Below are 57671 nucleotides of genomic sequence, written 5' to 3'. Positions count from 1 at the left end.
TTGCGCTAAAACTTCAGGAGTTAATTGAGACATAGAGATATACTTAGGTACATTTTTAAGTGTTTTTCCTAAACGCCCTAATTCGATATTTTCTTTTTCAATAACTGCAATTCTTGCTTCAGTTTCTGATGCTACGTAAGCAGGATCAAAATCTTTGTAAGATAAAGTTGTTGCTCCCATAGATGCGATTTGCATTGCTAAATCTTTAGCTAATGTTTCAACGTTATCTACATTAGCAGATAAACCAACTAAAGCAGCAATTTTATTAATGTGTACATAAGTACCCACGTATGGCGCGTTTAATTTTGCAAAAGCACCAATTTCTAATTTCTCACCTACAACACCAGTTTGCTCAACTAATTTTTCAGATACTGTTAACCCACCAAAATCAGAAGCTAAGAAATCTTCTTTAGAATCGAAATTGATTGCGTTATCAGCTAAGTCAGTTGCTAATTTTACGAAAGATTCGTTTTTACCAACAAAATCAGTTTCACAACCTAATACGATAGCAACACCAGTCGTGTTATCATCATTTACTTTAGAAACAGCAGCACCTTCACTAGAATCACGGTCTGCTCTTTTTTCTGCTACTTTTTGTCCTTTTTTTCTAAGAACATCGATTGCTTTGTCGAAATCTCCTTCTGCTTCAACTAATGCTTTCTTGCAGTCCATCATACCTGCACCTGTAGCTTTTCTTAATTTGTTAACCTCTGCGGCTGATATTTTTGTCATAACTTTATGCTATAATTTAAAAAAGTCGTTCAATCTAATTCTATAAAGAAAAACATTAAACGACTTATAGATGTTGTGTAATAATTAATTATTCTTCTTCTTCATTAGCTGCTTTAGCTTTTTTAGGTGCTGCTTTCTCATCAGATTTAGCGGCATCTTTATCAGCTTTTTCAGCTTTACGTGCGTTTAAACCGTTAGTAACGGCTTCAGTAACGTGCGTTAAGATTTTATCTATAGATTTAGAAGCATCATCGTTTGCAGGTATTACGTAATCTACTTGACGTGGATCAGAGTTTGTATCTACCATTGCAAAAATAGGAATGTTTAATTTCTGTGCTTCTTTAATCGCGATGTGCTCACGTTTAATATCTACAACAAACAAAGCTCCTGGAAGACGTGTCATATCTGTAATAGAACCTAAGTTTTTCTCTAACTTAGCTCTAAGACGGTCTACTTGTAAACGCTCTTTTTTAGATAACGTTAAAAACGTACCATCTTTCTTCATTCTATCAATAGTAGCCATCTTTTTGATTGCTTTACGGATAGTTACAAAGTTAGTTAACATTCCACCTGGCCATCTTTCAGTGATGTAAGGCATGTTGATGTTACCCGCTTTTTCAGCGACGATGTCTTTTGCTTGTTTCTTTGTAGCAACAAATAAGATTTTACGACCAGAGGCTGCGATTTTTGCAAGCGCTTCTCCAGCTTCTTCAATCTTAGCTGCTGTTTTGTATAAGTTTATAATGTGGATGCCATTACGCTCCATATATACGTAAGGAGCCATGTTTGGATCCCACTTACGCGTAAGGTGACCAAAGTGTACACCTGCTTCAAGTAATTCTTTTACTTCTACTGCCATTTTGTAATAGTTTACGTTCTGTTGAATTAGCAATAACTAAGTGGTCTTTTTACAAATCGCCTTAATTATTTAGATGCTAAACTAAATCCTGTCTTTTGGACTAGGACAACAATAACTAGTTATTTTTTAATTTGAACCCCATAAAGAAAAATCGATAAACGATATCCCCAAAGGAGTTGAGGATATTAACGTTTAGAGAATTGGAATTTCTTACGTGCTTTCTTCTGACCGAATTTCTTACGTTCAACCATTCTAGGATCTCTAGTTAATAAACCTTCAGGTTTAAGAATACCTCTGTTTTCGTCATTTAACTCACACATAGCGCGAGAAATTGCTAAACGGATAGCTTCTGCTTGACCTGTAATACCACCACCAAATACATTTACATTAATGTCAAAAGTAGTTTCGTTTTCCGTTAATACTAACGGTTGCTTTACTTTGTACTGTAATGTTGCAGTTGGGAAGTAGTTTGTTAATTCTTTCTTGTTAATCGTGATCTTCCCTTCTCCTTGAGATAGGTAAACACGAGCAACAGCCGTTTTTCTACGACCAATTTTGTGTAATACTTCCATTACTTGAATTCGTTTAAGTTAATTGTAGCTGGTTTTTGAGCTTCGTGAGCGTGCTTTGTTCCAGTAACAACAGTTAAATTTCTAAAAAGATTTGCTCCTAATTTGTTCTTAGGTAACATTCCTTTTACAGATTTCTCTACTAATCTTGCTGGATCTTTTCCGAACAATTCAGTAGCAGTTAAACTTCTTTGACCACCTGGGTAACCCGTGTGACGAATGTACGTTTTGTCATTCCACTTGTTTCCTGATAAGTTGATTTTTTCCGCATTGATAACGATTACGTTATCACCACAATCAACGTGTGGTGTGAAGCTAGGCTTGTGCTTACCTCTTAAAAGTTTTGCAACTTTAGAAGCCATACGCCCTAATGTTTGACCTTCAGCGTCAACTAAAACCCACTGTTTATCTACAGTTGCTTTATTGGCTGAAATCGTTTTGTAGCTTAATGTGTCCACAGTTATTAATATTTTTTATTAAACATTCCTCTCTTTAAAAGAGTTTGCAAATTTACGATTATATATTTGATTACCAAATAGTGTGGGTAGTTATTTTTAATAAGTCTGTTGATATCTTTATCAATAGCTTTTTTGTGTTTAATGGATTGACTCTCATTTTATTGTGATCCTTCCTGTTTTTAAAACGTTGCCGTTCCCTAATTAGGTGTTCTCCTTTTTAGTGGATAGTGACTTCTAGTAAGGTCGCCGATCCCTTATAAGCTTCATTAGAAATGTATAGGGTGCCTTCGGGACTAAACGTGATTCCTTCCGGTTGAGGAAACTGGTTTTCGTCGAATGGTATAACCTTTTTTACAACGCCTTTTGTATTGAAAATAACTAATTTCGGATTTTTACCTTCTAGGACGTAGATGTCCTTGGTTATAGGGTGGATTGCCACATCCGACGGGTTAAAGGTCTTTCGTGCTTTTTTCTTGCTAAAATCGTCAAAGGCCTCATCATTCATATCAATCTTTAATAGTGGGGAATCCGTAAGCTGTTTTGTTTCTAAATCTATAGTATAAAGTGTTTTGAATTCTTGGTCTTCGAGGTCTACATCTTTTGGAGCGGTTACCAGTTGCTTGGTGTCTGGATTATAGGTTAAGGTTTCCATGTTGTGCTTTGAAGAGAAACCGGTTTCAAATACTTTTATTTTTTTGTTTGGCGATGCATAGTCTAAAACCTCATATAATGTTCCGTCGCTGCGCATTATATAAGTATCTTTATTTACAATGGTAAGGCCTTCATAATCGCCCGATCCTGCAAACTCTATGCTGTTTGTAATGCTTTTACTTGTCGTGTTGTATATATATAGGACGCCGTCTTCATCTTGCACACAGGCAAAAGTGTTTGGAGCGATCCAAGATAAACCACTTATTTCGTCTAGTTCTGATGGTAATTCCCAAGTGTTGATTATGGTATAGTTTGCTTGAGTAGCTGTATTAGGTGTTTTATTAGTTTTAGTAGTGGGTGTAGCTTGTGGTATTTGCGTCGGTTTTGGATTGAATGCAATACCAATTCCTATTATAACTACCGATATAAGCGTTACGAATATATAACTTGATGTTTTCATGTGAGGTGATTTGTAATGCGTTATGCAAAAACTGAAAACTATATGAATTTTTAAAATTTTACGGTCGGTTTAACTCTTTTTTAGTACAATTATGAGGGTAATGTGTTGTTGGTCTTTTGATTATAAGTGACTAATGGCTGTTTTTAATTTCGGAAACGCCCTGTTTAAAGCTGCTTCTGAATCCCTATGGGAATGGTGTGAAAAACAAAAGACTGAATGTGAAGAACGTTGTTCTAGCCTCTCATGTTGGGATTATAACAGGTTTCATTTGAAGTTTAGAATAGAATGCGGTCTCGTAGAGGATACCAGTAATTAGAGTGCGAACTTTTTTTGTGATGCACTTAATAGAGATATAAAAAAAAGCGGCATCAGAAGAGTTACTTCTAATGCCGCTTTTATAATGTTATTAACCTGTGTATTAAATGGCTTTAGTTGTGGTTTCAACTTCAGTAAGAGCTTCTTCTTTCTCATCTGCAAATAAGTAGCGCTCTTTACTATCGTCTAACTCATCCATCCACTCTGTGTGGTGTTCTGCGGCTACTGTTCCGGTAACAACACTTTGGAAGGTTTTATCGCGATAGGTTAAGATGTTTTCATCCTTGTCGTTTAACCACTCTTTAAACATATCGGCAACTTTATCAAGGTTAAAATCTGGATAGTCCGAAAGCGCAATCAACTCCTTAATATAATCGGTTTGGAAATCGACATGGTCGAAAGACGATTGTAAGTTGTTGTTTTTTTCTAACCACAAATCAATGTCTTTACTGCGTTCTTCCTTACTAGGGATTTCGTAGCGGTTCATCATAAAATCTCTTGCTACCCATGCCTGTGTGTCGAACATATTAAACGTGTAATATTGATCTTGCATTCCTAAATACATTAATTGTGGTAAATCGTTAAAGAAAATACCTTTATATAGGTTGTCAGGATATAAGTTGTTTTTTGTTTTTAAACGTAATTCGTCAGGTAGAAACGGGAATTTGTGTTGGTATCCAGTACACATAATAACAGCATCGAATTGTTCCTTATGTCCGTTATTAAAGTGAGCTGTATCACCCTCAAAATGCGTTAATAAAGGCACCTCTTTTATGCCGTCAGGCCATTCCACACCAATAGGGTTGCTTCTATAACTCAAGGTTACCGATTGGGCACCGTGTTTATGACATTGTACACCAATATCTTCTGCCGAGTAGCTGCTTCCTATTAGCAAGATGTTCTGATCTTTAAATTGATCGGCACCTCTAAAATCATGAGCGTGCATAACCGTGCCAGGGAAATCTTCTATGCCTTCAAAGTACGGCATGTTTGGCGTTGAGAAGTGTCCTGAGGCTACAATTAAATAATCGAACTCCTCAGAATATGTTTTATCATTTTTTAAATCGTCTAAAATCAGTGTGAATTTTTTCGTGTCTTCGTCATAGCTTACCCATCGTGCTGTAGTATTAAAACGGATGTAATTTCTTGCGTTACTTTTATTAATACGTCCCTGTATATAGTCAAATAATACTGGTCGTGGTGGGTATGATGAGATGGGCTTTTTAAAGTGCTCATCAAAAGAGTAGTCAGAAAACTCTAAGCACTCTTTTGGTCCGTTAGACCAAAGGTACTTATACATACTACCATGAATAGGTTCTCCGTATTTACCAACTCCTGTTCTCCAAGAGTAGTTCCACATTCCTCCCCAGTTTTCTTGTTTTTCAAAACATACAATTTCAGGCACTTCAAGTCCTTGTTTCTCTGCTGCTTCGAAAGCTCTTAACTGCGCTAAACCACTAGGTCCGGCTCCAATAATACCAATACGTGTATTCTTCATATGTAATAATAAGATGTTGTTAAGATGCTATGTTTAAAACACAACACCTGTTAATTAATGGTTATACTATTTTATTTATTTTAAAAAAGAAAAGCCTTATAGGCTCTTTTAAAGGAGTAAAAGGCTCTTAAAAAGAGCGATTTTACTTCAGGATTTTGATATAAATTCTGGAGGCGATAAGGTAATGTTTTTTTAGAGAATTTACAAACAGGGGTTTTGGTAGTGTGTTTTTAGTGTTAAATAGTTGATTAGTAGTTGTTTTGGGTTGGTGATTTTTGTATGTTTATTGTGGTCTTTTTTGTATATAATTTAAGGAAAAGAAAAAACAGGCATGATTTTAGCAGCACTGTAAACAGAAGGGTGTTTAGTGGTTTGTAAGTAACGGACTGTTAAAAAACTAAGTAAACTTTAAGGTAGAAAACGAATTAAATAGTATCTTTTGCTTGAAATTTTAGAGAAATGCTTTGCTAAAGTCCGCAATAAATGGTTTAAGAAATACAAAATATAACATGAAACATATACTTATTTTTTTGGGTTTACTTTGTTTTAGTGCGCAAGCACAATCCCCAGAATTGACTTTAAATATTACCAATATTGAAACTATAAAAGGCTCTATAGAAATTGGTGTGTTTAACACGGCTCATAATTATCTAAAAGAAGGTGCGGCTTATAAAAACTATACTATCGAGGTTACCAAGGATACCGAGACTATAGTGATTAAGGACTTGCCAAAAGGGGAGTATGCTATTTCAATGTATCATGATGAGAATTCGGATGATAAGTGTAATAAAAATTTTATAGGTATTCCAAAAGAGGCCTATGGCTTTTCTAATAATGTGGTTCCTAAATTTTCGGCGCCATCTTTCGAGGATTGTAAGTTTGTTTTTAATGAGAGTCAGGCAATGGCAATTCAACTCAGAACGTTTTAAAACCGTCGGCTAAATAATATAAAAAAAGGCTGCATGATTATTATGTAGCCTTTTTTTATGTTAATACTAAATCCTGCTTATTCAGATATAAGCTTACGCTCTAGATCTGCGTTTTTTCATTTTCTTATCTTCTAATTTTTTTAGAATTTTCTCTTGCTTTTTATCGTTTAATTCTGCTTTAGTCAGTTTTTTTCTTAATACAGCCATGGTGTAATGGTTTTATGATTTATAATAGAAAACATAACCTTAACGCTGTTTAATTACATCTTATAAAACACGAGTCGAATCTTTCAGTCTGTTTTAAACGGAATAGTTTCGGTAAGATATCATGTAAAGCGTTTTTTCAGGCACACTCGTTATGCCTGACTAATTCAGGAAGATGATTTTGCGTTTTGCTGATCCTACATTATAAAAAAAAGAACATAATAATCCCTTGACGTGAATGCCGTATCGCGAATTAATCTGCTGCCTTTTTTGTAGTTGCATAGTTACTTTAAGTAATATCACCGGGTTTGTTGTGGTAAATGGTAAACATAGCCCTTATACTTCAATTGGCCTAATATAGTTCTAGAAGTGCGGTATGGATTATAAAAACAAGGCTGTTTGGATGTTTCTAAAGTTGTAAATGCCTCTTATTAACAGGTCGTATGAAAGCTGTGTTTATAGATTACGGATTGTTGCATCAAATTACTTTTGTTCTCATTAGAACTAAACTATAAAAGCTTACAAGCATTTATGATGGCAGATTAAAAAGTTAATTGAGCTCCAAGCACAAATCCTAAGCTATTAGCGTTTCTATCACTGTGAGTTGTTCCCGGAGGAAATGGCTCAAAGTCATTACTTCCACTTATAAAATTAAGGGGTACATAGCCTTCGGTTCTAAACATTTCAAAAAATAATTTTGAAGAGTTATTTATAAGGCCAGAAAGCCCGATTACCATTTGATTTTGTCGTTCCCATGGCGCGCCATCAGGACCGCACTTAAGGTTCGAGAATTCTCCTGAAACTGTATAAGTCACTTTGTTTTCTGGGTTAATAGTGTACTTAGCGCCGATATCTAAAGTGCTCACCTTAGCGGCTTCATAGATGTCTAATGGTGGTGTCGGGTTATGGGTGCCTTCCCAAACTTTTGTTGTTTTTGCAAATCCGCCTTGTACCGTAAGTCGGTTGTCAATATTTAAATTCCCATAAAAAGTGTATGCGGGATTATTGTCTTTACAGGGCGAAAAGTGAGTTACGGGAAACTCTTGGCAGTAAGCGCTACCCCGTAAGTAGGAGCCTCCTATTAAAAGCTTTACTTTTTCTATTAACGCAAAGGTGTAATTGATGTCTGCTACATAATTATTAAGTTTTGACGGTGTTTTTGTATTGTCTCCAACGGGAGTGTGCATTGCGCGAAACTGAGCACCACCTTGAGCGGTCATCACTTTAGCGTGAAAACCACCTTTTTTAAATCCCAATTGTGCCCCGTAGCTCAAGCCTGCAAAAGCGTGCCATGATGTTGAGTTGGTAAACGGGTTGACACTCCCCATTTGTCCGAACGGAGCATCCATTTTTCCTATTGCCCCATATAAGGGGAATCGGTTTAAATCTCCAATTACTACTATTCCTTTTCTCAATTGCAATTGGTTTCTTTCTAGCGCTGTTATCGTACCGCTGCCAAATGCTTGCTGCGGGTTGTAAAGTATTTCTACATAGCTAGTAAGCCAGTGATTAACGGTAGCCGTTAGTGAGAGTTGAAAGGAATGGATAACCGCTTCACTAACATCTTTCCCTATTTGGTTATTCGCTGTAGGGTGTCTCATTAAATAGCCAAATTTAGAATCGGTGTTGGAATGTTGATAATCTAATAACGAAATTATGGAGGTGCCTATGGTTAGACTATTGTTTGTGATTGCATTATTTTTTCTTTCGTTAAGTAAAATATTTATTTTTCTTAAATCTTGATTTTGGTCTAGCATCTTCGCTGTAACCTCCGAATTAAAATCGATAGATTTAATGGCTATGATATCCTGTTGTGAGTAAGCGAGGTTTCCGAAAAGTAAAACAAATAGTAACTTTTTTAACATGAGTTTGATGGTGTTGATTAATAGCGATAGAAAGGTGTGAATAGGAGCGCTTACGGACTGTAAATGGAGGGTTTTATTAAACAAAGAGTACTTTTTAGTATGTTAGAATAGTGTTCCGTGACCGTGATTTTTTAGATAATTATTATTAGGTTTATGAATTTTTATCTCCTCTAATTCGAAACTAATTTATAGAAATTAAATTATAACTATCTGTAACTCAGTTATTTTTTGTGTGTGAAGTTGTGTGTTTTGCGAGGTTTTCGATAAGCTAACTTGTTTTTTCGATTAAGTGAACATATAGTTGCGCTTAAGGGATTCTTGTATAATAAAACTACAGCGCGTTTTAGTGTTAAGTTAAATTTTTTAGGGGACTGTATAAAAAATAGTTGCTTTCAAGGTTTAATGTTGTTGTCAATTTGCAGGCGTAATACAAACGCTGTTAGGTTATAAACAATAAAACCCCGGCAATGCCGGGGTTTTATTTAGTAATTAATTGCTATTAATCAATTAGAAGAATCCCATAGGTTTCTTATCGTAAGAGATTAACATGTTTTTTACCACACGGTAATGATCTAAAGCCATTTTATGGTTTTCACGACCAAATCCTGATTCTTTCACACCACCAAAAGGCGCGTGCGCAGGATAGGTATGGTACTGGTTTACCCAAACTCTACCGGCTTGAATAGCACGAGGAACTTGGTATAATTCGTGAGCGTCACGAGACCAAACACCAGCACCTAAACCGTAAGGCGTATCGTTTGCGATAGCAATAGCTTCTTCAGTAGAACTGAATGTTGTTAAAGCTACAACTGGACCAAAAATTTCTTCTTGAAACACACGCATGTTGTTGTCACCTTTTAATACTGTAGGTTGGATGTAGTAGCCCTCAGAAAGTTCACCTTCGTAGTTACCAGCGTCACCACCAGCTAATACTTCAGCACCTTCTTCTTTACCAATATTGATGTAACCTAAGATTTTTTCATATTGTGCTTTAGACACTTGAGAACCAATCATTGTTTCAGGATCTAATGGATTTCCTGTTTTGATTTTTCTTAAACGTTCTTGCATTCTTACAATAAAATCGTCAGCGATATCTTCGTGTACTAAAATACGCGTTGGTGCTGTACAAATTTCACCTTGGTTTAAAGCGAACATTAATGCGCCTTCAATAGCTTTGCTATAGAATTCATCGTCATGATCTGCTACCGATGGGAAGAAAATATTTGGAGACTTACCACCTAATTCCATAGTTACAGGAATGATGTTTTCTGCTGCATTATGTAAAACTTTACGACCAGTTTCTGTAGAACCTGTGAAAGAAAGTTTAGCAATACGCTTAGATGTTGCTAAAGCTGCACCCGCTTCTGCACCAAAACCAGTTACGATGTTTAATACACCTGCTGGTAAAATATCACCAATAAGTTCCATTAAAGCAATAACACTAGTAGGTGTTTGTTCTGCTGGTTTTACAACTGCAGTACAACCTGCTGCTAAAGCTGGAGCAATTTTCCAAGCTAACATTAACATTGGGAAGTTCCAAGGAATAATTTCACCAACAACACCAATAGGTTCGTTTAATACAATACTCACAGTGTCCTTATCGTGTTCTGAAATAGAACCTTCGTCTGCACGTATAACACCTGCGAAATAACGGAAGTGGTCAATACAGTAAGGGATATCTGCTGCACGAGATTCACGGATTGGTTTACCGTTGTCTATAGTTTCTAAAGTTGCTAAGTATTCGAAGTTATCTTCCATTACTTGAGCAATTTTTAATAACGCATTACTGCGTTCTGTAGCTGAAGAGGTGCTCCAAGATGGGAACGCTTCGTGAGCTGCATCAAGAGCAAGGTCAATATCTTCTTGAGTTGAACGTGCTGCTTGAGTAAATACTTTACCATCTACTGGAGATACGTTATCGAAATACTGCCCTTTTACAGGAGCTACGAATTTACCGCCAATAAAATTCCCATATCTTTCTTTAAATACAGGTTTAGTTACATTTGCCATAATTATATATTTTAAATTGTGATTCTTAATTAATGCTTGCTAAAACAAGCCTTGTGTAATTACACTGCAAATATACGTTGGCTTCTTTCCTTTCTATTTACGGATACAGTTCAAGAACTTATGAAAAAAGGTCAATGTTTGGATTTGATGAAAAATCATATGTGGAAATACTTATAATCCATTATGCGTCAGGTTATTGAGGCTTAGGTGTGTTTTTCTTATATTATATATTGAACTGTGCTTGAGCTCAATTTAGAGTTAAGTAAAACAGTCTTAAGTGAATTATGTGTTTTTAGTGGCAGATTAAAAAGTTAATTGAGCTCCAGTCGCAAATTGTAAGTTATTTGCGTCCCTATTACTGTAAGCAATGCGTGGATGAAATGGCTTAATGTTATTACTTCGCTTATAAAATTAAAGGGTATATAATCTTCAGGAGTACATGAGTTAAAGCTGAGTAAATGTAATTATGTAACCATTATGTTCGCTTTGGATATACGGTATAAGTTTAAAAGTTAATATTAAAAATTGTTTATTATATAGATTATTAAGAAAAACTAATGTCGGCAGGGTTAAAATGTATTTTAAAAGTGCTTTTTCCTTCATTTGAATAGTTCATTTTACCATTAAGTTGATCTGTCAATATTAAAATGAGTTGTATGCCCAAGGATTTAGAGGTTTCAAAATTATAATTTTCAGGAAGTCCTGAGCCGTTATCGGAGTAGGTTAATAAGTAATGATTGTGTTCCTTTTGAATAGTTATCTCTAAAGTATTCACTTTGTCAAGTGTAAAGGCATGCTTGTAGGAGTTGGTTACTAATTCATTTAGAATTAGTCCAAGATTTGACGTGGTATCACCATCAAATATTAAATCGTCATCTATAGTAATGTTTTTGTCTAACCTTAAATCCTTTCTGCCTACTATTTGCTCTACAAAATCTAGAAGTTGTTCGGTATATTCTTTCGTTTTTATTGTTTTTAGTGATACACTCCCGTATAGTTTTTCGTGTACTAAAGCCATAGAGTGTATTCGTGATTTACTTTGTTCTAGAGCTGTTTTGACGGCAGTGTTGTTGGTTTCATCTTGTTGTAAGCTAAGTACTCCAGCAATCATTTGCATATTGTTTTTAACTCTATGATGAATTTCTTTAATAAGGGTTTGTATTCTAAATAGGCTTTTTTCTAATTCGGTATTCTTAATATTAATCTGCGTGTTCGCATGATTTAAATAGCTATTTAACTTCGCGTTTTTTGTAAAAAGATAATATATAGTAATTATAGCCATTGAAATAATAAAATACCATAAATACGCTAAGTATGCTACGATATTGGACACTCTTGGCCTTTCCTTATAGGCGCTTCCAATCTTTAAATTCAAACCAAAAACTTCTATGGTTGAAGAGATGAATTCGTTGTTCGGAATATTAAAATTCTTATAGTATTCAGGGTCGCTATTTTTATTGAAGAGGGTTGTTTCATTGTAAATGGCTTCTCTTGTTAAATCAATAGAATCTGATACTATAAATTTATGTGTAAACTCGTTGTTGTAATCTCCTTCGTAAAAATAATCTAATAAATATTTAGTATTCATAATTGGCGCCATGTAGCCAAGTACTTTATTGTCCTTATCGCGGACAGTAAAATTAAACGGGAAACCAGCCCAACCTTCTCTGAGGTTTATTGGAGTAAATATGCGAATAGTGTCAGTTGTCATTAGTTCATCTAGAGCATCTATGCGCTCTTTGTTTAGTATCTCCCTCAACGACACACCTTTTAGTCCTAGTGGATCGATTGCGTTTGGTGTTACAACATATTTAAAAATATGGTTTTTGTCAAAATAACTTACTACAATAGAATCGTTGAATTTAATTTGATCTAATAAATCCTTTAAATAGTTTTGTAACTCAATTTCGCTAGGAAAGGAAGCTCTGTGTTTAATGTGGCTTTTCAAAGACGATACTATGGTAGCGTAAACATCAATTCCAGCTCTTGCACTTAGCATCGCATCTGAATGTGTCTTTTCTAACTTGTCTTGAATTTTTTTCTGTTCTAGTTCTTGATTTGTAGTGATATATTGGTGCAGTAAAGCGCCTCCTAACATTAGAGATATAATAATTACAATCAAGTATGTTCTGGTTCTCATAAATATAAAAGTAGGTCTAGAAAACGTTATGGGGTTGGGGTGTCTCTATGAATTAGAATAGTAATTTAATTATATGCTTTAACTGTTATACATTTTATTAGTTGATAAAAAAAAATGAAGGGATTTAATTTGTGATATCTGTTGGACTAAAGCCGAACTTGGTTTTAAAGGCTACACTAAAGTTGGATAGGTTGTTATAGCCCATATCTAAATAAATATCAGAAGCTTTTAATTCGCCGCCTTCTAATAATTCTTTGGCTTTTTGAAGGCGTTTGTTTTTTATCCATTTCCCTGGAGCTTCGTTGTATTCGGAAGTAAAATGACGCTTAAAAGTAGATAAACTCATATTACATAAAAACGCAATTTCTTCCAGTTTTAAATTAGAATATACGTTGCTTTCTACAACATTTTTAAACGGTGAAACCTCTTTTGAAATCAGAGAGTGTAAATAATACTCGAAGCTAGAGCCGTACTTATTGAGTAAATACAACATGATTTCTTCAAATTTTAAAGCGAGTAGGGCATCACTGAAACTATGTTTTGAAAAAGTGCTTGACGATAGAGAGCTTATAAATGCAGCTATGTAATCGTCGTTTTCGATTACAAAATAAGGTTCTTCTTCTTGATAGGGTTTGACGTCGTTGGTGTACTTACTTAAAAAGTCAGTCAATTTTTTTTCTGAAAAAAAGACAAGCTTACAGTAATATATAGCATCAGTGTCTAATAATTCAGTCCACAGCCAGTTTCCTTTTTTAAGTAATAACGATTGCTTGTTGTTTACCGCAATAGAAGTGTTGGCAAAATGAACCTGTTTTTTACCGACTTGAAGAAAGCTAAACATGTTCATACTTAGGTTGACTTTACTTTTAACGACATCGCTAGTCATTTTAAAGTCGTAAACAAAGATGTCTTGAGGCTCTTTTTTATTGTTAAAATAAATTTCAGGGATGTTTTCAATCGGCATTTTTAATTTTTTTTATATCCAAAGTAAGTGCATCTTGATTTAAATAGGTCTAATTGATTTATACAGCTAATTTAGTTTTTTTTGCACAATTGGTTATTTGTTATAACTGTCTTTACAGTAGTTGATTATCTTGAAAAACTGACTTCTAGAGGGGTGAAAGTAATTTTAAAAACGCTTTTACCCTGATTGGAATAGTGAAGCCTTCCGTTTAATTGCTCTGTAAGTATCACAATAAGTTGAAGGCCTAAAGAATCGGAATCTTCGAAATTATAACCTTCTGGTAGTCCAGAACCGCTATCCGAATACTTTAAACTATAATGATCACCATCTTTTAAAAGGCTGATCTCAAAACTGTTATTTTTATTATAACTAAAGGCATACTTAAAGGAGTTTGTTAGTAACTCGTTCATAATTAACCCTAAGTTTGACGTGGTGTCTCCATCAAAAATTAAGTCGTCATTTATTGTGATTTTCTGTTTTACATTTAGACCCTTATTTCCAATGGTGTTGTCTACAAATTCCACCAATTGTGTAGTGTATTCCTTAATTTTGATATCCTGAAGAGAAATACTACTATATAATTTCTCATGGACTAAAGCCATGGAGTGAATACGCGACTTACTTTGTTCTAGAGCAGATTTTACTTCGTTATCCGTACTTTCATCTTGCTGTAAGGTAAGCACACCAGCAATCATTTGCATGTTGTTTTTAACACGGTGGTGTATTTCTTTAATTAATGTTTGTATTTTAAACAGACTTTTCTCTAAATCATTATTTTTTGATTGAATTTGGGCATTAGCTAGAGTTAGGTTGTTATTTAATCCTTTAATTTTTCCAAATTGGTAGAAAATGGTCACTATCGCTACAGAAAGGAGGAAATACCATAGGTAACCAAAATAGGCAACGGTTTTAGACGCTTTAGGTTTTACCTTATAAGCGCTACCTATTTTAAGTTTTAAACCGAAAACATTTATTGTTGAATAAATGAATTTATTATTCGGGATATTGAAATTTTTATAATATTCAGGGTCTACATTCTCATTGTAAATTGGGGTGTCGTTGTATATTACTTCCCGTGTTAAATCATAATTGTCTTGTATGATAAATTTATTTACAAACTCTTTGTTTATCTCATCTTTATAAAAATAATTTAATAGATATTTTACATTTATAATAGGAGTGAGGTAACCTGACAGCTTATTTTGTTTGTCACGAATAGTAAAACTAAAAGGAAAGCCAACCCAACCTTCTTTGACATTAATTGGAGTGAGTAAGTGAATATCGTCAGTTTGCATTATCTGTTCAAACTCCGCCATGCGCTTTTTACTTACTAATGTATTGGCATTTACTCCTTTAATCCCGGCAGGATCAATGGTTTTAGGAGTGATGACATATTTAAATACATGGTCGGGATCATTATAACTAACAACTATCGAATCCTTAAAATTGATTCCTGTAAGTAAATCATTTAAATAGGTTTGTAATTCAATTTCAGATGGAAATGTAGGTGCATTACGTGTGTAGCTTTTTAGTGACGATACTAGTGAAGCATAAATATCAAATCCTGCTCGAGCTCTAAGTAAAGCCTCAGAATGGGTTTTGTGGAGTTTATCTTGAGCTTTTTTGTGCTCTAATTCTTGATAGGATGTGACTAATTCTTGAAGAAATAGTGCACCCGTAGCAAGGAGTATTAATATTATAATGAGGCGTTTACTACTATTCATTAAACAGAATGGTGGTTATAGATGTTTTTTGCTTAAGCGATCTGTTCAAATATAGTTTTTTTTTAAGTTCCGACATATTAAAAGGTCTCGTAAATTATATTCTCAATTGAGTGTTGATTGATTACGGGTTGGGTTATAAGTTTTTGGTCGCCAGTAGATAGTGGTTGTGAAAACTGTTTTTTTTGAAGATAGAAATTGTAGTGCGACTTTTACCATTAATCGGAGTGGGGTAATATCATAATCAAGGGGGAATAATAGCTAGTATTAGCAATGAGGTCTAATTTTGTTGTGCTAGTAAATTTTGTAGTGTGAAATTGTTAATTAGGAAAAAAACACCTTTCTGACTTCCATCTTTCTTGACAATCGTTGTATTTTAGCGGACTTAAAAATGATCTTAAAAATTAGTAGTCTTAGGTCTTTTTGCTAACCAATTTATATTATGAAACGTTTATTTTCGAACTTACTTTTTAAAGTTTTTATAGCCATTGTTTTAGGAATAGTTTTCGGACTGTATTTGCCGGAGTCGGTGAACAGGGTTTTCACCACCTTTAATTCGTTTTTCGGTCAGTTTTTAAATTTTTCTATTCCCTTAATTATAATGGGGTTAATAATGCCAGCCATTTCCGATCTAGGTAAGGGTGCTGGTAAATTATTGTTGCTAACAGCAGCTATAGCTTATGGTTCGACCTTGTTTTCGGGTTTTATGACTTACTTTACGGCCTCTAGTATATTTCCACAACTTTTAGAGTCTCATGTTAACGATGCGGCTCAAATTGTCGACTCTGGCCGTGAGTTAACGCCATATTTTAGTATAACCATTCCGCCAGCGTTAGATGTTATGTCTTCTTTGGTGTTGGCTTTTGTTATTGGTTTAGGCTTGTCTTATCAAGAAAAATCAAGTTTGAAAATGGTTGTTAAAGATTTTCATAAAATCATAATGCAGCTCATCGAGAATGTCATTGTGCCGCTTTTACCATTATTTATTTTAGGCATATTTGCAAGTATGTCTTTTAGTGGAAAAGTGGTCTCAATACTGTCGGTATTTGTAAGTATTATCGGGGTGATTTTTGCTTTGCATATTTTATTGCTAGTGCTTCAATACACGATAGCAGGAGTGCTTACAAAGAAGAATCCAGTAAAACTTTTAGCAACGATGATGCCGGCGTATTTTACGGCTTTAGGTACACAGTCTTCAGCAGCGACTATTCCTGTTACCTTAGAGCAAGCCATGAAAAATGGAGTGTCTAAAAAAGTGGCAGGGTTCGTTATTCCATTATGTGCAACAATTCACCTATCTGGTAGTATTATGAAAATTACCGCCTGTGCAATGGCCTTAATGATTTTGGAAGGTATGCCTTTTAGTTTTACACTGTTTGCAGGTTTTATCTTTATGCTTGGAATCGCTATGATTGCGGCACCAGGTGTTCCTGGAGGTGCTATCATGGCTGCGGTTGGAATTTTACAATCTATGTTAGGCTTTAATGAGGAAATGTTAGGACTTATGATAGCGTTGTATATCGCTATGGATAGCTTCGGTACTGCTTGTAATGTAACTGGAGATGGTGCTATTTCTTTAGTGGTGAATAAAATTACTAAAGACAAATTAGTCGCCTAAAGTAAAAGTAAGCGTGCTACTTTATTAAGAGGTTGCACATACGGCAATTGATTTTATGGTAGGCTCTTTTTTATTTTCGTAACCAGCCCATAATCTGATGGTTTTCAATTTTCCAAAGACCGTTTTCGTTTTTTAGATTAAACTGCAGTCTAGAAGCGCCACCGGGACCTGGGTTTTGCTGAATGATTTCTATGCTGTTATCGGAAACTTGAGAGATGATAGATACATGACCATAGGTGTTAAAAATAGTGCCTGAGTACACCAATAAATCATCAACTTTAGGTTTAGATGAGCTAGGGTTAGTGTATTGAATAAGATTCCGTTGTTTGTTTAATTTCCCGTCCTTAATATTGGGGTTAAAAAAGTCTTTAGCATGCCCGTAACTGTTAGGCATTTTATGATTAAGATGTTCGTAATAATACCGTTTAACAAACTCCACGCATTGAAACTTTAAGCCTAAATTGTACCCGTCTTTGGTCACGCGCCGACCTTTTACATGGTTAACAGAACCATTATAATACACGGCCACACCATTTAAACTGTCTATTTTTTGTCCAATCTCCGGAGTGGCTATTACGGTCGTGTTTCGGTAGGCGAAAAAAACAACCAAAACGCATAAGAGTACGCCAAATATTAATACATCATTATATCTTCATCCTAAAATCATAGGTAATTATGGGGTAATAGATTATAAAGTACCAATTTCTAAAAGCGATTAATTTATTGATACAAAACATTTAGACATAAAATCTAATAATTCCTGTTTCTAATTTATCAAAATAAAAGCGAATCCTATTCAACTTAGTGTGATTAATTCTTATTTAAATTTAAAACTATCGTTTTCTAAGTTGAGGGTGTTATTTGGTAGAATGCTCTATTTATAGTGTTCGCTGTAAAAAGAGAAGGGGTTAATTTAAGGACGCGTGAAAATCTGTACTATAAACAAGGGCGTGTAAATTTGTAAAAACGGGTTATTTATCTTATAATATCGTTTTACAAAAAGATATCTTTTGACGACCTCTAAGCACAATACGTTTAAAGGTTAAGAGAGGTGTGTTTTTTATAGTGAGTTCTTATTCTAATAAGGGTCTTTTCAATATAAATGGCTTGCCATTATAACAGCTCACACAACTAGTAAACAGTTAATATTCAAAAACTATTTTTTATATGTCGATTAAAGTCAATAGAAAAGAAAGTGCTTCGAAATTTCTGGGTCTCGTAGTAAACAAAACAGTGTTTTTTTCAGCGATTGCTGTTATCATTTTTAGTGTGGGGTTCACCTTGATTTTTGAGGAACAAGCCGATTACTATTTTGGAATAGCACAAACAAATGTGTCTGCTCATGGCGGGTGGATTTATACGTTGTCGGTAAATCTGTTTATCGTATTTTGTTTGTATATGGCATTTAGTAAATTCGGAGCCATCCGAATTGGGGGTGCTAATACCAAGCCTGAATTTAGTCTGTGGGCATGGTTTGCCATGCTTTTTAGTGCGGGAATTGGTAATGGTTTGGTGCTTTTTAGTATTGCCGATCCGGTGCGTGATTTTTTGAATCCGCCACGATTGGCAGGGCAGGAGCCTGCACTTATTGCTCAGGAAGCTATAAACTTCTCTTTTCTCCATCACGGTATTCACGGTTGGGCGATTTATTCGGTGGTAGGACTTTCATTAGCCTATTTTACTTTTAATAGAAAAATGCCGCTGACTTTGCGATCGGTGTTTTATCCTATTCTAGGGAATAGAATCCATGGGTGGATGGGAGACCTTATCGATATTATGGCCGTTATTACCACCCTTTTTGGACTGGCTACAACCATTGGTTTTGGGGTAGGACAAATTAATTCCGGTCTAACCCACGTGTTCGGAATCCCGAGTTCCCTGTTTTATCAGGTGATTATAATTGTTGCAGTGACCTTAATTGCTACTATTTCTGCGTTTAGTGGAGTGAATAAAGGAGTTCAAATGCTAAGTAAACTGAATGTAAGAGTGGCTTCGGCAATCTTTTTAATCGTATTGCTTTCCGGGCCTACAACTTTTATTTTTAAATCCTACATTCAAAATATAGGGAGTTATTTAGTCAATTTTGTTGAAATGTCTACATGGACGGAAGCCTTGAGAGGAACAGATTGGCAGAAAACGAGAACCATTATGTATTGGGGATGGTGGATTTCATGGTCGCCATTTGTAGGGACTTTTATCGCGAGAATTTCAAAGGGAAGAACAGTAAAAGAGTTTGTGCTTTGTGTTTTAATATTGCCAGCATTAGTAACCTTCCTGTGGTTTAGTGCCTTTGGTGGTACAACAATGCGCGATATACTTCTAGGAGATACCGCGATGATTGCAGCTGTAAACGATAATATTTCTACAGCACTTTATGTGTTTTTCGATAAATTTCCGTTAGCCATGTTGCTAAAAGTATTGGGTGTTATTTTAATTTGTAGCTTTATCATAACCTCTGCCGATTCTGGTGCATTGGTGGTTGATAGCATTACTTCTGGAGGTAAATTAAAAACACCGAAATTTCAACGTGTAATTTGGGCTGTAGCCATTGGTGTTATTGCCTCTGTTTTAATGTATGGTGGCGGATTGAATGCCTTGCAAACCGTAGTAACCATCTCCGGGTTGCCTTTTGCTATTCTGCTAGTGATGATGTGTTTTTCTCTTTATATTGGCGTTAAAGAAGACTATCAGAAATCCGAACGGGAAGAAAAGCTATTGGAGCGTGAAACCTATAGAAAAAATATTCTTCAGTTGGTAAATAAGGAACGCGAAGAAAAAAACTTGAAGAAAATAGATAATGATAGTGCGCCGGGAAAAAAAGGTAAACTTACCGACCTATAAGGTTAGGCATCGTTTTCTCTGGTAAAGCAATGCTGAAATTTGAAAATTAAATAGTATACTTAAAAGTAAATGGTAGTAAGACATGACTAAGACAATAAATTTAGATAACGACTTAAAATTGATGGTGGCTTTAGATCTCACCGCGATGGATCCTATTCTTTTAGAATATGTTAGCTTTCTTTGTAACGTATGGAATATCGAGTATTTATATTTTACACATAACATAAAGCAATATAAAATCTATGATCTTTATGATGAGTTTTTTGAGGAAGGAATAACAGTAGAGGATATTGTTGATCGAGAACTTGAAAGAACAATAGAAAAACACTATACCGCTAAGGTGCCTCATACGGTACTTATTACTACCGATGATTATACCGAAAGTATTCTAACTCATTTGGCTAAAGAGTATAAAATCGATATTATGATTACCGGTAATAAAGATGAGCTTCAAGGAACAGGGGCGCTGAGTCAAAAACTTGTTCGCATGTTAGATACCCACGTGTTGCTAGTTCCTGAAGAGGCTAAACATAGAATGGAACGCGTTTTGGTGCCTACCGACTTTAGCTCGGCTTCGGCAAAGTGCTTTCAGGTAGCTAATAGTTTGGTGGAGCGCTCAGGAGGAAAAATAGAAGCCTTACATGTTTATAATATTCCGTCGTTTTTCTTCCCTTATATTAATACTGAAAAAGCAATCGATAAAACCAAACGTCACCTTCAAGAAAAGGTAAAGTTATTCCGTAAAAAATTCAAATTGTCAGAGCAATTACCGTTTAAGTATACCGATAGAGAAGAGTTGTCTGTTGTCGAAGCCCTAGAGTTGCATGCCGATAAAGGGGAGTTTGATATTGTTGTGGTTTCCGCTAGAGGAGGGAGTAATATCACGGCTTTGTTTTTGGGTAGCGTGACTAACGATCTGCTCATTAGAAATAGAAGAATGCCATTACTCGTTGTGCACTAATCAAATTATAAAGTAAATCAATCAACTATAAAAATAACCGCTTCTCAAACTAAGGAAAGCGGTTTTCTTTTTTTAATGATGTTTGTTTAAATGCTTGGCTAAATACACACCGCTACTTACGCAGGCTTGTAAAAGATAACCTCCTGTGGGCGCATCCCAATCTAACATCTCACCAATGCAAAACTGTTCCGGTAGTGCAAGGAGTTCAAAATCTTTTGAAACAGCCTCTAGAGCAACGCCTCCAACAGTGGAGATCGCCTCGTCTTGTGGGGCGGCTTTTATAAGCTCTATAGGGAATGCCTTAATGACTTGGGCTAAGTGCTCATGATTAAGGTAGTCGCTTTTGGAGACATAGGTTTTTAATAAAGCAATTTGAACAGGGCTTAGTTTAAGTTCCTTTTTTAAGATATCTGTTGTCGTTTTAAAGTGGCTAGATTTTATTTTAGTGCGTATAGCTTCTAGGGTTAGTGTAGGCTTAAAGTCGATATGGATTGTGGCGCTAGTATCTAACTTTAGCTGGTTTCTAATTTGCGGACTCAAGCCATAAATGGCATTGCCTTCCAAACCGAAGGTGGTAATAACGGCTTCTCCTTTTTGTGTTTTGCCCTGGCAGGTTATTGTAATATTTTTTAACGGCGCGCCGTCGTAACGTGTTATAAAATCAGTCTTCCAATCAACGTCATAGCTGCAGTTTGATGCTTTAAAAGGCTTGGTGAGTATTCCCTTTTTAGAAAATGTGTCTAGCCAATGTCCGTCGGAGCCCGTAACTTTCCAACTGCCTCCACCTAAACAAAACACCGTAAAGTGAGATGGTACTGCTTGCCGATTAATTATAGGGGTGTTGTTAGGGTCCCAGCCCGTAAAATGCTGCTCGTAGCGTATGGTAATGTTCCTGTCTTTTAAATGTTGTAATATGGTGTTTAGTACTTGAATTGGTTTTATCCCAGGGTCAGGGTAAACGCGTTTACTACTGCCAATAAAAGTGGGGATTCCTATTTTATTCAACCAATTTCTGAAATCAGAATTAGTGAACTCAAGAAGAGCATCCTTTAAAACAGAGTGCGGAGTATAGCGATTTATAAGCTGATCTATAGCTTCGGAATGGGTTAGGTTAAATCCGCCTTTTCCAGCAACTAGGAATTTGCGACCCGCCGTTTTGTTTTTTTCATAGATGGTAACCTTAAACTTTTCAGTATCTAAAAACGCAGCTAATAAAAAAGCTGAAGGTCCGCCGCCAATAATCGCAATCTGTTTTTTCATATCGCCAAAAGGGATGCTGTTTCTAAGTCGTTAATTTTGCACTCGAAGGAGTACAAATAACTAGGGAGGTACGTGACCTCCCCAATGTTTATATGTTTTTTACAAATTCTAAAAAGACTTGCTTGTGGCGTTCCAAATCTAAACTTGGTGACAGTGAGGCGCGAACAATATAGTCTTTATCACCTTCTTTTGTTGTTCCCTGAGTTGAGGTTGCCGGAATCGTCCAATAGCACCCTTTTAATTGTCCGTAACTCACGCAATACTTGCTTTCGTTAGGGATTTCGGTAATCATTAAATTAATTAGTTTCAGGTTTAAGGCTCTTTTATAGCGCTCTCTTTCCTCGGCAGTGTGTCCTTTTGTAGGAAGATCTAATGAAAAAACAGAAGGCGTAAACCCTTGTGCTGCTAAATCGTCGGAAACGAAATTAATTTTCGCTTCAGGTAAGGTGTTGTGGATAAAGTTAACAAACTCACGAGTGTTTTTATAAGCATCAGTAATACGTTGCGTCATCGATGGCAGTTGTTCTGCTAAAAGCTCGTATTGTAAGGCTGTAGCTTCGTTATCACAAAGGCTTAGATGCGCTTCTATAGTGTCGATTAAAGTAGTTGTTTTAGTGTTACCTACGCAGTAGCCTGCTGTACATTTTCCGCCACTAGGGAACTTAGATCCGCTAGCGAAAGAAATGGTTCTTACTGTTGATAGTATTTCTCCCTCCCCTAAAAAGAGAACATTAGGGCAAAACGTTTGATCCAATATAAATACAGGATCGATAGCAGTGTTGCCATTAGCTGTTTTACGTACTGCGCTTAATGCATTTTTTAAATCTTGAAGGTTTGGCACTTCAACTCTAGGGTTTGTAGGGATTTCTGCAATAATATACGGTACAGCATCCTCCAGTGCGACCTGATCTAAAATGCTGTTGATACTTTTAACCATATCATTCTCACCATCCACGGGTAGGTCTACAATCTCCACATTCTCTATACAAGCTGCCACACGGCGTGCTTGGTCGTTTGTTCCACCATAACAGTTAGGGGGTACTATAAATTTAATCGCTTTTCCTTTGTGATTGTCTAGGGCATCATGAACCAGACCCATCATAATAGCATACTGAATCGAGAGTCCGCTAGAAGCAACTAAGGCTTTGGTAGTAGTACCGGTTATGGTGTTAATAGATTCTAAAACTTGTGTTTTATGCGTCTTGGTGGCGTTGATTTTATTTTCTGTACCCGTTTGCCCTACGAGTACCTGTAAAGCTGAATAGCAATTTGCTGGAGTCATTGCTATAGTTTCACGTCTTCTTACATGTTGAATATCGGCAATATAACTGGTGTTTTGCTTGTTTACTAGAAGTACACTCCCTAGTTCGGGGTGTATAGTAATGTAGAAATCAATCTTTGCATTAAGCTCGGCGATACCCAGGTTTTCGTGCTGTGTTAAAAAGATGGTGCTACCGTTGTATTCCGTCACTTCGTCAGAGCTTTCTACCTGTTTCAAATCGAAGGTATACCCGTAAATACGATGTAGTATATCGGCATCAAAGCACGCTGGTAATTCTCCAGTATAAACGATTTGTGTATTCTTGTTTTGAAGTAAGTTAGTTCTTAAAACAGCTAGTACAGGTGCTGTTTTTGAAGAGAAACTAATTACATTATCAGGGTTTAACTGATGCCTTTTTGCAATACCCCATTCTAAGACACAAGAAAGTGGGTGCCCTAAACGGATATAGTCGTATGCTGTTGGTAATTCTTTAAGCGCTGAAGACTCAGAATTTCCCGTATTGAATAAGTTTTCAAACTGTTCTAAAAACTGTGTTTTTGCAAGTTCTTCGTTATAAATATCTAAGCGATGTGTTGTTGTTTTTAACCAGCCTGCAGGCATAGTTGTTAACACCTCTTTTATGTAATTTAGCCTTTTATTATCTTCCATAGTTTTCACATTTTCATCGGTCGGCAAGTTACATTAATTAGATTTTTTTATAAAAACATTGGTAAACTATTTAAGAAGGTGTAAGGTTTATTAAGAGTGTTTTAACGGTTGGATGAAGGATTTGTTAAGGTGTTTTATGGTAAGTTGGTTTTAAAAAGAACGGGTGGAAGGTTGTATTTACAATTTATGTGGGGCTACGGATTGTAAAATGGTCTATAGTATTAAAAAGAATGATCGGTCAGTACCTGGTAGTACATTTTAAAGTTTACAAGTGTACCTTGTACGCAGTAAGGGGTCTTAAACAATACAGTATTGCTGCAACCCAAGCAGCTGCGGTTGGTAGAGTTTTCAATTTACCCCGAAAACCTATACCGGCAAAAAGGGGCTGGTACTCGCCCCGATCATTCCGCCTTTCGGCTTAATCTGTTAATACTGTAAGCCAGTTGGTTTCTTGAATCTTACTGTCGATTTCTCTAAACGCACGGCCAGTTTGGTCCATTTCCGCTTGTAGTTTTTTTATATCTATCGTGGTTTTAAGATTGGTCTCACCACTGTTGTTTATTTGTGCAGAATACCTAATGGTTCTTAATTTTTCAGACAGCATTTTTAAGCTGTCCCTTTTAGCGAGTGCTTCCATAAGGTAACCTTTGCCAGAGACTTTAGTCGTGTTATTGGTTTTATTTATCCTAACTACAAGAGCTTCTAAATCTTGAATGGCTTTTCTGAGTTGGGATAGTAATTTATCAGGGTCTTCTTGCGGTTGTTTATTGTCTGAAACAATTAAAACAGGTCGTATTCTATTTTGAAGGTGTTCAATTTTCTTCAATAAATCTGCCCTTAGTAAAAGAGCTTCAGCAAGCTTCATCGGTTTATTGTTTTCTTGAGACATTTTTAGGTGTTTTATAAATTGAAAAAGAATGGTTAAAATAAAAATCAGCCGTTAAAGGCCATTCTTCTTATGCTATACATTTGTGTTACAGGCAATGTTTAGCTAACCGTCAAAGATAAAGACATAAATCTAACTTTGCAATCTAACTCATAAATATTGGACTAAAGCGGTAATTATATTCGTGGATTTCTATAACACTGATATATTAGTGTAGGGTAAATAGTAGTGTCAAATGTGATAATTTTAGTTCATTGAAACTTAAGGGAAGTAATATTAAAAAGAATTTATGAGAATTGGTTATAACTAGGATATAAGAGGTGTTTTCAAAATTAACGATAAAATTTTTATATGATATTATGCTCTATTCTGAATTAAACTATAGTCTTGATTGATAAATTTTAGATTAATTTTATTCTCGGTTTCTCTAAACTCGTAAATTTGTACCGTCGTATTTGAATTAAATATGTATAGAAATAAATAGAGAGCACTAGTGTTACGAGGTGTGCTAAACTATTTATTATAACAATTTGCGATGGAAATTTAATAATTAATAATTTATATTTATAAATGAATAAATATGTTACGGTCCTATTCCTTTTAGTTGCATCTGTTTCTTTTTCACAAACGGACACAACTTCTAGTGGGAAGAATAAAGTGTGGAAGAACTTAAAATATGATTTTGAAGTTACAGCTAAAAGTGTTGGTAACGCTTTTACACAACCCACACGATGGAATAAAAATGATTTCATTACGGCAGGGGGTATTGTTGCAGGAACAAGTTTCTTGTATTTAGCAGACAATGAAGCACAAGATTTTTTCTTAAGACAGGAAAAAGATATACCGGATGTGGTTCAAGATTTTGGATGGTATTTTGGTAGCCCACAGAATTTTTTTATTGCCTCGGCCGGAATTTATGGGTTTGGTTTAATAACGGATAATCCTAAAGTAAGACGAGCAGGTGTTTTGATTGTATCGAGTGCCGTTGCTTCTGGTATTATGCAGTCTGTGGCAAAAACAGTAGTTGGGCGTTCACGTCCTTCGAATGGAGGTCATGATTCATTTGACTTTTTTAGTAAGGAATCGGGGTATCATTCATTTCCATCAGGACATGCGATCTTGACATTTACTATGGCGCACGCTGTTGCAAAACAGTTCGATAGTTTTTGGGTTAAAGCTGGAATATATGCTGTTGGATCTATCGCCCCTATTTCTAGGTTGTGGGTTAATGCACACTGGGTTAGTGATGTTGGACTAGGTATGGTTTTAAGTATTGTTGTGGTCGATGGTGTTGATAATTTCATGAACAGACAATCTTATTATAATTATAAAAAGCCAAAAAAAATAAACTGGAGTTTGCGTGCTGGATATCAAACTATTGGTTTAGTAGGAACCTTTTAAAGAACACAAATAGGTGTTAGGAATTATAAATGCCAAAAAAAAGCATGATTTTTCATGGCGTTTTTTTCGGCATTTTAATGTTAGGTCCTCGTTGTAAGAACCTTTATTTATTTTTGACATAAATTAACTTATGTCTGCTTTTAGGGTTTTCACGTTGTTCTAGCTCAAACTTACCGATAGACTTAATAAGAGGAGTAAGCTTGTCAAAACCATAATTCCTTGAATCGAAATTAGGTTGTTTCTTTTGGATTAATCCACCAACATCACCAAGAAATGCCCAACCATCTTCGTCTGATAAATCCGAAATTGTAGCCGCTATAAGCTTAATCACTTTCGGAGTGATTTTATCAATACTATCTTTGCTATTGTCTTTCTGGCTAACACTTTCTTTCTTCCCTGTTTGCTTTCTAATAATTTCTATATAAATAAATTTATCGCAAGCTACAATAAACGGGTTTGGTGTTTTCTTCTCCCCAATACCAATAACTTGTAAGCCTGCTTCACGTAATCTAGTCGCTAATTTTGTAAAGTCGCTATCACTAGAAACAAGGCAGAAACCACCCACTTGTCCGGTGTAAAGTATATCCATAGCATCAATAATCATCGCCGAATCTGTGGCATTTTTTCCTGTGGTATAGGCATATTGCTGTATAGGCGTGATTGCATTTTCTAACAATAGGGCTTTCCATTTTGATAAATGTGGACTGGTCCAATCACCATAGATACGCTTAATTGTAGGGTTACCATATTTCGCTATTTCCTCCATCATCTCTTTAACATGAGCGGAAGGGATGTTGTCTCCATCAATGAGTACGGCTAAATTCATAGGTTTTATTGTTTTTACTGCAAGTTATTAATAATTAGACAAACTTCTGCCTTTTGGTCAATATCCGGTTTTAAAAAGATACTATTTTTAATAGGACCTCCAAAATTACTGTCGGCGATTAGATAATAAAACGGAACCGACAACTAGCAATCTAGGAATTCTTTATAGGAATTCAATGTAATAAGTCGTTATTATCACGAGTCCGCATTACATATCTATAACGTGTAAAACTAAAAAAAAGCGATTAAAAAATATAATCGCTTTTTTATGTTTTCCGTTAAGAAATTTGTGTTTACCACTAATTTTGAGGCTTTAAGAAAGCACTCTAGGCTATTATCTTAATTTAATTCAAGATAATAGAGTCGTTCTATTGGTGGTATGCTGTGTTATGAGCTAATGCTGTACCACATGTTTTACAAGCTCCCGTTGTTCCAGAACCTCCTTCACAGCCTTTACTACAGACATAGTGCCATACTCCAGCAGCATTTCTACTTGGTTCTGCTGCTACAGGAGGATTAGCGTAAGGTATAGCCGATGGGTTTGTGTTCGTGTTCATGTTCACTGGAGTGTGATAAGATTGGTTGTGGGCTAAACGAATACCACAAGTCTCACAGTTAACGGCAGACCCAGCTCCTCCAGGACATCCTTTTGTACATGTGTAATGCCATACACCTGCTGTATTTTGAGCTGGCTCAAGATTAGTTGGTGGTGGAGTTGTTGTCGTTGCTTTACTTGGTGTTTTTGAAACTTCTGTAGCGTTTAAAGCGTCTTTTGTTGGTGTACTTGTTTTATCGTTACAGCCAGTAAATGAAAGAACGGCACTTAATAATAATACAGGAAGCATCTTAAAGTATTTCATAATCGTATTTTTTTTTAAAATTTTGAAGATGTAAACATACATTAATTTTTTTTTATCGCTAAATGATATGGGCATATCAGTAAAAAATTAACAAATCAAACAGTTTTTTAGTGGTTCCTATTAGATAAGTTAATTCTAAACTAGGGTAACTATAACCATCTTAATATTTTAGATAGCGCTTTTAAGCGTTTCTTTTGTTTGTTTAATTGAAATGATGTTTGTTGAGTAACCTTTGTTACCGAGATTATGCTCGTAATAGCTTATTTTTACAAGAGGTATTTTGGTTGACCTCCAAAAATCTATAAGTCAAATATTAAATAGTAAAACGTATGAAAAAACAATTTTTTATGACCCTTCTCGTTGTTGTGGGAACGGTATTGTATGCCCCTGTTAGTGCTCAATCATTAACTGTTTCAGCAGTAGAGCAGTCTATTAAAAAAGATGGTAAATATGCGATTTTGGTGTCAAATGCCCGTTATTTTCAAGCCGCAGTAAGAACCGGGGAAGGACTTAAAGCCAAACACAGTACAGTCGATTTTGAAGTGGTATTAATTGGTCCTGTGGTAAAAGATTTAGCTACCGATGAAAGTTTACAGTCGACAATAGAAGCAAGTGAAAAACTGGGTATTCGCCTTGTTGTTTGTGAAGCTGCTATGAATCATCTTAAATTAAAGCATACCGATTTCCATAGTTCTATTGCTTTTACACCCGATGGATTTGTGTATTTGTTTGGTTTAGAGGAAAGCGGATTTAAGACCATAACCTTGTAATTTATTAAGGCCTGATTCGCTCAACACATCTAAACAGATTGTCTGTTTTTGTGGTTTTGTGCCGGTTGTAATTATCGCTTGCGTTTTTAAGATGTAAGCGATTTTTTTTTATGAATTGTGTGGATCTAAACTATGTAATCGTTACACAGTCGCAGGCTTTGGTTTTTATTTAAATGAAGGCTTTAAGTTGTAATAAAATATAGAGGAGCATGGTGATAATAGTCATGTTTTTAGTGCTGCTGAACCTTTACCTTTATGGTAGAATAAAAGACTAAAACCCTATAGCTATGACCGAATTACAAATTGCAGAAAGTGTGACTCCTAAACATATTAAAGAGATCGCCTATAAATTGGGTATTCCAGAAGAGAAGTTAGAATATTACGGCAACACCAAAGCAAAACTTCCATTAGAAGGTATTGATGAAAAAAAAGTAAAACAGAACACCCTTATATTAGTAACGGCAATGACGCCAACACCTCCTGGTGAAGGTAAAACGACAACGTCCATAGGCTTAGTGGATGCCCTAAATGTTTTAAATAAAAAAGCAGTAGTGGTATTGCGAGAGCCTAGTTTAGGGCCTGTGTTTGGAATAAAAGGAGGAGCTGCAGGTGGTGGTTGGAGTCAAGTGATTCCTATGGTTGATATTAACCTGCATTTTACAGGTGATTTTCACGCGATAGAAAAAGCGAATAATTTACTTTCTGCTCTTATAGAAAATAACATTCAGAGTAAAACGAGAAGCCTCGGTATAGACCCGAGAACGGTGGTTTGGAAACGGTGTATGGATATGAACGATCGCGGATTGCGGAATATCGTAGCAGCTCTTGGTGGTAAGGCGGGTGGTGTGCCTAGAGAAACAGGGTTTAATATTACTGCAGCATCCGAAATTATGGCCATTTTGTGTTTAGCATCAGACTTAGAAGATCTAAAAGAAAGGTGCGGTAATATCTATATTGGTGACACGTGGAAAGGGACTCCTGTTTACGCCAAAGATTTAAATGCTCATGGCGCTATGGCGGTGTTGTTAAAAGACGCCATAAAACCCAACTTGGTACAAACCTTAGAAGGGAATCCTGCTATTATTCATGGTGGACCATTTGCAAATATTGCTCAGGGAACGAACTCTATTGTCGCTACAAAAATGGGAATGAGTATGCGTGATTATACGGTTACCGAAGCTGGATTTGGTTCTGATTTAGGTGCCGAAAAATTCCTGAATATTAAATGTCGTGCCGCGGGAATTTCACCTAAAACTATTGTTCTTGTGGCTACTATTAGAGCTTTAAAATATCATGGCGGTAAATCGCTTAAAGACATTACCCAAGAGGATGTAATAGCACTAAAAAAGGGACTGCCAAACTTAGAACGCCATATTGAGAGTTTAAAAAGTTTTGGAATTCCTATTGTAGTATCTATAAACGCTTTTAAATCGGATACCGATGCAGAAATGCAACTGGTAAAAGAACATTGTAAAACACTGGGTGTCCCGGTGGCTCTAAGTTACGGTTGGGAGCAAGGCGGTAAAGGGTGTGTGGATTTAGCAGAGAAAGTGGTGCAGGCAGCAAATACTTGTACTCAGGAGTTTAAACCAACGTACAACCTTGAGGATTCCATTATAGGAAAAATGGAAAAAATTTGCCGTACTATTTATGGCGGGGATTCGGTTGTGCTTAGTGATGTAGCAAAAGCACAGTTACGCAAATATGAAGCCATGGGCTATAGCGACTTTCCTGTTTGTATGGCAAAAACAGAGAAAAGTTTTAGTGATGATAAAAAACACCTGGGCCGCCCTGTCGGTTTTGATGTGCATATTAGAGAGTTCGAATTGGCTACAGGTGCCGGTTTTATAATTCCTATCGCAGGTAATGTGTTGCGAATGCCAGGGTTACCAGGGATTCCAGCAGCGGAAAAGATTACCATTGATAAGGATGGTACGATTGAAGGCTTGTTTTAAGTTGTGCGGTACGGCTGAGTGCGGAAAAGTATACTGCGGACTAATACTTTAATGTTGTTTGCTAGAAAAGGGGGCGTTTTTATTATCGGTATTCTGGGTTGTCAAATTCCCAACGTTCTCCATTATCCCATGCGTTGCGAGAGTTTCCGTAATTAGGATACCCCTTACTTTGCTTTAATAGTAAAGCCAAGTGCAGCAGGTTGTAGGTCATAAAAGTGGTGTTTCTGTTTGTGAAGTCGCTATCAAATCCTACAGGGGTTTCTAAAGGTGTGTCTTTCCATGTTTGATCGCCGTAGCTTGGTCCAGGGCCCACATTTCCAATCCACCCACAATCGGCTTGAGGAGGGATGGAATACCCTACATGTTGTAATGAGTATAAGATGCCCATAGCACAATGTTTAATACCGTCTTCATTTCCAGTAACAATGCAACCACCAACTTTTCCATAATAAATATACTGCCCCTTATCATTTGTTTTGCTGCTCATAGCGTAAAGTCTTTCGATTAGCTTTTGTGCTTCAGAAGACTTTTCGCCTAACCATATTGGGGTGCCCACTATTAGAATGTCTGCACTCATAATTCTCTCAAATAGTTTTGGCCATTCATCACGATCCCATCCATGTTCAGTCATGTCAGGATATACACCACTGGCAACGTGATGATCGACTAACCTAATCTCATCTATACCAACATTCTCTTTAGTCATAATTGCCTTGGAAACTTCCATTAGGGTTTCTGTGTGACTTTTTTCCGGTGACTTTTTTAACGTACAATTTATATAAACGACGCTTAGTTGACTGAAATTTAGTTGTTTCATAATGCTTTGCTTTTTTCTAGTGGTACTCAGTGTATGAGAATTCAGGTTTGGAACGCTGTCTTTCTGTAATAATAACAGTTGAGGTAAATGCAATAAAGGAACTCTAAGTGACGACGAATTACGAATGCGCTGTGTTAATGCTAGACGTTAATAAGGCAGTTCTGGTTATTGAGCTAACCTAATATAAGGAAATAAAATGTAAAGTTGGTGATTAGGTATCACAAGTATATGTGGCGGACTTGTTTGTAATAAGTTGTTAATCAGCTGGTAATAGGTTGTGTTTTGAGCTGTGTAGTGTGCAGGGGCAGGGATCGCACATTACAGTCTGGTGTGTTTATTAGAGGTGTAAAAGCGTATAGAAAGGGCTTTATTTCGTTTGGTGCGGAATTGTTTCGACGATCATTACCACATTCGTGCCTTCTATTTTTTCAAGAATAGTACACTTGAAGTTCGGGTTGCTTTTAAAGTATGTAATAACCTGCTGCCTTTCTTTTGCACCTGAATCATCCATTCCTAAATTAAAAATCATTTGTCCCTTAGGACTAAGGATTCTAGATAGTTCACAGCAAAAGTCTTCAGAGTAAAATTTTGTAGGGACTTTGGTGTCTATAAACAAATCAACGATTATAAGGTCTGTAGTCGTAGAAAATGCTTTTACATAGTCATAGGCATCCGCATTAAAAATATGTAAGTGTTCAGATTCTTGAATATTAAATTCTTTTTTAGCAATATCAATAACTACCGAATCGATATCAACGGCGTAAATTTTACCGGAATAATTAAAGCGTTCTCGTAATGATGTGATGAGGCTGCCACCTCCTAAGCCTAAAAGTACGACCGAAGAAACATCTTTTAATTCAATCTCTCGTAAGCCTCTTTCTAATATTCTTTGTAAGGACCCAAAAGAGTAATTGGCATTTTTGCTATCAAGCATTTTTTTACCATTAACCACGGTTAATTCCAACACGCCGCTATAGTCAGAACTAACCGTTGTTGTTTGAGGCCAAATGAAACTTAATAATCGTTTTATAATCATTCTCTTTTTTGTTAATTATGTTTTTGGTACTAATAATTTAAACGATCTGTTGGTATGCAGATTTTCAAAGTGCTTTTCTTTTAGTAACTCTTCTTCTAGGGCATCCGATAGTTCAAGAGCCTTTTTTATATCTTTTAATGCTTCCGCTTGCTTGTCCATTTTAGAATAGGCACAAGCACGTTGCCAGTAGGCTAGAGCGTACTCATTGTCGTGGTCTATAGCATGGTTTGCCAAATCTAAGGCCCAACGCACTTCTCCAATTTCTAATAAAGCATCAGCCTTATAAGTCATTGCCTCAATATCATCAGGTTTTATATTTAAAATTTCATCGTATACCGATATTTTTTCCTCATCACTTTTTTCTAAACCAGCACGCATCCATAAAGAGTGAATAGAGTTGGTGTCTGTTATGTTTTTTTGTGTTTCTATAATGACTTTAGAACGCTCTGTCATTTTTACTTCCACCTGTTGTAAACGGCTTTCATAGTCTGAAGTCAGTGTTTGTATTTTTTTTGCCATATCAATCTTTAAACTCTTTTTTATATCATTTAATGAGCGCCAACCCAAAAGTACTAGCAATGAAGCTGCGGCAGTTATGATATAGAAGATGTTGTTTATTGTACTTGTTGTATAATTGATGGCTCTGTCAGATGACTCTACTTTAGCTTCAGCAACCTGTTTTGTAACCTCTGCTTTCAAGCTTTGATTTTCTTGTCTTAAGCTTTTTATTTCATCAAGAATATATCTCTCAATTAAGGGTTTGAATAAAGGCTGGTCTACAGAATCTAATTTGATAGGATCATTAGAAAATAAAGTAAATGGAATAGTTAATAAAAGTATTGAAAAAAATAATTTGGACATTCTAATAGGACGTTGTTTGTAAATTTTAATGGATATAAGTTTTTAATGGGTTTGCCTTATTTTTTTGGTAAAGCTTAATGAATTTGTGAACGATTTGCTACTGTAAATTGGGCCGTTCGGGCGTGGTTTTTGTAAAGGGTGTAAGTTAGCAAATATAAAACGGAATAAGAAATCTGATTGCGTTTTGCATGCCTGCTGAAAGCTGTGAATTTTTTGTGACTCTCCTAAAAATAGGGCGTTAGTTATATACGTGTTAGGATTTTGTTTTTGGTGTGTAAAGACTGTTGAAAAACCAAGGTATAAGTCTATAGAAATGCAAAAGTGAGCTTTAATTAGTCCGTGAGAGCATGCTGTTCTTTGATTAATTAAGCTTAACCTAATCACTGGTAAAAAGGAAAAAGTGTTTAGATAAAAATCTGTTGGTCATATTAAAAGATAAAAAGTGGTGTTTTTATCCTTTTAATGCTTGCCATGCGGCTAAAAATAACACCAATTTAACGTTTCAACAGTTTCAATTCAACTATTAAATTCTGTATTTTTATCAGCTTATACAAAACATAATAAAATGAAGAAATTATCTCTAACAATTATTGCTTTTATCATCTCGTTTTCGTCGATGATGGCAAATGAAGGTATGTGGTTTTTAATGCATATTGAACGATTAAATCATCGTGATATGCAAAAAATGGGTTTACAGTTAACGGCTGAAGAAATTTACAGTATTAACAATCACAGTTTAAAAGATGCTATTGTACAATTTAACGGTGGTTGTACAGCAAGTATCGTTTCAGACAGTGGGTTGGTTTTAACAAATCATCACTGTGGTTATAGTGCTATTGCAGAATTGTCTACTGCAGAACAGAATCATTTGAAAAATGGATTTTGGGCAGGGTCATTGGCAGAAGAAATGAAACCAGAAAGCTTATATGTTCGTTTTTTCGTAAGAATGGATGATGTTTCTAAACGTATCTTATCTCTTGTTAATGATTCTATGAGCGAAAAAGAACGCGAAGCTATTATAAATAAAGAGATTGCAAAAATTGAACAAGAAAATAGCGAAGGTGGTAAGTATACAGTGTCTGTACGTTCGTTCTACCAAGGTAACGAGTATTACTACTTTGTTTACGAGGATTACAACGATGTGCGTTTGGTAGGGACACCTCCAGAAAGTGTTGGTAAATACGGTGGTGATACAGATAACTGGGAGTGGCCAAGACATACTGGTGACTTTTCACTATTTAGAGTATATGCAGATAAAGAGGGTAAGCCAGCAGCGTATTCTACAGATAATGTGCCTTTAAAAGCAAAGTATCATTTACCTGTTAATATTGATGGTGTAAAGGAGAATGACTTTGCTATGATTTTAGGTTACCCAGGACGAACTAATCGTTGGATGCCAGCTCAAGGTGTGGAGCAAAATGTAAAATATGCATATCCTGCATGGGTTGAAGGCTCAAAATTAAGCATGGATGTAATGAAAAAGTACATGGAAGAAGATGAAGCTGTAAACTTAATGTACGCGTCTTCTTATGCTAGTATTGCTAACTATTGGAAAAATAGAGGTGGAATGATTGAAGCCTTAACGGAGCATAAAACCGTAGCAAAAAAGACAAAAACAGAAGCTAAATTTGCGAAGTGGGCTAATAAAAAAGCAAACAGAGACAAATATGGAAAGGTTATAGAAAACATTAATAATTACTATAGCTTAACAAACGAGAAAGCAAAACAAAGCAACTACTTATTAGGAATGCTTCGTTCAAGTAAGTTTGCTGTTTTACCTTATAGATTAGGGACTGCTTTAAAACATTACGCAGGAGCTAACGAGGCTGAACGTGCGAACCTTTTACCAAGATTAGAAGGGTTGATTGAAGGATCTTATAAAGATTTTTATCTGCCTTTAGAAAAAGAGGTTTTAGCGAAACAATTAGGGTTGCTAGCGTCTAAATCTAACTATTCCTTACCAGAACGTGTTGCTACAATAGGAAGTGAGAATAACAATGATTTTACAAGCTATACTAATGCTATTTTTGATTTGAGTCTATTCACTTCAAAAGAAGGTGTAGAAGCTTTTTTACAATATCCTGATGTTGCTATTTTAGAAAACGATCCTTTATTTGTTTTATCTACGCAATTATTAGAAAAGTACAGAGAGCAACCTGAAGATCTAGTGCAAGCAGAAAACGATTTCCAAGCGTCTTTTAGATTGTTAATTCAAGGCTTACGCGAGTCAGGATTAAGTAATATACAATATCCAGATGCGAACTCTACCTTGCGTTTATCTTACGGGAAAGTGAGAGCTTTACCTGCAGATAAGAGAAACGATGCGAATACAAATAATTATACCACGTTTAAAGGGATGATTAAAAAGTATAAGCCTAACGATAGTGAGTTCGATTTAGAGCAAAGTATGTTGGATAGTTATGAAAAGAAAGATTATGGTCGTTATGCCAATGAGTATGGTCAACTTCCAATAAACTTCTTAACAGATAATGATATTACTGGAGGGAATTCAGGTTCGCCAGTAGTAAACGGAAAAGGAGAATTAATTGGTTTAGCATTCGATGGAAATATTGAAGCTATGGCAGGAGATGTTATTTTCGATACTAAATTACAACGTACCATAAATGTAGATATTAGATATGTTCTTTGGTTGATAGATAAGTATTCTAACGCCAAACATATTGTAGATGAGTTAACTATTATTACTAAAAAGTAATACTCTTAATAGTCTAAACCTAAAAAGCGGTCTGAAATTTCAGATCGCTTTTTTTATGGTATAAATTTCGAAGTGTTTTATATTATTTTAATGCTTATGTTTTAAAGGTCGTTTCTATATCTCATCATAATCTTATGTGAATCATTAGTTTTTTGATGATAATACATGATTCTTTTGTCGACAGTTAAGGTAGGTGCCTCTATTAGATTAGTTATAGTTTCAGAAAATAATACTTTAGGTGTTGAAAATGTAGCTGAAGAATTAGGGCGTATAGCAACACAGATTTCAAAAACTGTATTTGGAGAAATCGGGCCTTTTAAAAACCTTGTGTAATACAATTCAAGATTGTCACTACTTATACAAGGCGCGTAATAAATGAAGTTAGGATCGTTAATATTTTGAAGAATTGTTGCCGAATTTTGAAGTGTATTATAGGTCGTCGGGTTTACTCTTTCTGCAATTCCTAATGTGGTTTCGCATGGCCCTTGGCAATTGGCATCGTCAAACCTTGCATTGTTAAAGTACAGGAAATTACCGTCTAAACTTATACCGTGATCCATTATTAACCAGCCAGGGGTATTCATGTTAAAATCACCTTGAACTCTAGTGCTGTTATTAACAGAGCCGCTGTTAAAAATACCGTGAAAAAGGGTGTTGAGGTTATTGGGGTAATCTCTAGTCGATGTCCAATAAAAATTAGAATTGGCATCTAAGTCTGCCACAGCATTTAATTGAGGTGATGTCGTTTGGTTAGCACCTGCTAATTCTCCAACGAAATTAAAAGTTGAATCGTTTATTTTAGTTGCATAATATAGTTTTGTATTTATGCCATCGTTTAAACTATTAAAGAATAAATAATTGCTGTCTGGCGATATAAACGGCTCCATAGCATCAAAGGATAGTCCGTTAACTGTTAATTCAATGGGAGGGCCAAAAGTCGGAAACGTAGGCGATTGGTTGGCAGTATTGTCTTCGTCATTTGAAGAGCATGTAAACAACATCAAAGAACAAAGAATTATAACATAATGCATTTTAATTGTCATATAGAGTTTTAATTAGTTGTTTCATAAAACTGTTGTTTTAAGGAGGGACACTCCGTTGATTACTAAATATAGCAATTTATTCCATGAATCAATAGAGAAGACAATGCGTTGGTTTTACCTGAGGTCCTATTTCCAACTATGAGGAAATTACTTTTGTGCCTTTTAAACGGTTTCGGAATTAATCTTAAAACAGTTAGGTTGTGTTATTTCTAGTTGCGTGTTGACTACTAGAACGACAAAACTTGTGTCCATTTTAAAATGTACATGGTTAAAATTGTAGCGCCTATACAATATAATATTGCGGCTTGCCAATAAGATAACCGTGTTGCCCCATGTTTCCACATCTTTGTACCAGACTCTTTTTTCGCATAACCGCTAGTGAGACGCCAAAATAGAAAAGTGAATGTTAAAAATAATAGTAGAGCGATTAATAGTAGCCATGATTTTTCCATTGGTTATAGTTTAGATATGGTGTTTTATGCTCTAAAGATAAAGTAATCTTGTCTCGTGGTATGTATTAATTGGCTTATTTATTTGCCTGTTATAAGAAGGTGGGTTTTATGGTTCTGGGCCTAGAAAAATAGACTCTAGAACTGGCTATTAGGCTTTAGCTAAAGGTGATCTACCATAGTTTTTAATCACGTCTTCTGTTATAAACCTCGCCATTAGTGAGTGGTTGATCTGAAAATAAATTATCTATGGTTACTAGATGATAGCCTTTGGCTTTTAGATTAGAAATAACTTCCGGTATTGCTTCTACTGTCGACAAGTGAATGTCATGTGCTAGTACGATACCGTTTGTTTTAGCTTCACTAATGCGTTGTGCTACGGTTTCGGCATTTCGATCTTTCCAGTCTAAGGGATCCAAATTCCATAAAATAATAGGCATGTCCGCTTGGGTTTTTACAAGTTCGTTAAAAGAACCATAAGGCGGACGCATGACCAGAGGGGCTTCTCCAGTAATTTGTGAAATGACAGTATTGGTTTTTTGTATCTGACTTCGTATTTCTGTTTCGGATAACTTTTTTAAATCTTTGTGATCCCAACTGTGATTTCCAATCTGATGCCCTTCTTTAAAAGCTCTTAATAGGGTGTGCTTTTGAATTTTTGCCGATTTACCGAGAACAAAAAAGGTAGCCTTAACATCATGCTCGCTTAAAATGTCTAAAAGTTGAGAGGTGTATTTGGCCGGGCCATCATCAAAAGTAATAGCAACGCAAGGCACCTTGCTACAATCGATATCATATACTTTTTTGGTGGTCGTGGTGTTCTCTATATCGGGTGTTGAGGTGTCTTTTTCTTGAATATGAAACACGTGCAGGTATTTTTTAGCGACCAAATTGTTATAGGTTTCAGGAGCAAGTTTAATTTCTATATTCCCATAATTACCTGATGCTACTTGGTATTTGTCGAAATAAATAGTGAGGTAGCCTAATGAATCCCAAGAAAAGGCATGAAAATTTTTATCTGTAGGTGTGGTGCCTTGGTCTATCATCTCCATGGTGCTATTTAGCATAGTCTCCCTGTCACCATCAGAAAGCCCTGGCATCGCATGGATTTTATCTTTTAAAATAGCGGTTGTTTTCGACTTAACAATCGCAGCGAGTTTGTCAAAGTTTTCTTGCGGATAAAATAAATTGGAAAAAAGCAGCCTCTTGTTTTCTTCAATATCATACAAATGAGTAAAATATTGCGTGTTGTAGTTGTTGCCGTAAGAGGTGTAGCGCTCTATTAAAAAACCGAGTAGGGACGGGGTGCTTTCTATAATTTCAAAATGTTGTCCAAAATCTAGTTTCGCGACAGCCTGTGTATTGCCGTCTTTTATATTACTTTGAAACTCTTTTAAGTAGGCTTGTGCAAATTCTTCTTGGTGTGTGTTTATAAATGTATAAGCCGTACTTGGGTAAGACGTATGGAATCTATTTTCGTCATTGCTAGTTTCAGATCCTATTTGTATGGTGTTTATTTGAATAGCATCCGTTAAGTCGTCGGTACGTGTTTCAATAGTGATAGGTGTTGACTGCTCCTGATGTTCCTGCTTATTTTGCTCTTTACAACCAAACGATAGCACGGTTAAATAGACTATGGGTATTAGGGTTTTTATGTGCTTTAATTTCATGATTTATATACTTTATAAATATGGATTGTTAATTATTAAAAATACTTAGAAACCTCAAAAGTATACTGTTTTTTAAGCTCGACGTAACACATAACAATTCAATTTTCGCGTGTTTAGGGGTGATAAACGAAGCGCTTGTTTTTTATTAATTCATGCTGAGTTACCCTTTACAACAAAAAGAATGTTTTACTGTAAAGGACTAAAGTCCTGATTACTCCATGTTGAGATTTCTGGAATTTTTACTCTGTTAAACTCATAACCTGTAGCTTTATGGCACGTATTACACGCAATGGTTAGTGAGCGATAACTTTTTTCAAAGGCATCATGGTCTTTCTTATCAATAGCATTTTCTATGCTGTCTAATGCAGGGCTTAGGGTTTCAATTAATTGACTTTCTTTACGACCTGCTTGATATTTTAAAATATTCTCAATAGTTCCTTCTAGCTCGTGGACTTCAAAATCAGCAAGGTCCCAGTTTTTATTTTGACCTGCAAACCAAAGTTTAGAATGATGTGTTTGCATGGTACCCATAAAATCTCCAAATCCAGGTTTGTAAGTATCTGCTAGTTTGGTCTCCAAAGAGTCTATTCGTTTTTGTAATATTTTTGTGTTATCATTTTCCGTGTTACAGGAAAAAAGACCTAAGGTTAAAAGGATTAAAAGTAGCTGTCTCATAGTTGTTGTTTGTTGAGTGGTTATTTTATAATTATTTAAAACATAAATTTTCACTGCGATATCGATTGGATGGCAGTTTTCTAAAAATAGTAATTAAATCGTGTCTCTAATTTAGTGTTAAACTCCGATTTCAGAAAATAGTTTTTTTAATTCGGATAGGTCCGTTTTCATGTCCGGAAAATCTCGGTTTTTTCCATTCTTTAATAGTACAGACAAACGCTTATCTCCGAATAGATTTTTTTCATTTTAACGTTTAATAATTTCGATGTGATTATATACTATTTTCATTTTCCGTGATATGCGCTATTAGTTATGGAAAGTTGCGATATTGTAAATGAAGATTAGCCACAGGAAAATCACACCTAACAAAAACGGAACGACCTAAGCTTAAAACTAAAATAAGAAATGTTTTTTACACAGTATGGGTAGTAGTAATTATTTTAACAGCTTTTTAAGTGGCTTCATTAGCTTTAATTCGTGATGTCGCGTGTTTAAAAATTAGTAAAGGTTGAAGGGGATAATTATTCCAACGCTTAAAAAGTTTAATGCTTTAATGTGTAAGGGGTTGCTTCTCTTTATCTGGTGAGTATATTATATTTAAATAGTTCATCTTCCGTCATCCAATGAATAGCGTCTGCAGGCGCGGCGTTGATGGTGAAATAATAGAAGTCTTCTGCTTGTTGTTGCGTAAAACCTACAGAAACATAATACTTAATATATGGCAAATGGTACCGGTGACCTTCAGGGAAATCTGTTGCGGTGTCCTCTTCTGAAGACCAAGAATGGACGCCGATTTTAGTGTTGTTTCCTTTTGATCTTTGCACTCCCGCAATAAAAAAATCTACACCGCCAGAGGATATTTCGCCATTATCCATTACATGAGTGTTAATCCCTTCACGATGGATTCTAGCAGATAATTGCAGATTGATTTCATCGTCAGAAGAACCGTCACAGTTTCTAATGTTTATTTTGGATACATCAGGAAAGGCCTTTTTTAAACTGTTGAAATTACTTAGTGAATAACTGCCAATAGTTCCATCCATTTCGATAGTCGAATTATCAGATAATACCTTAAAAATACCAAAGGTTCTTTGCAAATCTATGTTTGTAGAATCCTTAACTGTGCTAAAAGCTAATACCAAGGAAGATGCGAGAAGTAATGTGAAAATTAAATTAAAGGTTTTCATAGTATGTAGCAATGATTAAAAGCAATTTGGAAACGAGATATGCGACTAAGTACCATATGGTGCTATTGTAATTAATTTTAAAAACGACTCTTCCAAAATCTATTTTAGTGATTTTAGATTTTAATGATCTATTCCAGAGTGTCAGTGTAACATTATCGCATGCCTATTTAAAAAAAAGGATTACGGCGGTTTCGTATTTTGATGTGTCGTGTGGGGATTACACTAAGGTAGTAAAAATGAAACGAAAAAGAGTCGGTTTTGTCTTTTGTTTTGGGGTAAATACCGATTAATCAGTGGTTTGTGTTTGTGTTGTGTGGTAGTGGGTGACGCGTTTCTCTATTGGATTAAAACACATCTAAGTCTGATTTAGATAAATATTAATTTTAAATATACTATCTTTTACAGGTAATTAAACGTAATTAAAAATGAATAAAACAGTCAAAACAATTTTAATGGTCGCGGGAGTGGGGCTATTAGCTTATGGTGTTTATACTATGATTGCTCCAGAAGCCGCAATAAATATTGGTCCTTTAAGCGTCGAAGCTCAAGATAATACTAATGCTTACATTACGATAGGATTAGGTGTTGTCGCTTTAGTCGCTAGCTTTTTAGCGGGTAAAAAAGCATAAAATATAATAAGCTGCACAGTTTTTATTATCGGGTGTAGGATTATGTTTTTGTAAATGGAATTAATATTCTCGTCGTTTAGTTTTCGATAGTAAAATGGTGTTGTCTTATGGTTAGCCTGTGTTAATCAAGGGCTTTCAGTAATGTTATCATCAGTATTTCTATAAAAGCCAACTGTGCATTGATTTTAGTTTTGCGTTAGTTTTTTCATAGGTTTGATGTGGCTAAATCGACTACCGTTTTTGCTAGAATTAGAGTAGGGTCAACGAGTTCAACGGCTGTTTTATTATCCCTAAATGTGTTAGTTTCAGGAAACAGAAGCGGTAACTCTGTACACCCTAAAATAATGACTTGAGCGTTTCTTTTAATAAGGTGATTAACGCTTTTGTTAATTTGTTCTTTGCAGAGCCCATCGGTATATCCCGCTTTTACACCCCTATCCCCATATATACTTTCCATAACATCGTTTTGATGGGTGTGGTCAGGAATCATAACCTGAAGTCCATAGTGCGTAAGTACATTGTAATAAACTTGACTTTGAATAGTGCCACTGGTTGCTAGTAAGCCGACATTGGTCTCTTTTCCAAAATTCTCTAAAATATATTCAGCTGTCGTTGTTATCATATTAACAATAGGCACATTAAGGTGTTCTTGTATTTCTTTTACAAAAGCATGTGCTGTGTTACAAGGTATTGCTATGGCATTTGAGCCAGCCGCTTCTAATTTTTTACAGGTTGAAAATAGCGCAATGGTGGGGTCTGTTTGATTATGAATCAAATTGGCTGTTCTATCTGGAATTTGAGGATTCTGTTCCACTATCATTTTTATATGGTCCTGGTCTTTCTTCGCGGGTGTACTTTGAATGATTTTATTCATAAAATCGACCGTTGCAGAAGGACCAACTCCGCCTACAATACCAAGTTTAAACGGTTTAGGTTGTGGGGTGCTTCCTTGAGATAGTGCATAGTCTGCATAGATCTCATTAACGTCTATAATAGAAATCCCCCTTGTCCAAAGTTTATTTGCCAATAGAGCTATTTCGGTTATACAGGGTAAAATAACTTCACAACCGTTTGCTTTTAATTCGGTGCAGGCCTCGTATACATACTCTAACGGCAGACCGTCTAAGTACCCGTTTTTTATGCCCAATTTACCATAGATAGCATGCATTAACTGGGTTTGGTTTGTGGGATATATCAATTCATAATCTTGAAGGTAGGTCTTTAACAAGGATGATTCTTTTACAAAACTAGATGTGAGTACGCCTATCTTAGTCCCCTTTTTAAATTTCAAACTCAGATAATGTGTTATTGCATCAAATATATTGACAATAGAAATTGATGTTTCCTTTTGTAGTTCGTCTAAAAAAGAATGACTCGCAAAGCAGGGGAGTAGAACTTTAGACACCTTTTGTTGTTCAAAGTTTTTACATAAATTAAAGGTGTAGAACTTTCTTGATTTAATATCTTGCTCTTCAAATAACGCAGATTCAATCTGACTATAAGGTTGTTGTTCAAAAATGAAATGGTAGTGCTTTTGATTTTTTATAGCCGTTTTATTTTTTAAAAGTTTAAAAAATAAATCAGCTCCAGATAAAGCGCCTAAGCCTCCAATTACTGCAATTTTATCCATTCTGAGTTATAATAATTTTCTAATATTAGTATGAGCTGAAACGTGGTTTCGGGAGGTTAATTGCGTCGTTTGGCTCAAAAATTCACACCAACGAAAATCCGAAAAAAAATTTGTGCTTAAACTCAATAGCCACTTGTCAAATGTAAATGTTATCTAATGATTTTTTGAAGAAAATTTCGGAAATAACATACAATGAAACACGTGTTGTATTCAAGATACAGTGAGACGATTTTGTTTGTAACCGACAGTTCAAGTTTGGGTAGTTGTAAAAAGAAAAAGAGCCTTTGTATTAATAATACAAAGACTCTTTTTCTTTTTTTGTTTGTGGTGGTTATATGTTTTCAACCATTAAGATTTCTAGTTTTCTTTCACCATCTTTAAAAGGCCAATTTATTACATCACCTACCTGTCTGCCAATTGTTGCAACGGCAACATCACATAAAATAGATAGTTTACCTTTTTTAGGGTTTGTTTTAGTGGTAGACACAAACGTATATTCTTTTTCTTTGTTTTCCGTGTGGTCTTTTATTTTTACACGTCGGTTTACCGTAACAATATCTTCTGGTAAATCGCGTCTATACACTTGTTCGGCGTTTTTTAGTTCTAAAAGTAAAAGCTCTTCTTCTTGTTTTGTTACTTTTTTTCTTCTGACATGATCTTTAATCATATCATAAATTCCAGTTGTTAAAATTACATTTTTTGACATCATAATATTTTTTTTTTGAATGTCCTTCTTAGCACGACGTTAGTGTGACTCAATCATTCAAAATAGTGCACGGTATACCGAGCTCCTGTTTTTGAATGCTAATAATAGTGATAAAAAGGAAATAAGATTAAATTGTGATACTAATAAAGAGTGGCCCTGTTTTGAGTCGTAACAGGGATTAATTAATAAACTCTTTTGAATTTTTTAAAAAAATATCGTCATGTAAGTACGATAATGACAGCGCTAACCCTGAAGGATTAGTATTGGTATGTAGACTATAAATTGCTGCCATTTGTATTAAAATTAATGAGTTACAAAGCTAATCAATATATTTGATATTAACAATCTTAAAGACACTAAGGTCTTTTAAACACAATTATGCTCTGGGTTTATCTCAAGACATCAAGTTTTAAAATTCTGAATGTTTTTTAAATTGTTGGTTTGGTGGTTTTAAAAGAGGTATATCGAGGTGAAGTGCGAAATTTAGTAAATACATACCGAATAGAAAGTCCGTAAGACCCGATCGTAGTACAGTGGTTAAGCAAGTTAGGTAAGCAAGCTAAAACGAGCCAATAAGTAAACAAGGTGTTTGCCGCTGGTTGTTTGTTTTCTTAATGTAGATTTTTATTAAAATCATCTTATTTTTTTGCTCAATTTTTCCATTTTGTTAGATAATTCAAACAAATCGGTGAGCAGCATATGAACAGCATCTTCACTCAAAACGCCTCGCTTAAGATCCTGTGGGACTTCAAGCCTTTTGTCTGCCATCACATCTTTCATATATTGCGATTCATAGTATGTCTTTAATGTCTTTAAATCTTTTAAGGAATCTTCAAGTTCACTCATTGCTTTATCAGATTTCTCAACGACTATGGTGAGTTCGTCTAATATGTTTTCCATTTTTGTAATGCGTTCTATTATAGTATTCATAAGTATATGTTTTTTTAGTTTTCAATTTGCAAATCTATAGTTTTAGATTGGATACATTAAGTAATTGAAAGGAACTGTTTTAGTTTTAAAGAACCAAACGGTTTTGTCTAAGTTTAATTGCGAGGTTTAAGAACTTAATTAAGCAAATATTACGATATATAAAATTCGGGAGCTCAGAGCGCAGCGAACTAGCGAAGCCATGGTTGTATGTTGGCAGTGGCTAGGTAATTAATTATTCACGTCTTATGCGTGCAGTTTAGTTAAATATAAGGAATGTTTTTACATGGTATTGTAAAACGTTTTTATTCCTAATCTAAATTTAGTTTTTCAAGTTCCGCGTTTAGTTCCGCGAGTGAATTCGGGTCAATAATTTGTGTGTTGATAGTAATTTCTTTTCTGTCAGTTTTTAAGATATAATCTGCAGCAAACTTTTTAATCTGTTTGACTTCAGTCAGATTTAGCTTTTTTCCGAATGGGCTATTAATTTTTATATTACCATTTTCAATGGTCAGATATTTATGCTGTCGTTGATAAAAATAGCCTATTAAATACATTGCAGAAATTACAATCCAACCATAATCAATCCAGTTTGGTTTGTCTTTAGTGAGAATTCCTATAAAAAACCAAACGAGCCAAAGCAATCCAAAAATTAGATTGATGTTCACGTGTCTTTTATTATATCCTATTCTCATTTTTTCTAATGATTTATATCGGTTTTGTGTTTAATTAGTGGTGTATTTCAGTAACTAATTTAGCAAATAAAAACCAACTAGACAATCCGTAAGATCCGAGAGCAGCGAACTGGCGAAGCAATTTTCAGAAGTAGGCGAGGACACGAATTTGTTTTAACACGGTTTAAGTTAGCATTTTAATTAAAATACTACTTTAAGGTCTCTAAATATGAAGGAAACAAAACAAAACAAAGCCCTAGGCTTAAATACAAATAACACGGTGAAGCTGTTTTAGGAAATCCGAGTAAAGTAGTGGTGAGTTCTCTAAACGCAGTTTAAAACTAGTACAAAAAGAATTAAAAACCTTTGAGGATAAATTAATAGTTTTAGTTAAAAAAGTGCACCAAGACGTTTTAACACGTTTAAAAAGCATACCGGGTACTGGGAACAAAACAGTCCTAATGTTGGTGGGTCTCACAGATGTTTTTGAGTGTTTTACTTGTTTTTAGGGTAGTGTCCCATAGTACTTTATAACCATTATTTTTCAAAATATTCATAAGTTCGTTTTAGTATATTTATTGGGGTTCCATTTTTATATTCTATACATTTTTTCCAATTATCATGTCTATCATATTCGTATTTGTAACTATATATTCTATAAATTTTTCCATCTGTATACTTTCTAAAACTTTTCTCTACAATGTTTTCTTTGTCATCATAAGAATAAGTAATTATTTTATTTAGATCATTATCATTACTTGCCCAATATTTCCACTCTAACATATTGCCTTTTTTATCATATTTATAAGACGTTTTAGAATATTCTTTTTCGTTATACACGTGTTTTTTTGTTGTTAAATTTCCTTTATTGTCATAAATATAATTGTTTACTGTATGTAAATCTTTTTCTCCTCTATACTCTTCTGCTTCTATCAGGTAGCCTTTATTATTATAAGTGTAAATCCACTTTTTATGAGTATAATCTCCATCTTCTGATTCAGGAAGAAATTCTCTAATTTCATAGAGTTTAATTTCTGTTTGATTACCTTTTTTCTTGTATGTGTACTTAGATAGAATACATTTTTTTTGATGTAAATCATTGCCTGTACACTCTCTAAATTCTATTTGATTGCCATGATTATCATATTTATATGTCCATTGAAGATCAAAATCTCCTAGCCTATAATTATAAAAACTTCTTTCAATTAAATGTCCTTGTTTATTAAATACAAATTTTGTTTTTGATGGACCACTAATTTCATGGACAATCTGTTTTTGAGGTTCACTGATTTCTGTATAAGATTGGACGTTTTCTTTTAAATTTTCTTTTTCCCAATTCGTATTCCTATTGTGTAGCTCTTGTGTGTAAGTTGCATTACAATACAACATAGTGAATAAGAGAAAAGGTGTGAGTTTTTTTATCATTTTATGTTTCTTATGTTATTATACACAACGTTTTTGTGCATGGATGTTGCGATTTGTATGCGAGGATTTTCCGCAGGAAAATCAGAAGCTAGTAAAACTGCAATGGCCCTTGATTAAGCACTAATTTAGCAATTATATTTATATGGTGTGGGCAACTGTAGTTTTGTATTTATTATTAATTCGGTTTCTTCTTTCAACTCTTCTATTTGAAATGTCAATTGTGTTTATCCATTAATTTCTTTTATGGATTTAAAATTCGAAATAGTGTTAATTGTTGAATATTTGTCTTTCTTCTCCTTGGGGTTAAAAACTATTCTAAACTGCTTTTCTAATGTGTCGTAAAATGGTGAATCCAGATCAGCAGTTTCATATGGGAAAAAATAAATTGAGTCATTAGTTATTCCAATATGACACTTGTCAAATTTAAATTCAATTCGTTTTGAATCTTGGTTTAAAACTTGTTGTAGTCAATTGGGTTTATGTCCTTTCCATTTGCAACTTAATTCAGGATAAAAATGCAGCAATCTATTTTCAATTGAAAAATAAAGTTCGTTCCAAGATTTTTTTAATTGGTAGTTGTAAACAAAAGATGGAATCAAAGCAATAAACGCAGAGACTTTTCCTCCAAATCCATTCAGTTTCTTTTTATTCCGAAATTCAGATTTGATGAATTTTCTAAGGCTTGTATTTTCGAAGTACTGCTTTATCATTACTGTTGCTAACCATTGTTGAAAAACGTTATTAATTTACTTTTCGTTGTTGTAATTTTAAATTAGTTTTTCTTCCCTCTCTAATTATTATATCAATAATCTCTTTAATATCTTTTTTTGTAGTCCTGAAATTTACAACGCAAGCTCTTAAACAATACATTTCGTTTACAATAGCATTTGATAAAAATAACTCGCCACCAGTTTGTAATGCATTCAATAATTCTTCATTTAGTTTATTAAGATAATCATTATCATCTTTGGAATTGAATGGAATATATCTAAAAGTAGTAATGCTTAAATTTTGAGAAACTGCCTCTAATTCAGGATTTTTTTTAGCTAAGTCAAATAACAGTTCTGAGAGTTCAATGTCTTCACCAATTAGTTTTTCATAACCACTTTTACCTATTTGTTGTAATGATAACCAAACCTTTAAAGCTCTAAAGCCACGTGAGTTTTGAAGTCCATATTCATAAAAATTTTGAGCAATTTCGTTTTCATCTTTGCTAAAATTATAATATTCTGGATGTGAGCTATAGGTATCTATTAAGTGTTGAGGATTTTTAACCAAAGTACAACCGGCTTCAAGTGGACTATATAACCATTTATGTGGGTCGAGAGCAATAGAATCAGCTTCTGAAAGACCATCAAACAGGTTTTTATATTTTGGAATAATTGTGGCTGGAGCGCCATAAGCGCCATCGATGTGAAACCATAAATCATAATCTTTACAAATAGTTGAAATGCCTTTTAAATTATCAACTACTCCAGTACTAACATCACCAGCAGTACCTATAACCATTATTGGCTTAAAACCATTTTCTATATCTTCTTTAATAGTTTCTTCTAGTACTTTATTGTCCATTTTATTTGAAGAATCAGTTTGAATCCAGCGAATAGATTTTGTGCCTAAACCAAATAATATAGCTGCTTTGTCAACCCAAGTATGTGTGGTTTTTGAACAATAAATAGTTAGCTTTTGGGATATGTTTGAAAGTCCATCTTCTTTTATGCTTTTAGGTGCTTTAGCTGTTCTAGCTGCTAAAAATGCTGTGAAATTTGCCATATTTCCTCCGCTGACTAAAATTCCTCCGTAGTTAGGTGACACACCAATGAACTCTGCCAGCCATTGAATAGTTTGTTTTTCAATTTCAGTAGCCATTGGACTTAAAATATGCGCGCCAACATTTGGATTTACAGATGCTGCTAATAAATCGGCTAAGGCTCCAATTGGGGCAGCCGATGAAGTAATATAGCCTAAGAATTTAGGGTGTCCATTAAGTAATGAATGGTTAAGTAATAGGTCCGTTGCTCTCGAAATCAGTTCGGTTGCGGGTGTTCCCTTTTCTGGCAAGGAAGTATTTCCTAAAATACTTTGTAATTGACTTGGACTTTCTTTTATGGTAACAGGTTTTTTATCAATACTAGAAAGGAAATCAGAAATATCATCTATTAATTGATGTCCGATTTTTCGAAACTCTTCTTTGTTAATTTCTATTGAATTATTTCGATTTCCGTCCATAATATTATTTTTTCCCTAATGTGTTACAACGGTTTTCTATATGATACGTTGTGTGTAAGTATCTAATTTAGTAAACAAATACTTGCTAGAGAAAATTCCGAAGTAGTTTTTCAAATAAGCATTTGCCAAAGCAATTAATTATAGCTGTATTAGCCAAGGTATTTATTTAGTTTGTTCTTTTATCCAACCAGTAATTAATTCAAGGACTGCTGGCGAAATAGTCTGTTCGATCTGAGAGTATTCATTTGATACACCGGTTTTACATTCTTGAAATAGGTGGTTTAAGTTTTCTAATTCTAATGTTTCAACATTTTTATTACCACTTTCTACTAATATTTTTTTAATTGCTTGTAAATTTTCTTTGGCTGGCACTTGAAAATCTTTACAGCCATTTAGAGCTAGTATAGGACATTTTACTTTGGATAAATAAATACTTGGTTTGGATTTCAATAGACTTACAATTTCATATTCAGTTATTTGATTAACAATTGCTTTTCTTTGGTTCTCAGGTAAAAGATCGCTATATTTATTAATAAAGAAAGAATTTATAGAGTCTTTTAATTTGATATTATCTAAATTAGACTCCACAATAATGTCGTAAGCCCCTTTTAAAAAATTTTGCCCTTGAGCAATTTGCATTTCGTTTAGCCCCATAATTCTTTCTAGAGCAGCTTTTTGTGATAGCATTAATTTATCGCCATTAATTCCTGGTCCAGCTAACATTACAATATAATTTACATCATCTATTTCAGATGCGACTTTAGGTGCTATAATTCCACCGATACTATGACCGATTAATCCTATTTTTGAGGAATTAATTTCCTCTCTGTTTTTAAATAATTAATTGCTGATTTTACGTCAGATGATAAATCTGTAATTGTAGCTGTTTCAAAATCCCCTTCGGATTCGCCAACACCTCTTTCGTCAAACCTTAAAACGGCTATCCCATTTTTTGTTAAAAAGTCTGCTATCACAAAATATGGTTTATGCCCAAACATATCGCCATTTCTATTATGAGGACCACTTCCACTAATAATAATAGCAACAGGAAAATCACCTTCTTTTTTAGGTAAAGTTAGTGTTGCGGCCAAAGAAATTTTGTCATTTTCGTTTTGGAAAGTTATATCCTCTGAATAATAATTAAATGGTGGTTTAGGTTCTTGTGGTCTATTGATTTCTAATTTACCTCTTTTAAGACTCATTGTAAAAGGATTTCCTGCAAGAGTTATCGTACCTTGAAATTCATTTAATTGACTTAATTGTCCTTTATATTCCATTTTTAGAATTGGGTGTGAAATGGTCAAAGTAGAATCAACAACTTTTGTTGTCTCTACTTCAGTATTTATAAGGCCTTTTTTAGGAACGTTCATTATAGCCTTATAGTTATTTCCATTCTTAACCAAGTTAAAGCCAAAGTCTAATTCAGTTCCTTGAATTTCTAATATTCCAATCCAATTACCAGATATGTTTTGAGCAAATGAGTTCATTGAAAAAATAGAAAGAGCTAAAATTGTGAATAATTTGTTCATTGATTTGTATTTTGTTAATAGTGTTTTAATATGTTGGCTAACGGTTAGTGTAAGAATAGTAAAGGATTAAAATGTGTTTACTTTTCGATTTAGCACTTAGTCCTTATTATTTTTATACATGGTTAGATATTGTTTTTAGTTCCACTATTCCTTAAATAACTCATTAAGCATTTTTTTAGGATTTTCAAGAAATGCTTTAGTTATTTGATAATGCTCAGTATCCTCATATTTTATTCTTGAAATTTCCTTATCATTAAATTCATATATAACGGCTTCAGGATATGCTAATAAAATTGGTGAATGAGTTGCTATAATAAATTGAGAAGAATCAGATGTTAAGTGCTTCATTCTTCTTAACATTGCGAGTTGTCGAGTTGGAGAAAGAGCTGCTTCGGGCTCATCAAGTAGGTAAATCCCTTTTCCTCCAAACCTATGAATCAATAGAGATAAAAATGACTCACCATGAGACTGTTCATGAAGAGATAATGAACCATAAGAGTCTATAATTCGAGCCCCTCCACGAGGTTCATTATCTAAATCCTCAATATTTGTAGCAAGATTAAAATAACTTTCAGCTCTTAAAAAGTACCCATCTTTTGGTTTTTTATAGGATTTAGCAATCTGTAAATATTCATGAAGATTTGAATGAGAATTACGTGTGCCAAATTGAAAGTTCTTTGAACCACCTTCTGCGTTAAAACCTAAAGAAACAGCTATTGCTTCCAGCAATGTTGACTTTCCGCTACCATTTTCTCCTACAAAAAAGGTAACTTCTTTACCTAGTTTTATAGAATCAAGTTCGCGTATTGCTGGAATTGAAAATGGATAACTATCCATATCTGCAATTTTATCACGTTTTAAGGTTAGGTCTATGATATATGGTAAGTCTTTCTTTTTTTTAATGTGGCATAACGGGTTCGTGTATCTTAAGTTAGCGATTATAAATATAAGTTATAAATTAAGAATCAAATCAGAAAGAAAAAAAGAGAGGATTAAGGTTATTTTGTGTATTGAGACAGCGATCTCGTTTTTCATGACAATCCCCTCTCTTTTTTGTTCATTGTTTTAGATGTTTTTTAAAGGTATTCAAGAACCTCATTCTTCGGTTTCTACACAGATTTCGTACAGTTCTATGAGGCTTTTAGACCTCGCATTTAAGTCGTTGAAACTCGCGTAGATGTCCTTTCAAAAATCATTTTCTTATGAATAAAGATATTAAATTTTTTGAACTGCGAAGCACATCATGAATACCTTTTTATAAAATATAAATGCCATGAATATATTGACATTAGCCACGTAGTTTTTGATGTTGCAGATTCTAATGGCAACTTTTACCAGTTTAAAAACACCCTTTCTGGCTTTAAAAAGTTTGTAAAACTATTAGATATAGATAGCCATTGTGTCATGGAGGCTACAGGATATTATCATTCCCAATTAGCTTATTATTTGTTAGAATCAGGTATTAGAGTTTCTGTAGAAAACCCATTAGCAGTTAAACGTTTTATACAGATGAAATTATCTAAAATTAAAACGGATAAGAGCGACGCTAAACAGATCTGTGAATATGCCAAACAAGTCGAATTAAAGCTTTGGAAAGGCAACTCTAAACACCAAACAGAGTGTCTTCAAATCACCAGACTCCTTGCTATATATACAAAACAAAGCACCATGATTAAAAATAAATTACACGGTGAATCTGTTTTAGGGAACCCAAGTAAAGCAGTTGTTAGCTCTTTAAAACGTAGTTTGAAGCAAGTGCAAAAAGAAATAAAATGCTGGAAGACAAACTTTTGATTTTAGTTAAACAAGAGCATCAAGAAGTATTAACCCGATTAAAAAGCATACCAGGTATTGGAAACAAAACAGCACTAATGTTAGTGGTTCTCACAGATGGTTTTGAACGATTTACAAGTGGTAGTGAATTATGTAGTTATGCAGGATTGACTCCCGTAATAAAAAGAAGTGGTAGCAGTGTAACTGGCCGGAGTAAAATAAGTAAAATGGGGAATCAAAAACTTCGAAACTTATTATTTATGTGCAGTTTTAATGCCAGCAAATACAATAAAGCTTGTAGGGATATTTATGAGCGATTAGTTGCTGAAGGAAAAAGTAAAAAATTAGCACTAATTGCAGTATGCAATAAGCTATTAAAACAAGCTTTTGCTATAGCTAAATCTGGACTAATATATGAGGCTAGCTACAGAAGTTCCTTAGTGAAAAATTAATGCTTTTTTACTTGTTTTTTACCACAGTACTTCTTAAAAACACCTTTTATAAAGCTATTAAGTCGCTTTTAGGACCTTCTAAATCACCTAAAATTTTAAGTGTATAAAAATAAAAACCGTCTCTAAAGACGGTTTTTTATCACAGTTGAACTATTTATTATTGGCTTGTGCAACGGTTACCATTGTTGCCCACAGTTATTTTTTTAATATTAGTTTCAAAACTGATTTTTTGTTGTTGTTCATTCCCCAAATTGAAATATTACCTTTCGTTTCTCTGTATCCATTATAAGAAATCCAAAACCCTTTATCAATATTAAATTCGCCAATAATTTTATGTATTGCTTTCAGGTAAGGTTTTTCGGAAAGTTCATTTTGTTTTGAGTTTAATGATTTTTTCTTCATTAAACTACCAGAAACGTATTCGTTTAAGTCATACTCAATTATTGCAATTTTATTACCATTTCTCTCAACAATATCTTTTAGTCTAACAGTATTTTTTTTGTGTAAGCTATCCGCTTTAAAATGTTGGTCAAGAGAAATCATATCAACATCTATATTCCATTCATCTCCAATTTTTACAGATTTTTGAGGAAGTTCAAAAAGTAAGGAAATCAAGTTTTTTTTATTTTGTTCATAATAAAAACTCAATATTTTACCTTCTGGTGTAAATTTTCCACGTAACACGACATTTTTATTCAGTTTAGCCATTTTAGAAATATAGGTTTCCACCGAATCTGCTTTGGTAGCTTTTAGAATCATTTTCACATCAAAATTTCCTTTGCTATCAGGTAATATTAATGTTTCATAATTCAATTTATTTCTTTCTATTTCTTTAAGTAGCTTATTTTTTCGTTCAATATTTGTTTCGGTTTCGGCTTTTTTAATTTTTTCTTCTAAAGTATATCCATACATAAATGTTTTGTAAGATAAAGTGTCTGTTAATTTCCACTTTAAAGTGATCATTTCTTTTTCCTGTGCATTTGTTGAAAACGCGATAAATAGGAAGGGAAGTAGTAATTTTTTCATAATGTCTTGTCCTGAAATATGGCTACAGGTTAAAATTGATTTACGCTGTTTTTAAATATACCATATTTGGTGTTTTATAGTCTAAAGATAAATGTAATCTTATTTCGTTGTATAAATTAATTGCATTTTTTGTTGCTCTTCTTGCGTGTTGTAGGCTGTCAAAGGTCTGATCTAGATAGAACTCGTCTTTTAGAATTCCGTTTACACGCTCAGCCATAGCATTTTCGTAGCAATGATTTTCTTCTGTCATGCTAATATCGATGTTATTTCTCTTTAAAATTTGAGGGTAGACGTTACTGCAATACTGTATACCTCTGTCGGAATGATGAATAAGTCCAGTAGTATCCTTAGCTTGATACAGCGCCTTGTTTAAAGCTCTTTCACAACCTTTTAGTTCCAGGCTGTTACTTATGTCATATCCTACAATTTTTCGGCTGTACATGTCTGTAATGAGTGCCAGGTAACAAAAACCTTTTATGGTTCTAATGTAGGTGATATCGCTTACCCAGACTTGGTTTGGTCTAGTTATTTCAACATCTTTAATGATGTTTTTGTATTTGTAGAACCTGTGCAGTGAGTTAGTTGTTCTTGAACTGTATTTCTTTCTAAGTGTGAGCATATTGTGTTTTCTAAGTATGTTGAATAAGGTGTCTCGGCCTATTTTAAGATTGGATTCAGTAAACTCTTGTTCTAATGATCTGGTGAGTTTTCTAACGCCTTCTCTAGGAAGGGATCTGCGTCTGTTCTTAACTATAACCACTACTTTTTTCTCTATCTCTAACCGTCTGTCTTCTCTACGTTTGTATTTGTAGTTTGCGTCACGTTTGAGTCCGAAACAAGCAGTTATAGTAGTAAGAGAAGCAAATCCCTTAGATTTTTCCTTGGCCTTAATCAGGGCTTGATACTTAGTTTTTTTTTAAGTTCAAGGACAGATTTATAGCCTAGTTGTTCTGCTGCAACTTCCAGATAGGAATCATCTATTAATACATCCATATCCTTTCTCAGAAGTAGTTTCTTTAGCTGTTCAATCTCTTTTTGAAGTTGTTTAATACGGGTTATTTCGTCTTTAGTTTTCACAGTTACTCTGGTGTTCATTAGATCTTTACGGTTGTACTTTTTTATCCACTCATTGATTGTGGTAGGTGCAATACCATAAGCTTTTCCTAGTTGATACTTGTTTAGTTTTCCTGCGGTAAGTTCGTCTAAAATTTTGAGTTTAAAAGATTCTGAATACCGTCTAATTACTTTGTCATTTTTGTACATAATGTTTAAAATTATGTAGCCTTTATTCAGGACGGGTCATAATTGTGGGCAACGTTGTTGTATAAGATTAGTTGCGTGATTTAGCAACTAACTTTTGCAAGTACATAACGAATAAAAAATCAGCGAAAATTTTCGTAAGTAGGCTTGAAACAAGCAATTAATTTTATACGTTGTTCTAAACCGTTTTCCCTTTTGTAAACTGTTTTTATGAGCCTTCCTCGAACTCATTTTTAGCATCCTGTATTATTTTCCCTGTTTTTCCATCTATAATAACATCATAAATGTAAATTCCTTCAACGTAAGAAAAACGCCAATTTCCTTCCTCTTTTCTTATAGTTGTGTATCTTCCTTTTATATCTACCTTACGTTCTTCTAAATATTTTACTAAATCTTCCCAAGTGTAATCAAAACCTTTGTCGTAGTCTGTCTCTTTAATTAGTTTCCCTTGCTCATCAAATTCTTTCCAAATTCCTTGTTTGAAACTTGAATCGAAAAATAATCCAGTAATTTTTAAAAAACCATTTTTATAATATTGGCTTTTTTTAATAAAATATGAATCTTTAAAAATAATATCCTCTGAATAAATATCTTTTAATTCCATTTGCTCAATGACAGTGCTGTCTTTTTTAATAAATTTAAATTCATTTAAGTGATTTTTATTTTCATTGAATCTTTCAATATCAAATTTTTCCATTGTTGTATTTTTTTGAGCGCTACAACCTATTAATGATAGGATTGCAACAATGATTATAGTTTTTTTTAACATAATTATTCACTTTTAATTAATGTGTTAGTCCATAGTTTTTTCCATTGCCAGAGCCAAGTCATAATTCGTTTTTTACTTCCATATCTACTTTGGTGAGAATAGTCCATAATATTGTATGTTTCTCCTTTTTTATAGCTATAAGGGTGATTTTTATCTCGTGAAAAGGTATGATATAAACCTAAAGCGTGAAGGCTTTCGTGAGTGGTTGTTGAAGTATTATGCCCATCAAATAGCACCACAGCATCTGAAGAAATATCTTTAGCCTGACCATTTACACGCCCAACTTTTGTTCCAGCTTTATTAAAAGACGGACATTCGTCAGGTATAAAATAAACCTTTAAATAATCTTTGTATTTTGTATCCATTTTTTTGTTCAAGTAATCGTGAAGTCCAGTTCTGTTGTCAATATATCCCTTACTCTTTGTGTCAAATGTTTTATTAAAAGTTGTATCAGCTGTTAAGTCTAAAACTTCCTCTATTATGTTAGGTTGAATATAGGCTTGGGTTAAATATTTTTTTAAAAAAGCATCTTCTCCTGTTGTTTTTCCTTTTTTTACAGTTCCCGAAAATAATTGAGTATTGACCTTTACAAAAACGACTTCCACTTTTTTGCGATTGGCTTTATCGTTTTTAAGTACATTAAGTTGTCCTAATTGTCGTTTTCCATATAACACTTTTATTATTTGGTCTGTATTAAACTCTTTTATGCACTCGATAGTTAAATGGTCTTTTAATCTTTTTTTGCCTTTACTTTGAGCTGGTATTTTTTCTGTGTTTAGTTTAAAAAGTGTTTTATTGTACTCAAAAGTTAAGTCTAGTTTTTTAGGGTTTTCAATAGTTTCTACTTGTAAACTTAAAGTTTGCGTTTCTTTTGGGTAAATACTTAGCCAACTTTGTATGTATTCGTAATGGCTACCATCTGGATTTTTATGCCAATCTATATCTATAGAGTCGTAAAAATCACATTTTAATTCTTTATATTTAGCATCTGTAGTGTATTTAGTAAACTTATTTTCTTTCTTTTTTGTAGTTGTACTTATAACTGTCTTGTTTGTGCCTAAAATATCTTTATATGTGAGTTTATCTTTTTTGTTTTTATCTCGCATATAGTCAAAACCATATTCGCCATCATAACTTTTACTTGGTCTAAAATCGACAATTACTTTTGGAGGAGGAATAACTTGCAAAACACTACTTTTTTTCTGATAGCCATTATGGTCTATTTTAGCAACCAATTTATCTATATCAGCGGTTTTAAATTCTTCCCATTGTTGTTTTATTTCTAAAGCGCTTAATTCAATAGTTCCGTCTTCGTTTATTTCTTCTTCAAAAGCGAGTTCTGTTTGTCCGTTTTCAAATTCTGTTCCGTCTTCTTTGGTAATTGTTATTTTAGCCGAACTGCTTTCTTGATTTTCTATTTGTGCAGTTAATGCTACATTTTCTGTGTATGTTGTTTCTTGTAAAGTCTCTTTGGTTTCGGGATGTATCCAGTTTATATTTGAAATT

At 34.4% G+C, this 57671-nt stretch carries 49 protein-coding genes and 2 pseudogenes (1 of these 51 running past the window's edge); 12 read left to right on the top strand and 39 right to left on the bottom strand.

Going from position 1 to position 57671, the window contains the following annotated elements; genetic code table 11:
- The 5 genes from tsf to BLV64_RS11795 all read right to left on the bottom strand — a co-directional run.
- A protein-coding gene (tsf, locus tag BLV64_RS11815; protein WP_092135724.1) for a translation elongation factor Ts crosses the window boundary here: on the bottom strand, positions 1-732 show its 5' portion. It extends 234 nt beyond the left edge of the window; 732 of the gene's 966 nt are visible here — the first part of the coding sequence; it begins with the start codon at positions 730-732; its stop codon lies beyond the left edge, outside the window.
- Between the two features lie 88 nt (positions 733-820).
- On the bottom strand, positions 821-1591 hold the full coding sequence (gene rpsB / locus BLV64_RS11810) for a 30S ribosomal protein S2 (RefSeq protein WP_092135722.1): 771 nt from the start codon (positions 1589-1591) through the stop codon (positions 821-823).
- A 185-nt stretch (positions 1592-1776) separates the two neighbouring features.
- Entirely contained in the window at positions 1777-2163 is a 387-nt protein-coding gene (rpsI, locus tag BLV64_RS11805; protein ID WP_092135719.1) for a 30S ribosomal protein S9, read from the bottom strand.
- Positions 2163-2618 (bottom strand): 50S ribosomal protein L13, encoded by a 456-nt coding sequence (gene rplM / locus BLV64_RS11800; protein ID WP_092135716.1) that lies wholly within the window; start codon positions 2616-2618, stop codon positions 2163-2165. Before rplM ends, rpsI begins: the two co-directional genes overlap by 1 nt.
- A 217-nt stretch (positions 2619-2835) precedes the next feature.
- Positions 2836-3729: an SdiA-regulated domain-containing protein gene (locus BLV64_RS11795; RefSeq protein WP_092135713.1), complete on the bottom strand. Its 894-nt coding sequence runs from the start codon at positions 3727-3729 to the stop codon at positions 2836-2838.
- A gap of 133 nt (positions 3730-3862) precedes the next feature.
- Between BLV64_RS11795 and BLV64_RS11790 the strand changes: the two genes are divergently transcribed.
- Entirely contained in the window at positions 3863-4045 is a 183-nt protein-coding gene (locus tag BLV64_RS11790) for a hypothetical protein (protein ID WP_092135710.1), read from the top strand.
- Positions 4046-4147: 102 nt separating this feature from the next.
- On the opposite strand, the gene BLV64_RS11785 is transcribed toward BLV64_RS11790, so the two are convergent.
- Positions 4148-5542 (bottom strand): flavin-containing monooxygenase, encoded by a 1395-nt coding sequence (locus BLV64_RS11785; RefSeq protein WP_092135708.1) that lies wholly within the window; start codon positions 5540-5542, stop codon positions 4148-4150.
- A 509-nt stretch (positions 5543-6051) separates the two neighbouring features.
- Here BLV64_RS11785 and BLV64_RS11780 point away from each other — a divergent pair.
- Positions 6052-6471: a DUF2141 domain-containing protein gene (locus tag BLV64_RS11780; RefSeq protein ID WP_092135706.1), complete on the top strand. Its 420-nt coding sequence runs from the start codon at positions 6052-6054 to the stop codon at positions 6469-6471.
- A gap of 746 nt (positions 6472-7217) precedes the next feature.
- Here BLV64_RS11780 and BLV64_RS11775 read toward each other — a convergent pair.
- The 5 genes from BLV64_RS11775 to BLV64_RS11755 form a co-directional block, all read right to left on the bottom strand.
- Entirely contained in the window at positions 7218-8540 is a 1323-nt protein-coding gene (locus BLV64_RS11775) for a hypothetical protein (protein ID WP_092135703.1), read from the bottom strand.
- A 507-nt stretch (positions 8541-9047) separates the two neighbouring features.
- Complete coding sequence (locus tag BLV64_RS11770; protein ID WP_092135700.1) at positions 9048-10550, bottom strand: aldehyde dehydrogenase family protein; 1503 nt, start codon at positions 10548-10550, stop codon at positions 9048-9050.
- Between the two features lie 544 nt (positions 10551-11094).
- Positions 11095-12690 (bottom strand): sensor histidine kinase, encoded by a 1596-nt coding sequence (locus BLV64_RS11765; RefSeq protein ID WP_092135697.1) that lies wholly within the window; start codon positions 12688-12690, stop codon positions 11095-11097.
- A 124-nt stretch (positions 12691-12814) separates the two neighbouring features.
- Positions 12815-13654 carry a helix-turn-helix domain-containing protein gene (locus BLV64_RS11760; protein WP_092135694.1) on the bottom strand — a complete coding sequence of 280 codons (840 nt, stop codon included), beginning with the start codon at positions 13652-13654 and terminating at the stop codon, positions 12815-12817.
- A gap of 125 nt (positions 13655-13779) precedes the next feature.
- Positions 13780-15378, bottom strand: a complete 1599-nt coding sequence (locus BLV64_RS11755; protein ID WP_092135691.1) for a sensor histidine kinase — start codon at positions 15376-15378, stop codon at positions 13780-13782.
- Between the two features lie 439 nt (positions 15379-15817).
- Between BLV64_RS11755 and BLV64_RS11750 the strand changes: the two genes are divergently transcribed.
- The gene (locus BLV64_RS11750; protein ID WP_092135688.1) at positions 15818-16993 is read left to right on the top strand and encodes a dicarboxylate/amino acid:cation symporter; all 1176 of its coding nucleotides are present in this window, start codon (positions 15818-15820) and stop codon (positions 16991-16993) included.
- Between the two features lie 70 nt (positions 16994-17063).
- Here BLV64_RS11750 and BLV64_RS11745 read toward each other — a convergent pair whose 3' ends face one another.
- Positions 17064-17603 carry a CHAP domain-containing protein gene (locus BLV64_RS11745; protein WP_245705910.1) on the bottom strand — a complete coding sequence of 180 codons (540 nt, stop codon included), beginning with the start codon at positions 17601-17603 and terminating at the stop codon, positions 17064-17066.
- 557 nt (positions 17604-18160) lie between these two features.
- On the opposite strand from BLV64_RS11745, the gene BLV64_RS11740 reads away from it, so the two are divergent.
- Entirely contained in the window at positions 18161-19834 is a 1674-nt protein-coding gene (locus tag BLV64_RS11740) for a BCCT family transporter (RefSeq protein WP_092135684.1), read from the top strand.
- 82 nt (positions 19835-19916) lie between these two features.
- Positions 19917-20795, top strand: coding sequence for a universal stress protein (locus tag BLV64_RS11735; RefSeq protein WP_092135681.1), 879 nt, complete (start codon positions 19917-19919; stop codon positions 20793-20795).
- Between the two features lie 72 nt (positions 20796-20867).
- Here the strand turns inward: BLV64_RS11735 and BLV64_RS11730 are convergent, their stop codons facing one another.
- The 3 genes from BLV64_RS11730 to BLV64_RS11715 form a co-directional block, all read right to left on the bottom strand.
- Positions 20868-22055 carry a BaiN/RdsA family NAD(P)/FAD-dependent oxidoreductase gene (locus BLV64_RS11730; protein WP_092135678.1) on the bottom strand — a complete coding sequence of 396 codons (1188 nt, stop codon included), beginning with the start codon at positions 22053-22055 and terminating at the stop codon, positions 20868-20870.
- 88 nt (positions 22056-22143) lie between these two features.
- Complete coding sequence (locus BLV64_RS11725; protein ID WP_092135748.1) at positions 22144-23985, bottom strand: PLP-dependent aminotransferase family protein; 1842 nt, start codon at positions 23983-23985, stop codon at positions 22144-22146.
- Positions 23986-24403: 418 nt separating this feature from the next.
- On the bottom strand, positions 24404-24874 hold the full coding sequence (locus BLV64_RS11715; protein WP_092135674.1) for a DIP1984 family protein: 471 nt from the start codon (positions 24872-24874) through the stop codon (positions 24404-24406).
- Between the two features lie 567 nt (positions 24875-25441).
- On the opposite strand from BLV64_RS11715, the gene BLV64_RS11710 reads away from it, so the two are divergent.
- A complete protein-coding gene (locus BLV64_RS11710) occupies positions 25442-26272 on the top strand; it encodes a phosphatase PAP2 family protein (RefSeq protein WP_092135671.1) in 831 nt (276 codons plus the stop codon).
- 103 nt (positions 26273-26375) lie between these two features.
- On the opposite strand, the gene BLV64_RS11705 is transcribed toward BLV64_RS11710, so the two are convergent.
- Positions 26376-27098 carry an NYN domain-containing protein gene (locus BLV64_RS11705; RefSeq protein ID WP_092135668.1) on the bottom strand — a complete coding sequence of 241 codons (723 nt, stop codon included), beginning with the start codon at positions 27096-27098 and terminating at the stop codon, positions 26376-26378.
- Between the two features lie 367 nt (positions 27099-27465).
- On the bottom strand, positions 27466-27957 hold the full coding sequence (locus BLV64_RS11700; protein ID WP_143034161.1) for a hypothetical protein: 492 nt from the start codon (positions 27955-27957) through the stop codon (positions 27466-27468).
- 329 nt (positions 27958-28286) lie between these two features.
- On the opposite strand from BLV64_RS11700, the gene BLV64_RS11695 reads away from it, so the two are divergent.
- A complete protein-coding gene (locus BLV64_RS11695; protein WP_092135662.1) occupies positions 28287-28727 on the top strand; it encodes a DsrE family protein in 441 nt (146 codons plus the stop codon).
- A gap of 287 nt (positions 28728-29014) precedes the next feature.
- On the top strand, positions 29015-30682 hold the full coding sequence (locus BLV64_RS11690; RefSeq protein ID WP_092135659.1) for a formate--tetrahydrofolate ligase: 1668 nt from the start codon (positions 29015-29017) through the stop codon (positions 30680-30682).
- Positions 30683-30764: 82 nt separating this feature from the next.
- Here the strand turns inward: BLV64_RS11690 and BLV64_RS11685 are convergent, their stop codons facing one another.
- The 3 genes from BLV64_RS11685 to BLV64_RS11675 form a co-directional block, all read right to left on the bottom strand.
- Positions 30765-31499, bottom strand: coding sequence for a flavodoxin family protein (locus BLV64_RS11685; RefSeq protein ID WP_092135656.1), 735 nt, complete (start codon positions 31497-31499; stop codon positions 30765-30767).
- 367 nt (positions 31500-31866) lie between these two features.
- Entirely contained in the window at positions 31867-32535 is a 669-nt protein-coding gene (locus BLV64_RS11680; RefSeq protein ID WP_092135653.1) for a spermidine synthase, read from the bottom strand.
- 15 nt (positions 32536-32550) lie between these two features.
- Positions 32551-33396: a tetratricopeptide repeat protein gene (locus tag BLV64_RS11675; protein WP_092135650.1), complete on the bottom strand. Its 846-nt coding sequence runs from the start codon at positions 33394-33396 to the stop codon at positions 32551-32553.
- 565 nt (positions 33397-33961) lie between these two features.
- Between BLV64_RS11675 and BLV64_RS11670 the strand changes: the two genes are divergently transcribed.
- Positions 33962-36112: a S46 family peptidase gene (locus BLV64_RS11670; protein WP_092135647.1), complete on the top strand. Its 2151-nt coding sequence runs from the start codon at positions 33962-33964 to the stop codon at positions 36110-36112.
- A 101-nt stretch (positions 36113-36213) separates the two neighbouring features.
- Here BLV64_RS11670 and BLV64_RS11665 read toward each other — a convergent pair whose 3' ends face one another.
- The 4 genes from BLV64_RS11665 to BLV64_RS11645 form a co-directional block, all read right to left on the bottom strand.
- Positions 36214-37155 carry a PD40 domain-containing protein gene (locus tag BLV64_RS11665; protein WP_143034160.1) on the bottom strand — a complete coding sequence of 314 codons (942 nt, stop codon included), beginning with the start codon at positions 37153-37155 and terminating at the stop codon, positions 36214-36216.
- Between the two features lie 634 nt (positions 37156-37789).
- Entirely contained in the window at positions 37790-39274 is a 1485-nt protein-coding gene (locus BLV64_RS11655; RefSeq protein ID WP_092135639.1) for a polysaccharide deacetylase family protein, read from the bottom strand.
- A 186-nt stretch (positions 39275-39460) separates the two neighbouring features.
- Entirely contained in the window at positions 39461-39949 is a 489-nt protein-coding gene (locus BLV64_RS11650; RefSeq protein ID WP_143034159.1) for a hypothetical protein, read from the bottom strand.
- A 575-nt stretch (positions 39950-40524) separates the two neighbouring features.
- Positions 40525-41136, bottom strand: coding sequence for a hypothetical protein (locus BLV64_RS11645; RefSeq protein ID WP_092135634.1), 612 nt, complete (start codon positions 41134-41136; stop codon positions 40525-40527).
- Between the two features lie 425 nt (positions 41137-41561).
- Between BLV64_RS11645 and BLV64_RS11640 the strand changes: the two genes are divergently transcribed.
- Positions 41562-41765, top strand: a complete 204-nt coding sequence (locus tag BLV64_RS11640) for a hypothetical protein (protein ID WP_092135631.1) — start codon at positions 41562-41564, stop codon at positions 41763-41765.
- A gap of 205 nt (positions 41766-41970) precedes the next feature.
- On the opposite strand, the gene BLV64_RS11635 is transcribed toward BLV64_RS11640, so the two are convergent.
- The 4 genes from BLV64_RS11635 to BLV64_RS11620 form a co-directional block, all read right to left on the bottom strand.
- A complete protein-coding gene (locus BLV64_RS11635; protein ID WP_092135628.1) occupies positions 41971-43395 on the bottom strand; it encodes a cysteate racemase in 1425 nt (474 codons plus the stop codon).
- Positions 43396-43726: 331 nt separating this feature from the next.
- Positions 43727-44101, bottom strand: coding sequence for a GreA/GreB family elongation factor (locus tag BLV64_RS11630; protein WP_092135746.1), 375 nt, complete (start codon positions 44099-44101; stop codon positions 43727-43729).
- 633 nt (positions 44102-44734) lie between these two features.
- Positions 44735-45031, bottom strand: coding sequence for a DUF4298 domain-containing protein (locus BLV64_RS11625; protein WP_092135626.1), 297 nt, complete (start codon positions 45029-45031; stop codon positions 44735-44737).
- Between the two features lie 308 nt (positions 45032-45339).
- On the bottom strand, positions 45340-45723 hold the full coding sequence (locus tag BLV64_RS11620; RefSeq protein WP_092135623.1) for a hypothetical protein: 384 nt from the start codon (positions 45721-45723) through the stop codon (positions 45340-45342).
- 222 nt (positions 45724-45945) lie between these two features.
- Between BLV64_RS11620 and BLV64_RS14910 the strand changes: the two are divergent.
- Positions 45946-46202 (top strand): annotated as a pseudogene (locus BLV64_RS14910) (IS110 family transposase); the annotation flags it as partial.
- A 37-nt stretch (positions 46203-46239) separates the two neighbouring features.
- Here the strand turns inward: BLV64_RS14910 and BLV64_RS11610 are convergent.
- The 6 genes from BLV64_RS11610 to BLV64_RS11590 all read right to left on the bottom strand — a co-directional run bounded on the left by BLV64_RS11610 (position 46240) and on the right by BLV64_RS11590 (position 51722).
- A complete protein-coding gene (locus BLV64_RS11610) occupies positions 46240-47127 on the bottom strand; it encodes a hypothetical protein (RefSeq protein WP_143034158.1) in 888 nt (295 codons plus the stop codon).
- 467 nt (positions 47128-47594) lie between these two features.
- Positions 47595-47837 (bottom strand): hypothetical protein, encoded by a 243-nt coding sequence (locus tag BLV64_RS11605; protein WP_092135617.1) that lies wholly within the window; start codon positions 47835-47837, stop codon positions 47595-47597.
- A 31-nt stretch (positions 47838-47868) separates the two neighbouring features.
- Complete coding sequence (locus BLV64_RS11600; protein ID WP_092135615.1) at positions 47869-49356, bottom strand: pyridoxal phosphate-dependent decarboxylase family protein; 1488 nt, start codon at positions 49354-49356, stop codon at positions 47869-47871.
- Between the two features lie 162 nt (positions 49357-49518).
- Entirely contained in the window at positions 49519-50130 is a 612-nt protein-coding gene (locus tag BLV64_RS14755) for an alpha/beta hydrolase family protein (protein ID WP_317042116.1), read from the bottom strand.
- Positions 50131-50156: 26 nt separating this feature from the next.
- Positions 50157-50885, bottom strand: coding sequence for an alpha/beta hydrolase family protein (locus tag BLV64_RS14750; protein WP_245705909.1), 729 nt, complete (start codon positions 50883-50885; stop codon positions 50157-50159).
- A 144-nt stretch (positions 50886-51029) separates the two neighbouring features.
- On the bottom strand, positions 51030-51722 hold the full coding sequence (locus BLV64_RS11590; protein WP_092135612.1) for an AAA family ATPase: 693 nt from the start codon (positions 51720-51722) through the stop codon (positions 51030-51032).
- Between the two features lie 420 nt (positions 51723-52142).
- Between BLV64_RS11590 and BLV64_RS11585 the strand changes: the two are divergent.
- Positions 52143-53110 (top strand): annotated as a pseudogene (locus BLV64_RS11585) (IS110 family transposase).
- A gap of 195 nt (positions 53111-53305) precedes the next feature.
- On the opposite strand, the gene BLV64_RS11580 reads toward BLV64_RS11585, so the two are convergent.
- From BLV64_RS11580 to BLV64_RS14745, 5 genes are all read right to left on the bottom strand, one after another.
- Positions 53306-54136: a hypothetical protein gene (locus BLV64_RS11580; RefSeq protein ID WP_092135609.1), complete on the bottom strand. Its 831-nt coding sequence runs from the start codon at positions 54134-54136 to the stop codon at positions 53306-53308.
- Between the two features lie 40 nt (positions 54137-54176).
- Positions 54177-54983 carry an IS3 family transposase gene (locus BLV64_RS11575; protein WP_245705911.1) on the bottom strand — a complete coding sequence of 269 codons (807 nt, stop codon included), beginning with the start codon at positions 54981-54983 and terminating at the stop codon, positions 54177-54179.
- 44 nt (positions 54984-55027) lie between these two features.
- On the bottom strand, positions 55028-55399 hold the full coding sequence (locus tag BLV64_RS11570; protein ID WP_092135603.1) for a transposase: 372 nt from the start codon (positions 55397-55399) through the stop codon (positions 55028-55030).
- 205 nt (positions 55400-55604) lie between these two features.
- Positions 55605-56165: a hypothetical protein gene (locus BLV64_RS11565; protein ID WP_092135600.1), complete on the bottom strand. Its 561-nt coding sequence runs from the start codon at positions 56163-56165 to the stop codon at positions 55605-55607.
- 2 nt (positions 56166-56167) lie between these two features.
- On the bottom strand, positions 56168-57671 hold a 1504-nt coding region (locus BLV64_RS14745; RefSeq protein WP_092135597.1), incomplete at its 5' end, for a zinc metalloprotease.

Source organism: Bizionia paragorgiae (assembly GCF_900107625.1).
Classification (GTDB): Bacteria; Bacteroidota; Bacteroidia; order Flavobacteriales; family Flavobacteriaceae; genus Bizionia; species Bizionia paragorgiae.
The sequence above is the reverse complement of the archived record's forward strand: the minus strand, read 5'-3'. Positions and strand labels throughout refer to the sequence as shown.

What these genes read in the sequence shown, in the direction of transcription:
- rpsB (WP_092135722.1), bottom strand. Translation starts at nt 1,591, where the DNA reads ATGGCAGTAGAAGTAAAAGAATTACTTGAAGCAGGTGTACACTTTGGT.
- rpsI (WP_092135719.1), bottom strand. Translation starts at nt 2,163, where the DNA reads ATGGAAGTATTACACAAAATTGGTCGTAGAAAAACGGCTGTTGCTCGT.
- BLV64_RS11795 (WP_092135713.1), bottom strand. Translation starts at nt 3,729, where the DNA reads ATGAAAACATCAAGTTATATATTCGTAACGCTTATATCGGTAGTTATA.
- BLV64_RS11790 (WP_092135710.1), top strand. Translation starts at nt 3,863, where the DNA reads ATGGCTGTTTTTAATTTCGGAAACGCCCTGTTTAAAGCTGCTTCTGAA.
- BLV64_RS11785 (WP_092135708.1), bottom strand. Translation starts at nt 5,542, where the DNA reads ATGAAGAATACACGTATTGGTATTATTGGAGCCGGACCTAGTGGTTTA.
- BLV64_RS11780 (WP_092135706.1), top strand. Translation starts at nt 6,052, where the DNA reads ATGAAACATATACTTATTTTTTTGGGTTTACTTTGTTTTAGTGCGCAA.
- BLV64_RS11775 (WP_092135703.1), bottom strand. Translation starts at nt 8,540, where the DNA reads ATGTTAAAAAAGTTACTATTTGTTTTACTTTTCGGAAACCTCGCTTAC.
- BLV64_RS11770 (WP_092135700.1), bottom strand. Translation starts at nt 10,550, where the DNA reads ATGGCAAATGTAACTAAACCTGTATTTAAAGAAAGATATGGGAATTTT.
- BLV64_RS11765 (WP_092135697.1), bottom strand. Translation starts at nt 12,690, where the DNA reads ATGAGAACCAGAACATACTTGATTGTAATTATTATATCTCTAATGTTA.
- BLV64_RS11760 (WP_092135694.1), bottom strand. Translation starts at nt 13,654, where the DNA reads ATGCCGATTGAAAACATCCCTGAAATTTATTTTAACAATAAAAAAGAG.
- BLV64_RS11755 (WP_092135691.1), bottom strand. Translation starts at nt 15,378, where the DNA reads ATGAATAGTAGTAAACGCCTCATTATAATATTAATACTCCTTGCTACG.
- BLV64_RS11750 (WP_092135688.1), top strand. Translation starts at nt 15,818, where the DNA reads ATGAAACGTTTATTTTCGAACTTACTTTTTAAAGTTTTTATAGCCATT.
- BLV64_RS11740 (WP_092135684.1), top strand. Translation starts at nt 18,161, where the DNA reads ATGTCGATTAAAGTCAATAGAAAAGAAAGTGCTTCGAAATTTCTGGGT.
- BLV64_RS11735 (WP_092135681.1), top strand. Translation starts at nt 19,917, where the DNA reads ATGACTAAGACAATAAATTTAGATAACGACTTAAAATTGATGGTGGCT.
- BLV64_RS11730 (WP_092135678.1), bottom strand. Translation starts at nt 22,055, where the DNA reads ATGAAAAAACAGATTGCGATTATTGGCGGCGGACCTTCAGCTTTTTTA.
- BLV64_RS11725 (WP_092135748.1), bottom strand. Translation starts at nt 23,985, where the DNA reads ATGGAAGATAATAAAAGGCTAAATTACATAAAAGAGGTGTTAACAACT.
- BLV64_RS11715 (WP_092135674.1), bottom strand. Translation starts at nt 24,874, where the DNA reads ATGTCTCAAGAAAACAATAAACCGATGAAGCTTGCTGAAGCTCTTTTA.
- BLV64_RS11710 (WP_092135671.1), top strand. Translation starts at nt 25,442, where the DNA reads ATGAATAAATATGTTACGGTCCTATTCCTTTTAGTTGCATCTGTTTCT.
- BLV64_RS11705 (WP_092135668.1), bottom strand. Translation starts at nt 27,098, where the DNA reads ATGAATTTAGCCGTACTCATTGATGGAGACAACATCCCTTCCGCTCAT.
- BLV64_RS11700 (WP_143034161.1), bottom strand. Translation starts at nt 27,957, where the DNA reads ATGAAATACTTTAAGATGCTTCCTGTATTATTATTAAGTGCCGTTCTT.
- BLV64_RS11695 (WP_092135662.1), top strand. Translation starts at nt 28,287, where the DNA reads ATGAAAAAACAATTTTTTATGACCCTTCTCGTTGTTGTGGGAACGGTA.
- BLV64_RS11690 (WP_092135659.1), top strand. Translation starts at nt 29,015, where the DNA reads ATGACCGAATTACAAATTGCAGAAAGTGTGACTCCTAAACATATTAAA.
- BLV64_RS11685 (WP_092135656.1), bottom strand. Translation starts at nt 31,499, where the DNA reads ATGAAACAACTAAATTTCAGTCAACTAAGCGTCGTTTATATAAATTGT.
- BLV64_RS11680 (WP_092135653.1), bottom strand. Translation starts at nt 32,535, where the DNA reads ATGATTATAAAACGATTATTAAGTTTCATTTGGCCTCAAACAACAACG.
- BLV64_RS11675 (WP_092135650.1), bottom strand. Translation starts at nt 33,396, where the DNA reads ATGTCCAAATTATTTTTTTCAATACTTTTATTAACTATTCCATTTACT.
- BLV64_RS11670 (WP_092135647.1), top strand. Translation starts at nt 33,962, where the DNA reads ATGAAGAAATTATCTCTAACAATTATTGCTTTTATCATCTCGTTTTCG.
- BLV64_RS11665 (WP_143034160.1), bottom strand. Translation starts at nt 37,155, where the DNA reads ATGACAATTAAAATGCATTATGTTATAATTCTTTGTTCTTTGATGTTG.
- BLV64_RS11655 (WP_092135639.1), bottom strand. Translation starts at nt 39,274, where the DNA reads ATGAAATTAAAGCACATAAAAACCCTAATACCCATAGTCTATTTAACC.
- BLV64_RS11650 (WP_143034159.1), bottom strand. Translation starts at nt 39,949, where the DNA reads ATGAGACAGCTACTTTTAATCCTTTTAACCTTAGGTCTTTTTTCCTGT.
- BLV64_RS11645 (WP_092135634.1), bottom strand. Translation starts at nt 41,136, where the DNA reads ATGAAAACCTTTAATTTAATTTTCACATTACTTCTCGCATCTTCCTTG.
- BLV64_RS11640 (WP_092135631.1), top strand. Translation starts at nt 41,562, where the DNA reads ATGAATAAAACAGTCAAAACAATTTTAATGGTCGCGGGAGTGGGGCTA.
- BLV64_RS11635 (WP_092135628.1), bottom strand. Translation starts at nt 43,395, where the DNA reads ATGGATAAAATTGCAGTAATTGGAGGCTTAGGCGCTTTATCTGGAGCT.
- BLV64_RS11630 (WP_092135746.1), bottom strand. Translation starts at nt 44,101, where the DNA reads ATGTCAAAAAATGTAATTTTAACAACTGGAATTTATGATATGATTAAA.
- BLV64_RS11625 (WP_092135626.1), bottom strand. Translation starts at nt 45,031, where the DNA reads ATGAATACTATAATAGAACGCATTACAAAAATGGAAAACATATTAGAC.
- BLV64_RS11620 (WP_092135623.1), bottom strand. Translation starts at nt 45,723, where the DNA reads ATGAGAATAGGATATAATAAAAGACACGTGAACATCAATCTAATTTTT.
- BLV64_RS11610 (WP_143034158.1), bottom strand. Translation starts at nt 47,127, where the DNA reads ATGATAAAAAAACTCACACCTTTTCTCTTATTCACTATGTTGTATTGT.
- BLV64_RS11605 (WP_092135617.1), bottom strand. Translation starts at nt 47,837, where the DNA reads ATGATAAAGCAGTACTTCGAAAATACAAGCCTTAGAAAATTCATCAAA.
- BLV64_RS11600 (WP_092135615.1), bottom strand. Translation starts at nt 49,356, where the DNA reads ATGGACGGAAATCGAAATAATTCAATAGAAATTAACAAAGAAGAGTTT.
- BLV64_RS14750 (WP_245705909.1), bottom strand. Translation starts at nt 50,885, where the DNA reads ATGAACAAATTATTCACAATTTTAGCTCTTTCTATTTTTTCAATGAAC.
- BLV64_RS11590 (WP_092135612.1), bottom strand. Translation starts at nt 51,722, where the DNA reads ATGGATAGTTATCCATTTTCAATTCCAGCAATACGCGAACTTGATTCT.
- BLV64_RS11580 (WP_092135609.1), bottom strand. Translation starts at nt 54,136, where the DNA reads ATGAAAAAATTACTACTTCCCTTCCTATTTATCGCGTTTTCAACAAAT.
- BLV64_RS11570 (WP_092135603.1), bottom strand. Translation starts at nt 55,399, where the DNA reads ATGTACAAAAATGACAAAGTAATTAGACGGTATTCAGAATCTTTTAAA.
- BLV64_RS11565 (WP_092135600.1), bottom strand. Translation starts at nt 56,165, where the DNA reads ATGTTAAAAAAAACTATAATCATTGTTGCAATCCTATCATTAATAGGT.